At 65.6% G+C, this 55,966-nt stretch carries 54 protein-coding genes and 1 tRNA gene (1 of these 55 cut by a window edge); 35 read left to right on the forward strand and 20 right to left on the reverse strand.

Translation table 11 applies throughout. The features are described 5' to 3' along the window. Together NZK81_RS05650 and NZK81_RS21725 are read left to right on the forward strand one after the other, a co-directional pair. The coding region (locus NZK81_RS05650; RefSeq protein WP_260044745.1) for a hypothetical protein at positions 1–523 on the forward strand (523 nt) is incomplete at its 5' end. Positions 524–738: 215 nt separating this feature from the next. Beyond that, positions 739–888, forward strand: a complete 150-nt coding sequence (locus NZK81_RS21725; RefSeq protein ID WP_419181661.1) for an HNH endonuclease — start codon at positions 739–741, stop codon at positions 886–888. 3 nt (positions 889–891) lie between these two features. On the opposite strand, the gene NZK81_RS05655 is transcribed toward NZK81_RS21725, so the two are convergent. From NZK81_RS05655 to NZK81_RS05665, 3 genes are all read right to left on the reverse strand, one after another. Further along, complete coding sequence (locus tag NZK81_RS05655; RefSeq protein ID WP_260044747.1) at positions 892–1,308, reverse strand: hypothetical protein; 417 nt, start codon at positions 1,306–1,308, stop codon at positions 892–894. Next, positions 1,308–1,469, reverse strand: coding sequence for a helix-turn-helix domain-containing protein (locus tag NZK81_RS05660; RefSeq protein ID WP_260044749.1), 162 nt, complete (start codon positions 1,467–1,469; stop codon positions 1,308–1,310). The genes NZK81_RS05655 and NZK81_RS05660 overlap by 1 nt, the downstream gene beginning before the upstream one ends. 124 nt (positions 1,470–1,593) lie before the next feature. After that, the gene (locus NZK81_RS05665; RefSeq protein WP_260044751.1) at positions 1,594–2,100 is read right to left on the reverse strand and encodes a hypothetical protein; all 507 of its coding nucleotides are present in this window, start codon (positions 2,098–2,100) and stop codon (positions 1,594–1,596) included. Between the two features lie 225 nt (positions 2,101–2,325). On the opposite strand from NZK81_RS05665, the gene NZK81_RS05670 reads away from it, so the two are divergent. Next, positions 2,326–2,577, forward strand: a complete 252-nt coding sequence (locus NZK81_RS05670; RefSeq protein WP_260044753.1) for a hypothetical protein — start codon at positions 2,326–2,328, stop codon at positions 2,575–2,577. Between the two features lie 128 nt (positions 2,578–2,705). Here NZK81_RS05670 and NZK81_RS05675 read toward each other — a convergent pair. Next, positions 2,706–2,779, reverse strand: a tRNA-Gln gene (locus tag NZK81_RS05675). 154 nt (positions 2,780–2,933) lie between these two features. On the opposite strand from NZK81_RS05675, the gene NZK81_RS05680 reads away from it, so the two are divergent. Continuing rightward, positions 2,934–4,205 carry a Ppx/GppA phosphatase family protein gene (locus NZK81_RS05680; protein ID WP_260044755.1) on the forward strand — a complete coding sequence of 424 codons (1,272 nt, stop codon included), beginning with the start codon at positions 2,934–2,936 and terminating at the stop codon, positions 4,203–4,205. Then, positions 4,202–4,861: an RlmE family RNA methyltransferase gene (locus NZK81_RS05685; protein WP_260044758.1), complete on the forward strand. Its 660-nt coding sequence runs from the start codon at positions 4,202–4,204 to the stop codon at positions 4,859–4,861. Before NZK81_RS05680 ends, NZK81_RS05685 begins: the two co-directional genes overlap by 4 nt. Positions 4,862–5,009: 148 nt before the next feature. On the opposite strand, the gene NZK81_RS05690 is transcribed toward NZK81_RS05685, so the two are convergent. Continuing rightward, positions 5,010–5,645, reverse strand: coding sequence for a c-type cytochrome (locus tag NZK81_RS05690; protein ID WP_260044760.1), 636 nt, complete (start codon positions 5,643–5,645; stop codon positions 5,010–5,012). Between the two features lie 121 nt (positions 5,646–5,766). On the opposite strand from NZK81_RS05690, the gene NZK81_RS05695 reads away from it, so the two are divergent. The 9 genes from NZK81_RS05695 to NZK81_RS05735 all read left to right on the forward strand — a co-directional run bounded on the left by NZK81_RS05695 (position 5,767) and on the right by NZK81_RS05735 (position 14,025). Further along, positions 5,767–6,675, forward strand: a complete 909-nt coding sequence (locus tag NZK81_RS05695; protein WP_260045325.1) for a prephenate dehydratase — start codon at positions 5,767–5,769, stop codon at positions 6,673–6,675. Between the two features lie 100 nt (positions 6,676–6,775). Then, entirely contained in the window at positions 6,776–7,447 is a 672-nt protein-coding gene (locus NZK81_RS05700; protein ID WP_260044762.1) for a hypothetical protein, read from the forward strand. Then, positions 7,444–8,763, forward strand: a complete 1,320-nt coding sequence (locus tag NZK81_RS05705) for a DUF4350 domain-containing protein (RefSeq protein ID WP_260044765.1) — start codon at positions 7,444–7,446, stop codon at positions 8,761–8,763. Before NZK81_RS05700 ends, NZK81_RS05705 begins: the two co-directional genes overlap by 4 nt. Further along, the gene (locus NZK81_RS05710) at positions 8,760–9,749 is read left to right on the forward strand and encodes an AAA family ATPase (RefSeq protein ID WP_260044767.1); all 990 of its coding nucleotides are present in this window, start codon (positions 8,760–8,762) and stop codon (positions 9,747–9,749) included. The genes NZK81_RS05705 and NZK81_RS05710 overlap by 4 nt, the downstream gene beginning before the upstream one ends. 2 nt (positions 9,750–9,751) lie before the next feature. After that, the gene (locus tag NZK81_RS05715; RefSeq protein ID WP_260044768.1) at positions 9,752–11,080 is read left to right on the forward strand and encodes a DUF58 domain-containing protein; all 1,329 of its coding nucleotides are present in this window, start codon (positions 9,752–9,754) and stop codon (positions 11,078–11,080) included. Next, positions 11,077–12,126 carry a stage II sporulation protein M gene (locus NZK81_RS05720; RefSeq protein ID WP_260044770.1) on the forward strand — a complete coding sequence of 350 codons (1,050 nt, stop codon included), beginning with the start codon at positions 11,077–11,079 and terminating at the stop codon, positions 12,124–12,126. The genes NZK81_RS05715 and NZK81_RS05720 overlap by 4 nt, the downstream gene beginning before the upstream one ends. Then, complete coding sequence (locus tag NZK81_RS05725) at positions 12,123–13,040, forward strand: RDD family protein (RefSeq protein ID WP_260044772.1); 918 nt, start codon at positions 12,123–12,125, stop codon at positions 13,038–13,040. Before NZK81_RS05720 ends, NZK81_RS05725 begins: the two co-directional genes overlap by 4 nt. A 5-nt stretch (positions 13,041–13,045) precedes the next feature. Then, positions 13,046–13,513: a GNAT family N-acetyltransferase gene (locus tag NZK81_RS05730; RefSeq protein WP_260044774.1), complete on the forward strand. Its 468-nt coding sequence runs from the start codon at positions 13,046–13,048 to the stop codon at positions 13,511–13,513. Continuing rightward, positions 13,513–14,025 carry a GNAT family N-acetyltransferase gene (locus tag NZK81_RS05735; protein ID WP_260044776.1) on the forward strand — a complete coding sequence of 171 codons (513 nt, stop codon included), beginning with the start codon at positions 13,513–13,515 and terminating at the stop codon, positions 14,023–14,025. Before NZK81_RS05730 ends, NZK81_RS05735 begins: the two co-directional genes overlap by 1 nt. A gap of 144 nt (positions 14,026–14,169) precedes the next feature. Here the strand turns inward: NZK81_RS05735 and NZK81_RS05740 are convergent, their stop codons facing one another. Next, positions 14,170–15,444, reverse strand: a complete 1,275-nt coding sequence (locus tag NZK81_RS05740) for a cytochrome P450 (protein WP_260044778.1) — start codon at positions 15,442–15,444, stop codon at positions 14,170–14,172. A 74-nt stretch (positions 15,445–15,518) separates the two neighbouring features. Beyond that, positions 15,519–16,526 carry a zinc transporter ZntB gene (locus tag NZK81_RS05745; RefSeq protein ID WP_260044780.1) on the reverse strand — a complete coding sequence of 336 codons (1,008 nt, stop codon included), beginning with the start codon at positions 16,524–16,526 and terminating at the stop codon, positions 15,519–15,521. A 99-nt stretch (positions 16,527–16,625) separates the two neighbouring features. On the opposite strand from NZK81_RS05745, the gene ispG reads away from it, so the two are divergent. The 3 genes from ispG to NZK81_RS05760 are packed head-to-tail and all read left to right on the forward strand — an operon-like array spanning position 16,626 to position 19,030. Next, positions 16,626–17,753, forward strand: a complete 1,128-nt coding sequence (gene ispG, locus NZK81_RS05750) for a flavodoxin-dependent (E)-4-hydroxy-3-methylbut-2-enyl-diphosphate synthase (RefSeq protein ID WP_260044781.1) — start codon at positions 16,626–16,628, stop codon at positions 17,751–17,753. After that, on the forward strand, positions 17,750–18,469 hold the full coding sequence (locus NZK81_RS05755) for a hypothetical protein (RefSeq protein ID WP_260044783.1): 720 nt from the start codon (positions 17,750–17,752) through the stop codon (positions 18,467–18,469). The genes ispG and NZK81_RS05755 overlap by 4 nt, the downstream gene beginning before the upstream one ends. A 24-nt stretch (positions 18,470–18,493) precedes the next feature. Then, entirely contained in the window at positions 18,494–19,030 is a 537-nt protein-coding gene (locus NZK81_RS05760; protein ID WP_260044785.1) for a retropepsin-like aspartic protease family protein, read from the forward strand. 127 nt (positions 19,031–19,157) lie between these two features. On the opposite strand, the gene rpoC is transcribed toward NZK81_RS05760, so the two are convergent. Continuing rightward, on the reverse strand, positions 19,158–23,450 hold the full coding sequence (gene rpoC / locus NZK81_RS05765) for a DNA-directed RNA polymerase subunit beta' (protein ID WP_260044787.1): 4,293 nt from the start codon (positions 23,448–23,450) through the stop codon (positions 19,158–19,160). 74 nt (positions 23,451–23,524) lie between these two features. Then, positions 23,525–27,682 (reverse strand): DNA-directed RNA polymerase subunit beta, encoded by a 4,158-nt coding sequence (rpoB, locus tag NZK81_RS05770; protein ID WP_260044789.1) that lies wholly within the window; start codon positions 27,680–27,682, stop codon positions 23,525–23,527. A 322-nt stretch (positions 27,683–28,004) separates the two neighbouring features. Between rpoB and NZK81_RS05775 the strand changes: the two genes are divergently transcribed. The 4 genes from NZK81_RS05775 (at position 28,005) to NZK81_RS05790 (ending at position 30,516) form a co-directional block, all read left to right on the forward strand. Then, positions 28,005–29,315 carry a hypothetical protein gene (locus tag NZK81_RS05775; protein ID WP_260044791.1) on the forward strand — a complete coding sequence of 437 codons (1,311 nt, stop codon included), beginning with the start codon at positions 28,005–28,007 and terminating at the stop codon, positions 29,313–29,315. Positions 29,316–29,436: 121 nt separating this feature from the next. Then, positions 29,437–29,613: a hypothetical protein gene (locus NZK81_RS05780; protein WP_260044793.1), complete on the forward strand. Its 177-nt coding sequence runs from the start codon at positions 29,437–29,439 to the stop codon at positions 29,611–29,613. 17 nt (positions 29,614–29,630) lie between these two features. Further along, a complete protein-coding gene (locus NZK81_RS05785; protein WP_260044794.1) occupies positions 29,631–30,179 on the forward strand; it encodes a DUF2975 domain-containing protein in 549 nt (182 codons plus the stop codon). Between the two features lie 91 nt (positions 30,180–30,270). Beyond that, positions 30,271–30,516: a helix-turn-helix domain-containing protein gene (locus NZK81_RS05790; RefSeq protein ID WP_260044795.1), complete on the forward strand. Its 246-nt coding sequence runs from the start codon at positions 30,271–30,273 to the stop codon at positions 30,514–30,516. A 35-nt stretch (positions 30,517–30,551) separates the two neighbouring features. Here NZK81_RS05790 and NZK81_RS05795 read toward each other — a convergent pair whose 3' ends face one another. Then, positions 30,552–30,836 carry a hypothetical protein gene (locus NZK81_RS05795; RefSeq protein WP_260044797.1) on the reverse strand — a complete coding sequence of 95 codons (285 nt, stop codon included), beginning with the start codon at positions 30,834–30,836 and terminating at the stop codon, positions 30,552–30,554. A 478-nt stretch (positions 30,837–31,314) separates the two neighbouring features. Here NZK81_RS05795 and rplJ point away from each other — a divergent pair, with 478 nt between their 5' ends. The 4 genes from rplJ to NZK81_RS05815 all read left to right on the forward strand — a co-directional run bounded on the left by rplJ (position 31,315) and on the right by NZK81_RS05815 (position 33,934). Further along, positions 31,315–31,830 (forward strand): 50S ribosomal protein L10, encoded by a 516-nt coding sequence (gene rplJ / locus NZK81_RS05800; RefSeq protein WP_260044800.1) that lies wholly within the window; start codon positions 31,315–31,317, stop codon positions 31,828–31,830. Positions 31,831–31,973: 143 nt separating this feature from the next. Beyond that, a complete protein-coding gene (gene rplL, locus NZK81_RS05805; protein WP_260044802.1) occupies positions 31,974–32,354 on the forward strand; it encodes a 50S ribosomal protein L7/L12 in 381 nt (126 codons plus the stop codon). A gap of 157 nt (positions 32,355–32,511) precedes the next feature. Next, entirely contained in the window at positions 32,512–33,429 is a 918-nt protein-coding gene (locus NZK81_RS05810) for a CHAD domain-containing protein (RefSeq protein WP_260044804.1), read from the forward strand. 34 nt (positions 33,430–33,463) lie between these two features. Next, a complete protein-coding gene (locus tag NZK81_RS05815; protein ID WP_260044806.1) occupies positions 33,464–33,934 on the forward strand; it encodes a CYTH domain-containing protein in 471 nt (156 codons plus the stop codon). A gap of 8 nt (positions 33,935–33,942) precedes the next feature. Here the strand turns inward: NZK81_RS05815 and NZK81_RS05820 are convergent, their stop codons facing one another. From NZK81_RS05820 to NZK81_RS05830, 3 genes are all read right to left on the reverse strand, one after another. Beyond that, entirely contained in the window at positions 33,943–36,168 is a 2,226-nt protein-coding gene (locus NZK81_RS05820; protein WP_260044808.1) for a bifunctional diguanylate cyclase/phosphodiesterase, read from the reverse strand. Between the two features lie 142 nt (positions 36,169–36,310). Then, positions 36,311–38,410, reverse strand: a complete 2,100-nt coding sequence (locus NZK81_RS05825; protein ID WP_260044810.1) for a molybdopterin-containing oxidoreductase family protein — start codon at positions 38,408–38,410, stop codon at positions 36,311–36,313. Positions 38,411–38,505: 95 nt separating this feature from the next. Then, positions 38,506–39,075 carry a TetR/AcrR family transcriptional regulator gene (locus NZK81_RS05830; RefSeq protein WP_260044812.1) on the reverse strand — a complete coding sequence of 190 codons (570 nt, stop codon included), beginning with the start codon at positions 39,073–39,075 and terminating at the stop codon, positions 38,506–38,508. A gap of 79 nt (positions 39,076–39,154) precedes the next feature. Between NZK81_RS05830 and NZK81_RS05835 the strand changes: the two genes are divergently transcribed. The 6 genes from NZK81_RS05835 (at position 39,155) to dut (ending at position 45,355) form a co-directional block, all read left to right on the forward strand. Beyond that, on the forward strand, positions 39,155–39,466 hold the full coding sequence (locus NZK81_RS05835) for an excalibur calcium-binding domain-containing protein (RefSeq protein ID WP_260044814.1): 312 nt from the start codon (positions 39,155–39,157) through the stop codon (positions 39,464–39,466). A 92-nt stretch (positions 39,467–39,558) separates the two neighbouring features. Next, on the forward strand, positions 39,559–40,290 hold the full coding sequence (locus NZK81_RS05840; RefSeq protein ID WP_260044816.1) for a class I SAM-dependent methyltransferase: 732 nt from the start codon (positions 39,559–39,561) through the stop codon (positions 40,288–40,290). 192 nt (positions 40,291–40,482) lie between these two features. After that, positions 40,483–42,048, forward strand: a complete 1,566-nt coding sequence (gene ubiB / locus NZK81_RS05845; protein WP_260044817.1) for a 2-polyprenylphenol 6-hydroxylase — start codon at positions 40,483–40,485, stop codon at positions 42,046–42,048. After that, a complete protein-coding gene (locus tag NZK81_RS05850) occupies positions 42,015–43,232 on the forward strand; it encodes a hypothetical protein (protein ID WP_260044819.1) in 1,218 nt (405 codons plus the stop codon). The genes ubiB and NZK81_RS05850 overlap by 34 nt, the downstream gene beginning before the upstream one ends. Before the next feature lie 37 nt (positions 43,233–43,269). Further along, positions 43,270–44,901, forward strand: coding sequence for a bifunctional phosphopantothenoylcysteine decarboxylase/phosphopantothenate synthase (locus NZK81_RS05855; RefSeq protein ID WP_260044820.1), 1,632 nt, complete (start codon positions 43,270–43,272; stop codon positions 44,899–44,901). Beyond that, a complete protein-coding gene (gene dut, locus NZK81_RS05860; protein ID WP_260044822.1) occupies positions 44,885–45,355 on the forward strand; it encodes a dUTP diphosphatase in 471 nt (156 codons plus the stop codon). Before NZK81_RS05855 ends, dut begins: the two co-directional genes overlap by 17 nt. A 175-nt stretch (positions 45,356–45,530) precedes the next feature. Here the strand turns inward: dut and NZK81_RS05865 are convergent, their stop codons facing one another. Then, the gene (locus NZK81_RS05865; protein ID WP_260044824.1) at positions 45,531–45,707 is read right to left on the reverse strand and encodes a hypothetical protein; all 177 of its coding nucleotides are present in this window, start codon (positions 45,705–45,707) and stop codon (positions 45,531–45,533) included. A gap of 206 nt (positions 45,708–45,913) precedes the next feature. Beyond that, positions 45,914–46,582 carry a DUF4136 domain-containing protein gene (locus NZK81_RS05870; protein WP_260045327.1) on the reverse strand — a complete coding sequence of 223 codons (669 nt, stop codon included), beginning with the start codon at positions 46,580–46,582 and terminating at the stop codon, positions 45,914–45,916. 208 nt (positions 46,583–46,790) lie between these two features. Here NZK81_RS05870 and NZK81_RS05875 point away from each other — a divergent pair, with 208 nt between their 5' ends. Beyond that, positions 46,791–47,447 (forward strand): MOSC domain-containing protein, encoded by a 657-nt coding sequence (locus tag NZK81_RS05875; RefSeq protein ID WP_260044826.1) that lies wholly within the window; start codon positions 46,791–46,793, stop codon positions 47,445–47,447. 87 nt (positions 47,448–47,534) lie between these two features. Here the strand turns inward: NZK81_RS05875 and trpS are convergent, their stop codons facing one another. From trpS to secB, 3 genes are all read right to left on the reverse strand, one after another. After that, positions 47,535–48,554 carry a tryptophan--tRNA ligase gene (gene trpS / locus NZK81_RS05880; protein WP_260044828.1) on the reverse strand — a complete coding sequence of 340 codons (1,020 nt, stop codon included), beginning with the start codon at positions 48,552–48,554 and terminating at the stop codon, positions 47,535–47,537. Between the two features lie 222 nt (positions 48,555–48,776). Next, positions 48,777–50,360 (reverse strand): murein biosynthesis integral membrane protein MurJ, encoded by a 1,584-nt coding sequence (gene murJ, locus NZK81_RS05885; RefSeq protein ID WP_260044830.1) that lies wholly within the window; start codon positions 50,358–50,360, stop codon positions 48,777–48,779. Positions 50,361–50,411: 51 nt separating this feature from the next. Further along, positions 50,412–50,930: a protein-export chaperone SecB gene (gene secB, locus NZK81_RS05890; protein WP_260044832.1), complete on the reverse strand. Its 519-nt coding sequence runs from the start codon at positions 50,928–50,930 to the stop codon at positions 50,412–50,414. A gap of 323 nt (positions 50,931–51,253) precedes the next feature. Here secB and NZK81_RS05895 point away from each other — a divergent pair, with 323 nt between their 5' ends. The 3 genes from NZK81_RS05895 to NZK81_RS05905 are packed head-to-tail and all read left to right on the forward strand — an operon-like array spanning position 51,254 to position 53,774. Continuing rightward, positions 51,254–51,943, forward strand: coding sequence for a Tim44/TimA family putative adaptor protein (locus NZK81_RS05895; protein ID WP_260044833.1), 690 nt, complete (start codon positions 51,254–51,256; stop codon positions 51,941–51,943). 44 nt (positions 51,944–51,987) lie between these two features. Further along, entirely contained in the window at positions 51,988–53,187 is a 1,200-nt protein-coding gene (gene mltA / locus NZK81_RS05900; protein ID WP_260044835.1) for a murein transglycosylase A, read from the forward strand. Next, positions 53,184–53,774: a Smr/MutS family protein gene (locus tag NZK81_RS05905; protein WP_260044837.1), complete on the forward strand. Its 591-nt coding sequence runs from the start codon at positions 53,184–53,186 to the stop codon at positions 53,772–53,774. The genes mltA and NZK81_RS05905 overlap by 4 nt, the downstream gene beginning before the upstream one ends. On the opposite strand, the gene NZK81_RS05910 is transcribed toward NZK81_RS05905, so the two are convergent. Both NZK81_RS05910 and ahpF read right to left on the reverse strand, forming a co-directional pair. Continuing rightward, positions 53,661–54,122 carry a hypothetical protein gene (locus tag NZK81_RS05910; RefSeq protein ID WP_260044839.1) on the reverse strand — a complete coding sequence of 154 codons (462 nt, stop codon included), beginning with the start codon at positions 54,120–54,122 and terminating at the stop codon, positions 53,661–53,663. The genes NZK81_RS05905 and NZK81_RS05910 overlap by 114 nt on opposite strands. Positions 54,123–54,663: 541 nt before the next feature. Next, positions 54,664–55,966, reverse strand: partial view of an alkyl hydroperoxide reductase subunit F gene (gene ahpF / locus NZK81_RS05915; RefSeq protein WP_260044841.1) — the 3' portion only. 287 nt of this gene lie beyond the right edge of the window; only the last 1,303 of its 1,590 coding nucleotides appear in the window; the start codon falls outside the window, past its right edge; the stop codon is at positions 54,664–54,666.

Below are 55,966 nucleotides of genomic sequence, written 5' to 3' on the forward strand. Positions count from 1 at the left end.
GCCGCACCCAAAACCAAAAAGGAAAAATCACCCGCTTGACCCAACCCCCGCATCGCGGGAAACACACATCCACCCGGGTCACTTCTCGATGAAAATCCCGGGTCAACTCTCAGCGGAAATCAACACCCTGATCTCAGATCGGATGACGCCCGCGCTGAAATACGTGCACGGCCATGAGCGGCAAGTGCTCGCATACTTCGACGCCCTGCAACTCGTCGGAGAGGAGCTCTGGTCTCCAAACACGAACGCTCTTGAGCGGCGCAATGTGGAGATCCAGGACATCTGGCGAAGCGCAAAGGGGTATCGCAAAGACTTCGCTTCCTTCCAGCTGCGGGTGCTCTATCACCGCTTCCAATTCGGCCTTCACATCATCGAATGCGATGCCTGCGGGCGTTTCGAGGGGCCGTCCGCGCCAACCGATGTCCTGACACGTAGTCAGCAACCCATCGCTCGTCCTGGCGAGAAACGTTGTTCGCAGTGTTCAGACGAATCAGGCTTCGCCAGCCACTCCCAACTCGATTGAATCAGCTGCTGTTCAACCGAGCATGAATTGGCTTGCCGGCGCCCTCCGTCGGTTGCCAGCCGCCCTTATGCGCAAAGCGCGTCAGTGCACTCATGAAAAAGGAGGAAAAGATCATGAGCAATACCCGTGCATGGCGTGCGAAGCCGAGAACGAGCAAGCCTAATTCCCGTCAGAAGAGGAATGGGCTGTTTCTGGACAGTCACCCGGATTGTCAGATGTGCCGCAAGCATGCGGCAGAGGAAGCGCATCACATGCTTCCTAGGGGACATCCCCTGCGCTATTTCTGGGCCTTCATGATGGCACTTTGTTCGCGCTGTCATACGGCGGTCCACCGCCCCCGGAGCAAACCAAGGGCGGTGGACTGAGTGTCAGCGGGTGGGGGCGGTCTTCGGCAGGCCCCACCTGCCACACCCTGCCGGGTAGACCTTTTGCAGGATCTCACGAAGCTTCTCGCGTTGAGCTGCACTGGGGAAGGCCCGGCGCATCACCACCTTGATGAACTTGTGCTCCCATTGCGTCAGTAAAGGCGAGAGGAGCATGAACCGGGCCCACCCAGCCCAGTTATACTGCCCCATCGGTCGTCCCGGGGGCGACTTTGTAGCTACCGACGGAGCATCCCGCAGGGCAGCGGCGATGATCCGATCCAGAGCGTAACCATGCCTATCCAGAGCCTCGACCAAGCGCTTTCCAAACTCGGCGCGAGCGCTGGGATCCGGCGACCTCAGCTCTTGGGCCATTACGACGATCATCGCGGCGACGTCTTGGGAAACAGGCTGCTTGTTCATCAGGCAGCCTCCACCAGTTTCCGAATGCTGGCGACAACGACCAGGTTGCGTCGGCCGATGTGGACGGTCGCAAGCTTGCCCTGGTTGATTAACTTATAAGTTGTTGTTTTTCCTACCCCGAGGATGCGGCAGGTGTCGTTGATTGAAATGAGTTTCGTCATTCTTCTAACCTTCGTTTGAGCGGCCAGCACAGCGCCGAACCGTGGTCAGAAGATCGACAGAACTCGGGAAACTTCGATTTTGGGAAACCCCGCGCAAGGCGCCCGTGGAACACCGTGAAATTAGCTATTCGGCGGCCTCACAGACCAAAGATATTTCATGTTTTTTTGCAACCACGGCTCGGCGCACGCCTGCCGCTATGGAATTGAGATTCTTTTCGCTTGGTGGAAGGCAGCCGATCCTGCTGTATTCCTTTGCCAGCTCCTTGCGCAGCTGCGTTGGCGAAATGCGATTGAGCTCCTCGAGAGGCAGGGCCCCGAGACGCAGGGCGAGGGTGGCGATGGGCTCGCCATGCTTTTCAGATGTTCTGCCTGAGGCAGTGCTCACGACTGATACGGCGGTACTCGCGAAGGAGCCGGCGTGATCCTTGACGACCTTGTCGATGTCCTCCTGACAGAAGCGGACACCAAAGTATTCGACGGGCCCTTTCTTCCACTGCCCGGTTCTCCAGAACTCCGCAGTGGCGCCTTTCCTCAACCTCCCAAGGCTTCCGGAATCGATCCGCTTGTTTGGAGCCACACGCTGACCATTGGGAAATTCTCTGCCCGCTTCCACGGTCGTCTTCGCGTCCACGTAGATCAAGCCTGAGGTGGCATAGTCCAGAAGGAACTTTCGAAGAGATCGGACGTCCCGAAACCCATTTGTAATCCTCTCGCACGCGGCTGCTGGCGAGATCATGGTGCGCTTTGTCATCCAATCACGATGGCTTCAGCTTCGTAAATTTGGGCCTAACGGCGGCTGGCATTACACGTCCCAGGAGCGACAGCCCTTGGCCGTTCCACCAGGTAGGATAGCGACATGAGAATCCACCTTCAGCGCAAGTTGGTTCTGACCCTCGAGCACGGCCAACGTGAAATCGAAATGTTCGACCCGGCCGTCTTCCCGGATGCGGCGGATGTTCAGATCGCCATTATTCCCGATGAGCAAGGCTTGTGGCTCACCATCGTTCAGGAGACGCCGCTGCCGTTAGACCAGGTAAGGATTCTGCCCGGCTTCCATCGAATCAGCGTCGAAGTGCCTCCGGATCGGCCGAAGGGATCGCTGTCTTGAGCTTCGAAAGGATGATCTCGGCGAGAGTTCCCGCAACCACGCCTTTTCCAATGTGGGGGCAAATGTGGGGGCGATAAATCCACGACGCTGATAACGACCTGAAAATACGCTAAATTTTGGGAGAAAGTTGGATGCCCCGCGAGGATTCGAACCTCGATAGACGGAATCAGAATCCGTAGTCTTACCATTAGACGACGGGGCACCGGAGGGCGCCCCTCTAATGACCGTTGCGATTCGGGTCAAGCGCCTTGGGCGAACCCTTTGTCACTGCCCTTGCTCCTTGCCGCGCAGGAGGTTAGCATCCCCGTCAGGTGCCTGCCCAACGGGGCGGGAAGATGTGAACGAGATTTGATACGATGGCGGAGCAAGATCCGCCGGCAGCGAAAGTCGATGTGCCGGGTCGCCCTCGGCGGCGGCGCAAGGGACGGAAGGGCAATTCTCGCCCGTCGGCCGCCGGTACAGCCAAGGCGAAGGCGCGTCCTCCTCAGGCAGGAGCGACGCACAAGGCAGACGCCGCGCCGCGCGATGACAGCAATGGCGGTCTTCGGGGCCCTGCCGGTCCTGAACCTGTACGGGACGATTCACCCCGGCCGCCGATGCGGCGACAATCCTATGCGGCGATCGACCTCGGCACGAACAACTGCCGTCTGCTGATCGCGCGGCCTTCAGGCGAGCACTTCACGGTGATCGATGCCTTCAGCCGCGTGGTGCGGCTGGGAGAAGGGCTGGCGCAGTCGGGCCGGTTGTCCGACGGGGCCATGGAGCGCACGCTTGCCGCATTGCGCGTCTGCGCGGACAAGCTTATGCGCCGCAACGTTTTTCTCGCCCGCTCCGTGGCGACCGAAGCTTGCCGGCGCGCGGAAAACGGCGCCGAGTTCATCGAGCGCGTGCGCCGCGAGACCGGCATCGCGCTTGACATCATAAGCGCGCGCGAGGAAGCGCGCCTAGCGGTTCTGGGCTGCCACGTCCTGCTCGAGGAGGGCATGGGGCCGGCGATGATCTTCGACATCGGCGGCGGCTCGACCGAGTTGGTGCTGATCGAAAGCACCGGTACCGTCCCGCGCATCCTCGACTGGCAGAGCGTGCCCTGGGGCGTGGTTTCGCTGACCGAAAGCTGCGGCACGGAAGGCGGCACGCAGGACGAGCGGCTGGAACGCTACCGCCACATGCGCAATCTGGTTTCGGAAAGCTTCGCGGCCTTTTCCCGGCGCATCGCGCCGGCGCGCGAGAGCGCGGGGCATGAAGGGCCGCTGCGCCTGCTCGGCACCAGCGGCACGGTGACCACGCTGGCCAGCCTGCACCTCGAACTGCCGCAATACGACCGGCGCAAGGTGGACGGTCTGGTGGTGCCCGCCGATTCGATGCGCGGCATCAGCACCCGCCTTTCGTCGATGGCGATCGAGGAGCGGCGCGAGCTCAACTGCATCGGCCGCGAGCGGGCGGACCTTGTGGTGGCCGGCTGCGCCATCCTCGAGGCGATACTTGACCTGTGGCCGGCGGCGCGTCTGGGTGTGGCCGATCGCGGCATCCGCGAAGGCATTCTGCGCAGTCTCATCTCGACGCATGGTTACGGGGGCAACGTTCGCCCGCACAGCCCGGCCGTGCATCATGCGGTGCATTCGCGATGAGCCGGTCCGGTCGCAATCCCGGCGAGCGCCTGCGCACCGCCAAGAAGCGCACGACCAGTTCGGCGCGCTGGCTTACCCGCCAGCTTAACGATCCCTACGTCAAGAAGGCGAAGGCCGACGGCTATCGCAGCCGCGCTGCCTACAAGCTGATCGAACTCGACGAGAAATTCGGGCTGCTCAAGGGCGTGAAGCGCGCCGTCGACCTCGGCATCGCGCCAGGCGGCTGGAGCCAGGTGCTGCGGCTCCGGTGCCCGCAGGCGAAAGTGGTGGGCATCGATCTGCTGCCCACCGATCCGATCGAGGGCGTCACTATCTTCCAGATGGACTTCATGGCGGACGAGGCGCCGGCGGCGCTGGAAGGCGCGCTCGACGGGCCGCCCGATCTGGTCCTGTCGGACATGGCGGCCAATACCGTCGGCCACAAGCAGACCGACCACCTGCGCACGATGGGCCTTGTCGAAACCGCGGCGGACTTTGCCATCCAGACACTGGCGCCGGGCGGCACTTTCGTGGCCAAGGTCCTGGCGGGCGGTACGGATACCGAACTGTTGTCGCTGCTCAAGCGCCACTTCACGAGCGTGAAGCATGCCAAGCCGCCCGCGAGCCGCAAGGATTCGTCCGAATGGTACGTGATCGCCAAGGGCTTCAAGGGCTGAAGGCTTCGCTGCCTGCCGGAACAGGCCTGGGACCGCGCCCTTCGCATGCGTCGGCGCGGGATTAACGAAAACGGCCCGCAAAGCGACTCGGTGGCGCTTGCGGACCGTTTTCGACCGGCAATGCCGGATCAGTTTATCCGTAGTTCGATTATTCCGCCGGTGCTTCGGTCGCCTCGGCGGGCGTTGCACCGGCGTCGCCCTCGGCTGCCGGAGCGGCCGCGGCATCACCCTCGGCAGGCGCCTCGTCGGCGGCCGGCGGGGTGGGCAGGGGCAGGTTCGAGCCCTGCGTGTTGAGATAGGCGATGAGGTTGGCGCGATCTTCCGGCTTCGAAAGACCGGCGAAGGTCATCTTCGTGCCCGGCGCGAAGGCCTTGGGGCTCGTGAGCCATTCGTTCAGCTTGTCGAAGGTCCATTCGCCGCCCACGCTCTTGAGCGCGTCGGAGAACGCGAAACCGCCGGCGCCCTTGCCGACGGCCTCGCCGACGACGCCGTGCAGGTTCGGGCCGATGCCGTTGGCGCCGCCCTCGTTGATCGTGTGGCAGGACTTGCACTTGGCAAAAGTCGATTCGCCCTTGGCGACGTCGGCGCTGGCGAGCAGCGTCGCGAGCGGAACTTCCTTGGGGCCCGCGCCCTCTTCGGCGACGCCCTCGATGGCATAGCCCATCGTCTCCGGACGTTCGTGCTTGTCGGCCTCGAAATAGTGCGAGCTAACGATGCTCAGGCCAAGGCCGACGATGCCGGCAAAAAGAGTCCAGCCGGCAATAGTGTTGAAACGATCATCCATTCGTGCATGCCCCGCAGGTGAATGTTTGGCTCATTCGGATCGCACGCGCTCTAGTGTCGGGCAAGCCGGAGTGCAAGAGCCATTGCGGATATCGCACTTGAAGCCTAATCGCCCGGACATCATGCATTCCTATCCTGAACCCGCCATGGACCTCGTTGCCCGCATGGGCAAAGCCGCTGCTGCCAATCCCGTTCGTGCGATGGCGCTGCAGGGCGCGCCGGGCTGCAATTCGCACCGCGCCGCCCTCGAATATGACGCCGATTGCCTCCCTTTACCGTGCTTTTCCTTCGAGGATGCGCTCGAGGCCGTGAAGGAGGGCCGCGCCGCGCGGGCGATCATTCCGATCGAGAATTCGCAGCATGGCCGGGTCGCCGATATTCACTTCCTGCTACCCGAAAGCGGTCTTTCGATCGTCGGTGAACATTTCATGCCGATTCATCACGCCGTGATGGCGCTGCCGAAGGCTGACGGCACGTTCGGTCCCTTCTCGGCCGCCTACAGCCATCCGCAGGCGCTGGGCCAGTCGCGTCACTATTTGCGCGAGCGTGGGATCGTGCCGATGGCCTATGCCGATACGGCCGGCGCCGCCGCTCTCGTGCGCGAGATGGGCGATTCGACCGCCTGCGCGATCGCGCCGAAGCTGGCGGCAGAACTCTACGGCCTCACGGTGATCGAGGAGAACGTCGAGGACGCGGCGGACAATACCACTCGATTCGTGGTGCTGTCCAAGGAGCCGCTCGATCCCTTCACGCTGCAGGGGCAGGCGGCGATGACGACGTTCATCTTCGAGGTGAAGAACATTCCGGCCGCGCTCTACAAGGCGCTGGGCGGTTTCGCGACCAACGGCGTCAACATGACCAAGCTGGAAAGCTACCAGATCGGCGCCAGTTTCGCGGCTTCCACGTTCTATGCCGACATCGAGGGGGCGCCGGGCGATCCGCGCGTCGACATGGCGCTGCAGGAACTGGCGTTCCACTGCAAGTACGTGCGGCCGTTGGGTTCCTACAGGCAGGCGCGGCCGCGCGGTTGACGCGGCGCGCGGTCCCTTGGCGTTTTGCGAGGGATTGCAAGATGTTCATCCTGTCGACCAGCGCTTGCGCGCAATGGTGCCGCGTGCCAAGCAGGCGGGCGTGACGGTTGCCGGGGGTCAGATCGAGGGCGTGGCTGCAGCCAGGGACGCCGCTGGCGACTGGGAAGCCGTGCGCCGTGCATCCGATATCCAGTATGCGCCGCTGCCTCCGTCCAAGGTTCCCGACGTTCCGCAGGTGCCAGAGTGGCTCAAGGCGCTGGGCCGTGCGTTGGAGGCGATCTTCGGCCCCATCGGGCGGCTTCTGGGCGTATCCTGGCCGACGTTTCAATGGGTGCTCATCGCGTTGGGGGCGCTGCTGGCGCTGTTCCTGCTCTGGCGTCTGCTCGGCCCGCTGATCGTGCAGCGCCGCAATCGCGCCGAAAGCGAGGATGAGGCCGACCTCTGGGCCCCCGACCGCGCCGAGGCGATGGCGCTGCTCGAGGATGCCGACCGGCTCGCGGGCGAGGGGCGCTACGGAGAAGCGACACACCTGCTGCTGCGGCGCAGTGTCCGGCAGATTTCCGATGCCCGGCCGGACTGGCTGATTCCCGCTTCCACGGCGCGCGAGATCGCCGTGCTGCCGATGCTGCCCGAAGCCGGCCGCCGTGCTTTCGGGACGATCGCTGCGCGCGTCGAGCGCAGTCTGTTCGCTTTGCGCGACCTTGATGCACAGGACTGGGCGGCAGCACGCGCGGCCTATGCCGATTTCGCCCTGATCGAGCTTTCGGCATGAGCGGGGCCTACGCTTCCACTTCCACCGTCGAGGTCGGTGCCAATCCCTTCTCGCGCCGCGCGGTGTTGGGGATCGTGCTGCTCGGCAGCGCGCTGTTCATGGCGCTCCTGTGGATGATCGGTACCGGAACCGGCTTCGGTTCGGCCAACGACGGGCAGGCGCATGCCGGCAGCAAGGGGCTGACCGGCTATGCGGCGATGGCGGACTATCTGGAAAGACGCGGCTATTCCGTGCGCCGTGTGCGCAACGAAGGCGCTCTCGACAAGCCGGGGCTGCTGGTCCTGACGCCGCCTGCCGGTGCCGACGGCAAGGAGATCGACAAGATCGTGGAGGCGCGCCGCTACGTCGGCCCGACGCTGGTGATCGGCCCCAAGTGGGTGGCACTGCCGCCGACCCGCGACCAGACCGAAGCGAAGAAGGGCTGGGTGCGGCTGGTGGGAACCCAGCCGCCGCATTGGCCGGGATTCCTCGACGACGTGTCGGTCGATATGGGCAAGGTCGATGCCAACGGCCAGAAAGCGGAATGGCAGGGGCTGGGCCTTGCCGGGACGCTGCCCGACCGCGACCACATGCTGTGGGGCAAGGGCCCCCGGCTCATGCCGCTGGTGACCGAGAAGGACGGGCGCATCCTTGCCGCGCTGATCGACGATGGCGGATACTATCCCTCCTTCGAACACGCTGCGGGGCGGCGGTTCCGCACGGTCGATGACGAGGAGATCTATCCGCTCGTCATCGTGTTCGAGCCGGACCTGCTCGACAATTACGGCATGGCCAGCCGCGGGAGCGCCGAACTGGCCGAGACGCTGGTGCGCGCGAGCGGTGTCGGGCCGGGCGGGCCGGTCCTGTTCGACCTGACGCTCAATGGCCTCGGTCGCGCCGACAACCTGCTGACTCTGGCCTTCACGCCGCCGTTTCTGGCCGCGACGCTATGCCTGCTGCTGGCGGCGCTGATCGTCGGCTGGCGCGCCTTCCTGCGCTTTGGTCCGCCGCTGGCGCAGGACCGGGCGATCGCTTTCGGCAAGCGCGCGCTGGTTGCCAATTCCGCTGGACTGGTGCGGCGTTCGGGCCGGTTGCACTTGCTGGCGGGGCCCTATGTCGACCGTGCCCGCGAGCGGCTGGTCCAGGCACTCGCGCTGCCGCGCACGCTCGATCCCGAACATGCCGAGCAGGCGATAGACCGCGCGCTGCAGGCCCGACACGGTGATGCCGAACCCTTTACGGCGATTGCCGCGCGCCTGCGGGCGGCGCGGCGTCCGCACGATCTCCTGAAAGCCGCGCGCGATCTTCACGCGCTCGAAAGGATGCTGATCCAATGACCGAGACCGAAACTACCAGCCCGTCCGCAACGAGCCTGGCTGATGTGGCCGCGCTCGCGGACGCGATCCGGGGCCAGATCGCGAAGGCGGTGGTTGGGCAGGCGGAGACCATCGATCACCTGCTGATCGCGCTCATGGCGCGTGGCCACGTGTTGCTCGAAGGGCCTCCGGGCACGGCCAAGACTTTCCTCGCGCAGTGCTTCGCCGCGACGCTGGGGCTCGATTTCGGGCGCATCCAGTTCACGCCGGACCTGATGCCGGGCGATATTCTGGGCTCGAACCTGTTCAACTTCCAGACCAGCGAGTTCACGCTGACGCACGGCCCGATCTTCTGCGATCTGCTGTTGGCCGACGAGATCAACCGCACCCCGCCCAAGACGCAGGCCGCGCTGCTCGAGGCCATGCAGGAGCGCCGGGTGACGCTCGACGGCAGTGCCCATGCACTGCCCGCGCACTTCACCGTGGTGGCAACGCAAAACCCGATCGAGAGCCAGGGCGTCTACCCGCTGCCCGAGGCCCAACTCGACCGTTTCCTGTTCAAGCTGCTGGTCGGTTATCCCAGCGCCGAGGAAGAATGCCGCATCGTTGCCCGCTATGGCGAAAACCGCGGCGCGCCGAGCCCGGCCGAGATGGGCATTGAAGCCGTGACGTCACCGGCAGGTCTGGCGGCAGCGACGCGCGCCGTCGCGACAGTCACGCTGGCGGACAGCGTCACCGACTACATCGTGCGGCTGGTGCGCGCGACGCGCGAAAGCCCGGACATGTCGAACGGGGCCAGCCCGCGCGCCGCCGTGCTGCTGGCCGGGGCCGCGCGGGCGCGCGCCGCGCTTGACGGGCGCGACTATGTCGTGCCCGATGACGTCAAGGCGCTCGCCGGCAGCGTGCTGCGCCACCGCCTGCTGCTGAGCCCCGCGGCCGAGATCGAGGGCAAGCAGGTCGAACAGCTCGTCGCCCAGCTGGTCGAACAGACGGAGGCGCCCCGCTAGGCATGGGCACGCGTTTCGCCCCGATCGTTCCGACCACCCGCGCGGCGGCGCTGCTGGCGCTCGCCGCGCCCGTCGCGCTGGTGATTGGCGCGACGCGGCCGGACGCCTGGGTGATCGCGCCGCTGGCGGGCATCGTGGTCTTCGCGCTCGTGTTCGTCGATGCACTGCTGGCCGGGCGGCTGGAAGACTTGCGCGTCGTCGCGCCCCGCGATGTCGAGGTCGGGGCCGGGGAGGAGATGGGGCTGCACGTGCGCCTCTACGGCGGCCATCCTTCGGCCCTGCAGGCCGCGCTGGCCTGCGATCCGCGTCTCGTGCCGGGCGGTCGCATGACTTTCGATCTGGCGTCCGAGGGTGGTGGATGGCGCGGTACCGGGCGCTTCACGCCGTCGCGCCGTGGTACCGGGCGGGTAAGCCGCGTCTGGCTGCGCTGGACGGGGCCGCTCGGACTGGGCGCGCGCCAGCTCCAGGGGGATCTCGACGAGGAAGTGAGCGTCTGGCCCAATATCGCGGCGGTGCGTTCCCCGGCGCTGCAGACTTTCCTTAAGGACGCGCAGTTCGGCCTGATCGCACGGCGCATGCGGGGCGAGGGCACGCAGTTCGAATCGCTCGCCGAATACGAACCGGGCATGGACCGGCGCCGCATCGACTGGAAGGCGTCTGCCCGGCACGTCCATCTCTACGCCAAGGAATACGAGACCGAGCGCAACAACCAGATCGTCTTCGCCTTCGATTGCGGGCAGGCGATGTGCGAGCCGATCCAGGGCATGCCCCGGCTCGACCGCGCGGTTTCGGCTGCGCTGGCCACGGCCTACGTCGCGCTCAAGGGCGGCGACCGTGCGGCGTTGTTCGGTTTCGCCTCGCGGCCCGAGGTGTGGACGCCGTTCGTGGCCGCATCGGGCGAATTCCACCGCCTGCAACGTGCTGCCGCCGGGCTCGAATACCGCCCGGAGGCGCCCAACTTCACGCTGGCGCTGGCGACGCTCGCCAGCCGCCTGCAGCGCCGGTCGCTGATCGTGGTGTTTTCCGACTTCTCCGATCCCACCAGCGCCGAACTGATGATCGAGAGCATCGGCCGCCTGGTCTCGCGCCACGTGGTGGTCTTCGTGACCATGACCGACGATGAGCTGGAGAGCTTTTCCGACGCGCCGCCCGACGATCTGGAGACGCTTTCCGAGGCAGTCTCCGCCGATCTCCTGCTGCGCCAGCGTGCGCTCGTCACGCATCGGCTGCGGCAACTCGGGGTCGATGTCGTGGAGGCGCCGTTCGATGCGATCGGGCCGCGCCTGCTCGACGCCTATCTGGACATCAAGCGATCGGGAGCGATCGGATGAACGCCGCTGTCTACACCCCCTCTGCCATCGAAACCGCGGCGCTGCGCTCCGATCGGTTCCGGCTCGAGCGCGAGGCGGACTGGAAGCGGCTCGAGGCGATCGTCACGCGCATGGAGAAAGGCCGCCTCCGGGGCATTTCCGACGAGGACCTGCTGGCATTGCCGGGGCTCTACCGCACGGTGGCGTCGAGCCTCTCGATCGCGCGCGAGACCTCGCTCGATGCCGCGACCCTCGCCTATCTCGAGGGGCTGGTGCAGCGTGCCTGGTTCGTCGTCTACGGGCCGCGTTCGTCGCTATGGACGTGGCTGCGCGGCTTCCTGGGCGGTGGCTGGAGCGCGGCGGTGCGGGCGATCTGGCTCGATGTGCTGATTGCCTTCGCCGTCATGGTCGCGGGCGCGACGGTCGGCTGGCTGCTCGTGAGCCACGATCCCGAATGGTACTATGCCATGGTCGGGCGCGAAATGGCGGGTCCGCGCGTGCCGGGCGCGAGCGCGCAGGTGCTGCACGAAACCCTGTTCGGTCAGCCCCGGCAGGATGGCCTGAGCCTTTTTGCTGCACAACTGTTCAGCAATAATGCGCAAGTCTCGATCCTTGCCTTTGCGCTGGGTTTCGCGCTTGGCGTGCCGTCGTTGCTGCTGCTGGTTCACAACCTTGCGGGGCTGGGGGCGATGGCCTGGGTCTATCATCAGGCCGGGCTTACGCTGGACTTCGCCGGCTGGATCGCCGTGCATGGCACGACGGAGCTGTTCGCGATCCTGCTCGCGGGGGCGGCCGGGCTGCACATCGGCCGGTCGATGGCCTTCCCGGGCAACCGTCCGGTACTCCAGGCGACGGCGGAGGCCGGGCGGCGCGCGGCCCTGGTGATGACCGGCGTCGTTCTGATGCTGGTGGTCGCGGCGCTGCTTGAAGGCTTTGCCCGTCAGCTCGTCAACGAGACCCTGGGGCGCTCTGCCATCGGTGGTTTCATGCTCATGCTGTGGAGCACCTATTTCTTCGCGTTCAGGGGCAATGCCGGTCTCACGCGGCAGCAGGAGGAACAGCGGTGAGCGTGGCCCCCGCCCGCCTTCGCGCCTCGGGCCGGGACCGTGTGCTCGTGACGCCCGAGGGCATCGCGCTGACGGTTACCGTCGCCAGCCGCGGCGCGCGGGCGGGCGCGCTGTTTCTCGACCTGATCTTCATTGTCTTGCTGATGGTCGGCTCGACCATCGCCCTCCTCGCCATTGCCGGGGGCGCGGCGCAGGTCCTCGACGAGGCGAAAAGCGGATCGGCGGCGGGGCATGCCCTGCAGTTCCTGCTGATCGTGTGGATCGTGATCATGTTCCTGTTCCGCAACGCCTACTTCCTGTTCTTCGAACTGGGGCCGCGCGGGGCGACGCCGGGCAAGCGGCTGACCGGCATCCGCATAGCCGCGCGTGACGGCGGGCGGCTGACGGCGGACATGGTCATCGCGCGCAACCTGCTGCGCGACATCGAACTGTTCCTGCCGCTCGTGTTCTTCCTGTCGGCCGGCGCGGACAGCGGCTGGGCGTGGATGGCGGCGACGGCATGGCTCCTGCTGTTCCTGCTCTTCCCGCTGTTCAACCGCGACGTGCTGCGGGCCGGGGATGTCATCGCCGGATCATGGGTGCTCGAACGGCCGCGCCAGAAGCTGGAGGCGGCGATGACCGACCTGCGCGACAAGGATGCGGACGCGCAGGCATCGCGCCACCGCTATCAGTTCGACGACGAGCAGCTCGCGGTCTACGGCGAATTCGAACTCCAGGCGCTCGAACGGGTGCTGCGGGAGGATCGCCAGCAGTCGATCGACACCGTCTATCAGACCATCGCCGAGAAGATCGGCCGCAACGATGGCTGGAACGACGAGAAGGCATTCCTCGAAGATTACTATGCCCAGTTGCGGGCACGGCTCGAAGGCGGCATGCGGATGGGCCGGCGCAAGGCCGACAAGTTCTCCGAGTAACCGCGATGATCGAAACGCTGACAATCGTGCCCGACGACCTGACGGGCGAGCAGGTTCTCGCCCTGCTGCAGCTGCATCTCGACGAGATGCACCAGTGGTCGCCGGCATGCAAAGTCCATGCAATGCCTGCCGAGCGGCTGCGCGAGAGCGATGTCACGTTCTTTTCCGCCTGGGACGGCGAGCACCTCGCCGGATGCGGCGCAATCAAGCATCTGGACGAGACCCATGGAGAGCTGAAGTCCATGCGCGCCGCGCCCGAATATCGCGGCAAGGGCGTGGGCAAGGCGATCCTGCTGCGCCTGCTGGAAGAGGCGCGCAGGCGCGGCTACCGGCGCGTGAGCCTCGAGACCGGCCGCCCCGAACCGTTCCGGGCCGCGCAAAGCCTCTATGCCGCGCACGGCTTCACCGAATGCGCGCCGTTCGGGGACTATGTCTCGGACGAATTCTCGCTGTGCATGACGAAAGAACTCTAATGGAATTACGCCTCGCCAATCCCGCCGACGCTGCTGACCTTGCCCGGCTCGGCGCGCACAGCTTCACGGTGAAGTTCGGCCACCTCTACCGGCCCGAGGACCTGCACGGGTTCCTTGCCGAAGCGCACACCGAGGCGAAAGCCGCGAAGGAAATCGCCGATCCCAAGATGCGCGTGATACTGGCCGAGCAGGACGGCAGGCTGCTGGGATACTGCAAGCTGGTGATGGCCTGCGGCTGGCCCGAGCACGCGCGGGGAGAGCGGGCGATCGAACTCAAGCAGCTCTATACCGATCCCGAGACCACCGGGCAGGGCATCGGCGCACGGCTGATGGACTGGGCGCTCGAAGAGGCCCGGCGCTTCGGCGCGGACGAAATCCAGCTCTCGGTCTATTCGGACAACCCCGGCGCGCAGAAGTTCTACCGGCGCTATGGCTTCGAAAAGGCCGCCGACATCCACTTCATGGTCGGCGAGCAGCGCGACGAGGAGTTCCTGTTCGCCAAGGTGCTGTAAAGCCGCGCCCGAGAATGACACCCGTCATCCCAGCGCAGGCTGGGATCGTCGTGAGTGCGGCGCTACATCGAGAGCGATCCCAGCCTTCGTTGGGGTGACGACTTGGGTGCGCACATTGGCAACCCTGGGATTTCGCGCTTCCCGCTAAGCCGCATCGAATTCGATGTGCAGCTGCGCGATGTTGCGGAAGCTGTAGGTCGGTTCGAATTCGTAGTGGCGGGCATCGGGCGGGCCGTGATGCGCCTCCGAAATGCGGATGTCCCTGGTGCGCCTGAGCAGTTCCTCGATCGCCACACGCGCTTCCAGCCGGGCCAGCGGCGCGCCCATGCAGGCGTGGCCGCCGCGGCTGAAGGCCATGTGATCGCGCAGGCCCTCGCGGTCCATGTCGAAGTCGTCGGGATGGGGGAAATGGCGCGGGTCGTTGCTGGCGCCGGTGAGGCTGACGTTGACCACGGTGCCTGCCGGTGTCTCGACCCCGGCGATCTCGGTCGACTTGCGCGCGAGGCGGTAGACGACCTTCACCGGCGGATCGATCCGCAGCGTTTCCTCGATGAAGTCGCCGATCTTTTCGGGCTCCGCGCGCAGGCGGGCCTGGATGTCCGGGCGGTCTCCCAGTACGCGGATGGCCATGGCGATCAGGCGCGATGTCGTGTCCTGCCCGGCGCCGAACAGGAACCGCGCCATTTCCGCCAGCCGTTCATAGGGCGGCGCGCTGCCGTCCTTGAAGCGGGAATTGGCAAGGTCGCTCATCAGGTCGCCCTGCGGTTCGGACTGTCGGGCGAGGATGTAGCCGTCGAAGCGTTCCTTGAGGAAGATCAGCGGGTCCGCGCCGATCTTGTGGACGGCATCGCCGTCGAGCTGGCTGGGCGGCGCGCCTAGCATGTCCAGCAGTTCGGCCCGGTCGGCCATGGGAATGCCCATGATGTCGCTGATCGCGTACGTCGACGTCGCATGGGCAAACTGGGTCACGACCTCGCAGCGCCCCTCGGCCGCGAAGGCGTCGAACAGGCGGTTGACCAGCCCGCGCAGGTATTCCTCGTTGGCCTTGAGCCGCTTGAAGGTGAGCAGCGTGGTTAGCAGCGCACGGTGGCGGGTGTGCTCCTCGCCGTCGAAACAGACGAGATGCGCGGTCCAGGGTAGCTTGCTGCGGTGCGCCTCGAGCTGCTCGCTGATGTCGTCGCCCTCGGGCGTGAAGGGCAGCGGCGGCAGCGGGCCAAGCACCGAGACGGCCGAGGAAAAGGTGCCGTCGCGGCTGGTCAGGACTTCCACCGCCTCGTCGTAGCCGGAGACCACCATCGAATCGTGATAGGCCTCGCGCTGGACGGGCGCGGCGGCGCGCATTTGCGCGAAATACGCGCGCGGGTGGTCGATGACCTCGGGGTCCGAATAGAAATCGGGATAGTCCGGCTCGTCCGCCACATGCTCTCTCCCTTGGCGTTTTCGCCAGTTTGTTAGCAGGGCGGGAGCGAGTCAATCGGGAAGCTGTACAGGCGTCAAAACCACTTGAGTTTCTTGGCGATGAGCACTTCCACGGCGAATATGCCGAAGCACAGGACGACGATGATCCAGAATCCGTGGCTTCCCGGGCTGGTGAGCGGAATGTCGCCGACGTTGATGCCCAGCAGGCCGGTGATGAAACTCAGCGGCAGGAAGATGCCCGCGACGATCGTGAGCATGTTCTGCGTGCGCTCGGTGCTGGCGGCGGCGCGGGCGCGGATGTCGTCCTGCAGCACCAGCGCGCTTTCCTTGCTGATGTCGAGATCATCGAGATAGCGGCGCAGCCGTTCGATGGTTTCGGCGATCTCGCGCCGGTCGTCCTCCTCGAACCACGCGGGTGCGTTGTTGGCGATGGCCAGCAGCGCTTCGTGCTGGGGCGACATGTGCCGCTTGAGGCCGAGGCAGTTGCGGCGGATCGTGGCGATCTTGCCCAGCACGGCTTCGGCATTGTCGAGATCGCCTTCCTCGAGTTCGTCGATCGCCTCGTTCATGTCGATGATCGAGTGGCTCATGCGGTCGATCAGGTGCTCGGTGATCGACGTTATCAGCGAGCCGGCGTCGACCGGGCCATTGCCGGCATCGACCTCGTTGCAGGTCATGCGCGGCGTCTGCAGCGGCAGGCGCCGCAGGGTGACGATGTGCCGCCCGTCGGTCCACAGCTGCATCGAGAGCATGTCTTCCGGCTCGGCGCCGGGATTGAAATTGACGCCCCGCAGCGTGGCGACGAGCGTCTGTCCGTCGCGAAAGGCGCGCGGGCGGGTGGCCTCGCTGGTCAGTAGTTCGGCCGTCGGCTCGGGGATGCCGAGGCAGTCCTGAAGCCATTCCTGGACGCCGGGGTAGGTGCGCTGGAGGTGTATCCACAGCACCTCGTCTTCCGTCGCGGGCTGCCAGGTCTGGATCTCGTCCCAGCCTATCCTCGTACCGCCGCCCGTCCCATCGAGCACGCGGCCGAACAGGAGGGGCATGCCACCTTCGCCTTCATCGGTCAGGATCTCGCCGGTCATGACGCATGCATGCCCGAAATCGCGGGAAATCAAAAGGGAGAGAGCGATCCGGTGCAAACCGGCTTCAAACAGCACGTTCGAACGCCTATAGGACGGCCCATGTCCTCGATCAGACCCTGGCGCGATATCGAGCGCCGCAAGAGCCGCCAGATCATGGTCGGCAGCGTGCCCGTTGGCGGCGATGCCCCGATCACGGTGCAGACCATGACCAATACCCCCACGTCCGATGCGAAAGCGACGATCGACCAGATCCGCCGCTGCGAGGATGCCGGGGCGGACCTGATCCGCGTTTCGTGCCCCGATGTGGAGAGCACCACGGCCTTCCGCGAGATCGTGAAGGCGGCGCAAGTGCCGCTGATCGCGGACATCCATTTCCACTACAAGCGCGCGCTCGAAGCCGCCGACGCGGGCGCGGCCTGCCTGCGCATCAACCCGGGCAATATCGGCTCCGGCGAGCGCGTCGCCGAAGTCGTGCGCGCGGCCAAGGCCAACGGTTGCGCGATCCGCATCGGCGTCAATGCCGGCAGCCTCGAGAAGGATCTGCTCGAAAAATACGGAGAGCCCTGCCCCGAGGCGCTGGTGGAATCGGCGCTCGATCACATCAAGCTGCTGCAGGACCACGATTTTCACGAATACAAGGTGGCGGTGAAGGCCAGCGACGTATTCCTTGCCGTGGCGGCCTATCAGGGCTTGGCCGATGCGGTGGATTGCCCGCTGCATCTCGGCATTACCGAGGCGGGCGGCCTGATCGGCGGCACCGTGAAGAGCGCGATCGGCATCGGCAACCTGCTCTGGGCCGGCATCGGCGATACCCTGCGCGTCTCGCTCTCGGCCGAGCCCGAGGAGGAAGTGCGCGTCGGCTTCGAGATCCTGAAGGCGCTGGGCCTGCGCACGCGCGGCGTGCGGGTCGTCTCGTGCCCGTCCTGCGCGCGACAGGGTTTCGACGTGATCCGCACCGTGGAGGCGCTGGAAGCACGCCTGCAGCACATCAAGACGCCGCTCTCGCTCTCGGTGCTGGGCTGCGTCGTCAACGGCCCGGGCGAAGCGCGCGAGACCGACATCGGCGTGACCGGCGGCGGCAACGGCAAGCACATGGTCTACCTGTCCGGCGTGACCGACCATCACGTGCAGAGCGAGGACATGCTCGATCACATCGTGGCGCTGGTCGAGGCCAAGGCGGCCGAGATCGAGGCTGCAGAGGCGGCACAGGCGGTCGCGGCCGCGTGAGCGCACTGGCCCGCGAACTGAAGCGCTTTGCAGTCTGTCTGCGCGATGGTCTCAGGCTCTTCCACCTCGCGCCCGCCATTCCGCTGCTCGCCGTCGTTTTCGAGTTCGTGCAGCACGTGGTCGAAGTCAGGATCGGGTTGTTCGAGAGCAGGGCTGCTTTCAACGCCCTGACCTTGGATTCCACGCGCATGGCTTTCGGCTATGCCAAGGTTGCCGCGCTGTGGCTTTCGATGCTCCTGGCGACCCGTTTCTGGGCTAACCGGGCCGAAGAGCGGCCCTGGTGGAGCTTCGCGACCGTTGCCTGGCGGCCGCTTGGCATCGGCCTGTTGCTTTCCATCCTCGTGTCGATTCCCGCGGCCCCCGGATGGGGACTCGCGCCCGGGGTCTTTCTGGCGCTGAACCTTGCGATCATGGCCGTGACTCTTCCTCTGGCAGTGCTCATCGTGGCCGGGCTTGTCGGGGACAGCGAAGCCACGTTGCGGGGCGTCTATCGCCATGGCTGGGGCAAGGGCTTGCGGATGTTGCTGTTCCTCCTGGCCGCCGTCATTCCGCTTCTAGTCCTGCACTATGCCAATCATTTCTCGGCGTTTGGGCAAGGTCCCGTGGTTGTCTGGTCCCTGATGGCGTTCGATGCGGTTCTGGTCGGCGCGATCGCGGCGATTATGGGCACGATCATGCACCACGGCTATGCGCCGCCCGATCTTAACCGGTCCTAAGCCTCCGGGTGCTAAGCTCGTGCCATGCGTACGGGACCCATCATTCTGCTGGTTGCGACGGTAGCGTTCGTGAGCTGGATTGCGCCGGGGCTGTCGGCGCACAAGGAGGAGCGCAGCGTAATGGCGCCCGCGCCGGCCAGCAGCGAGCCTTCTTCCGAAGCGGAAACGCGCCGCGAGGCGTGGCTGACTGGCGGAACCGTGCTGGAACGCCAGGGCGACGGTCATTTCTATGCCGATGCCGAAGTCGATTCGCGCCAGACGCATTTCCTCGTCGATACCGGCGCCACCATCGTCGCGCTGACCGGGGTGGATGCCCGGGCGATAGGGCTGACTTGGGAGGATGCGGACCTCGTGCCCATCGGACGCGGTGCCAGCGGCACCGTCTACGGGGTGCCCGCGAGGCTCGAACGTATCCGGCTCGATGGTTTCGAGGCGCGCAACGTCGACGCGGCGATCATCCCGGAGGGACTGGACGTCTCGCTGCTGGGGCAGTCGTTTCTCGCGCAATTGCGCGGCGTGCGCATCGACGGCGATCGCATGGTCCTGGGCGGAAATATCTGATCGCGGCGGGCATTGCGAGGAGTGAGCCCGGCGCCGGCTAGACAATGGAAGGTCCCCGCAATGAAAAAGCCCCGCCGGATCGCTCCGGCGGGGCTTTTCATGTGCCTGACGGCGCGGGGAAGGAGGCTCAGGCCTCGCTGTCCTCGTCACCCTTCAGCAGGTAGTCGCCCGCATCGGCGTCGGTGCCGTGGGTCTCGCCCTCGACCGCCGCCAGCGGATCGTCACCCAGATCGTCGAGCGGATCGCGGTGCAGTTCGGCTTCGTGCTCTTCCGCCGCGCTGTTGGCTGCGATGAGCGCTTCCTGCATCTTGCGGTAGGACGCGCGCAGGGCGGCGTCCCGGCTCGATGCGGCGACGCGCACGCGGTTCATGCCCGCGCCGGTGCCCGCCGGGATGAGGCGGCCGACGATGACGTTTTCCTTCAGACCGATCAGCGAGTCCTTCTTTCCTTCGACCGCCGCCTGCGTAAGCACGCGGGTGGTTTCCTGGAACGAAGCGGCCGAGATGAACGAACGAGTCTGCAGCGAGGCCTTGGTGATGCCCAGCAGCACCGGCTTGCCTTCCGCCGGCTTCTGGCCGGGGTTCAGCTTCGCGTTGTACTCGTTCATTTCCTCGTAGTCGACCTGTTCGCCGGCCAGCAGCGTGGTGTCGCCGCCGTCGGTGATCTCGACCTTCTGCAGCATCTGGCGAACGATTACCTCGATGTGCTTGTCGTTGATCTTCACGCCCTGCAAGCGGTAGACTTCCTGGATTTCCGCCACGAGGTATTCCGCCAGCGCCTCGACGCCGAGGACTTCCAGAATGTCGTGCGGATCGGGCGAGCCCGAGATCAGGTTGTCGCCCTTCTTGACGAAGTCGCCTTCCTGCACGTCGATGACGCGGCTCTTCGGGATCAGGTACTCGATCGGCTCACCCTCTTCCGGGATGATCGCGATCTTGCGCTTGGCCTTGTAGTCACGCACGAACTCGATCCGGCCCGAGACCTTCGCGATGATCGAGTTGTCCTTCGGCTTGCGGGCCTCGAACAGCTCGGCAACGCGCGGCAGACCGCCGGTGATGTCGCGGGTCTTGGCGGCTTCGCGCGAAGCACGGGCGATGATGTCGCCGGCCTCGACCGATTGACCGTCCTCGACCGAAAGGGTCGCGCCCGGCGCCATCATGTAGCGCGCGGCCTCGCCCGAGTTCTCGTCGAGAAGGGTGATGCGCGGACGCAGGTCCTCCTTCTTCTTCGAGCGGCTGGACGAACGGTCCTCGGTGACGACGCGGCTGGTCATGCCGGTGGCATCGTCGGTCTGCTCGGTCAGCGTGCGCTGGTCGATCAGGTCCTGGTACTTCACGATACCGGCGGTTTCGGTGATGATCGGCAGAGTGAACGGGTCCCACTCGGCCAGGCGTTCGCCTTCCTTCACCGTGGCGCCGTCGGTGTGCAGCAGCGTGGTGCCGTAAGGCACGCGGTGCATTGCGCGCTCGCGGCCCTCGGTGTCGATCACCACGACCTCGCCGTTGCGGGCGAGCGACAGGCGACGGCCGCGCTTGTCGACGATCGTCGGGATGTCGCGATACTGCACGGTACCGTCGCAGATCGATTCCAGGTGGCTGGTTTCGTTGAGCTGCGCGGCGCCGCCGATGTGGAAGGTACGCATGGTGAGCTGCGTGCCCGGTTCACCGATCGACTGCGCGGCGATGACGCCGACAGCTTCACCGATGTTGACCGGCGTACCGCGAGCGAGGTCACGGCCGTAGCACTTGGCGCAGACGCCCTGTTCCGCCTCGCAGACCAGCGGCGAGCGGATGCGGGCAGACTGCGCGCCCGATTCCTCGATCTGCTTGACCGCGGTTTCGTCGAGCAACGTGCCGTTGGCGACGACGATCTCGCCGTCCTTGGTCACGATGTCCTCGGCCAGGGTACGGCCCAGGATACGCTCGGCGAGCGAGGCGATCACCGAACCGCCCTGCACGATCGCGCGCATTTCCAGAGCGCGTTCGGTGCCGCAGTCCTCAATCACGACGACGCAGTCCTGCGATACGTCGACCAGGCGGCGGGTCAGGTAACCCGAGTTCGCCGTCTTGAGCGCGGTGTCGGCCAGACCCTTGCGGGCACCGTGGGTCGAGTTGAAGTATTCAAGAACGGTCAGACCTTCCTTGAAGTTCGAGATGATCGGCGTCTCGATGATCTCGCCCGAAGGCTTGGCCATGAGGCCGCGCATGCCGCCGAGCTGCTTCATCTGGGCCGGGCTACCACGGGCGCCCGAGTGGCTCATCATGTAGATCGAGTTGATCTGCGCCATGCGGCCGGTTTCGGGATCGACCGGCTGGGCCTTCAGCTCTTCCATCATGGCGTTCGCCACCTGGTCGCCGCAGCGGCTCCAGGCGTCGATCACCTTGTTGTACTTTTCCTGCTGGGTGATCAGGCCGTCCTGGTACTGCTGCTCGTAGTCGGCAACCAGTTCCTTGGTCTCTCCGACCAGGGCTTCCTTCGATTCCGGAATGATCATGTCATCCTTGCCGAAGGAGATGCCGGCCTTGAACGCGTTGCGGAAGCCCAGGCTCATGATGGCGTCGGCGAACAGCACCGTGTCCTTCTGGCCGGTGTGGCGATAGACCTGGTCGATGACGTCGCCGATTTCCTTCTTGGTGAGCAGGCGGTTGACGACGTCGAAGGGCACCGTGTGGCTCTTCGGCAGGCATTCGCCGATCAGCATGCGGCCCGGGGTGGTCTCGAACCGCTTCATGTACTGCTCGCCGTTCTCGTCAGTCTGCGGCACGCGGGCCTCGATCTTCGAGTGCAGCGTCACCGCGCCGGTGAACAGTGCCTGGTGCACTTCGGCCATGTCGGCGAACTTCATGCCTTCGCCCGGCTCGCCGGTGCGGTCCATCGACAGGTAGTAGAGACCCAGGACCATGTCCTGCGACGGCACGATGATCGGCTTGCCGTTCGCGGGCGAGAGGATGTTGTTGGTCGACATCATCAGCACGCGCGCTTCGAGCTGGGCTTCCAGCGAAAGCGGCACGTGGACGGCCATCTGGTCACCGTCGAAGTCGGCGTTGAAGGCCGAGCATACGAGCGGGTGAAGCTGGATCGCCTTGCCCTCGATGAGGACCGGCTCGAACGCCTGGATGCCGAGGCGGTGCAGCGTCGGCGCGCGGTTCAGCATGACCGGGTGCTCGCGAATGACTTCGTCGAGGATGTCCCAGACTTCCTTGCGTTCCTTCTCGACCCACTTCTTGGCCTGCTTGAGGGTCATCGAGAGACCCTTGGCATCGAGGCGGGCGTAGATGAACGGCTTGAACAGCTCGAGCGCCATCTTCTTGGGCAGGCCGCACTGGTGCAGCTTGAGCTCCGGACCGGTCACGATGACCGAACGGCCCGAGTAGTCGACGCGCTTGCCGAGCAGGTTCTGACGGAAGCGGCCCTGCTTGCCCTTGAGCATGTCGGACAGCGACTTCAGCGGACGCTTGTTGGCGCCGGTGATGACGCGGCCGCGGCGGCCGTTGTCGAACAGGGCGTCAACCGCTTCCTGCAGCATGCGCTTTTCGTTGCGGACGATGATGTCCGGCGCGCGCAGTTCGATCAGGCGCTTCAGACGGTTGTTGCGGTTGATGACGCGGCGGTAGAGGTCGTTGAGGTCCGAGGTCGCGAAGCGGCCGCCGTCCAGCGGAACCAGCGGGCGCAGTTCGGGCGGAATGACCGGAACGACTTCGAGGATCATCCATTCGGGGCGGTTGCCCGAATCGATGAACGATTCGACCACCTTGAGGCGTTTGATGATCTTCTTGGGCTTGAGCTCCGACTTGGTGGTCTCAAGCTCCTGGAGAAGGTCGGCGCGCTCCTGCTCGAGGTCGAGCTCCATGAGCATCTGCTTGACCGCCTCGGCGCCGATGCCGGCCGAGAAGGCGTCCTCGCCGTACTCGTCCTGGGCGTCGAGCATCTCGTCTTCGGTGAGAAGCTGGTACTTCTCGAGCGGGGTCAGGCCCGGCTCGATGACGATGTAGCTCTCGAAGTAGAGGACGCGCTCAAGCTGCTTGAGCTGCATGTCCAGCAGCAGGCCGATGCGCGAGGGCAGCGACTTGAGGAACCAGATGTGCGCGACCGGCGCGGCCAGCTCGATGTGGCCCATGCGCTCGCGGCGCACCTTGGTGACGGTGACTTCGACGCCGCACTTCTCGCAGACGACGCCCTTGTACTTCATGCGCTTGTACTTGCCGCAAAGGCACTCGTAGTCCTTCACCGGGCCGAAGATGCGCGCGCAGAACAGGCCGTCACGTTCGGGCTTGAACGTGCGGTAGTTGATCGTTTCCGGCTTCTTGATCTCGCCGAAGGACCAGGAGCGGATGCGCTCGGGGCTCGCGAGGCCGATCTGGATCTGGTCGAAGGTTTCGGGCTTCGCCATCTGGTTGGTGAACTTGGTCAGGTCGTTCATGTTTCAGTCCCTCTGGGGGTGAATTCTCTAGGCGGAAAGGGAAGGGGGCGGAGCGATGGGCTCCGCCCGATCCGTTATTCCGCCGCCTCGGCCACGTCTTCGCCATCCTCGCCGTCGTTGAGCGAGGAGAGTTCGACGTTGAGGCCGAGCGAGCGCATTTCCTTGACGAGCACGTTGAAGCTCTCGGGGATGCCGGCCTCGAAGGTGTCGTCGCCCTTGACGATCGCCTCGTAGACCTTGGTGCGGCCGACCACGTCGTCCGACTTCACCGTGAGCATTTCCTGCAGCGTGTAGGCCGCGCCGTAGGCCTGGAGTGCCCAGACCTCCATCTCACCGAAGCGCTGGCCGCCGAACTGCGCCTTACCGCCCAGCGGCTGCTGGGTGACGAGCGAGTAGGGGCCGATCGAACGGGCGTGGATCTTGTCGTCGACAAGGTGGTGCAGCTTGAGCACGTACTTCATGCCCACGGTCACCTTGCGGTCGAACCGGTCGCCGGTGCGGCCGTCGAACAGGTCCACCTGACCGCTCTCGTCGAGACCGGCAAGCTTGAGCATGTCCGTCACGTCCTTCTCGATCGCGCCGTCGAACACCGGCGAGCCCATCGGCACGCCCTTGCGGACGGCACCGGCGAACTCGACGATCTGCTCGTCGCTGCGCGCGGCGATGTCTTCGGCGTAGTTGTCGCCGTAGATCTCGGTGAGCAGTTCGCGAACCGCCTCGGGCGGCTGGCCGGCCTCGGGGTTCGGGTTCGCCGCACGCCATGCGTCCAGAGCCTCGCCGATCCGCGCGCCCAGGCCGCGGGCGGCCCAGCCGAGGTGCGTCTCGAAGATCTGGCCGACGTTCATGCGCGAAGGCACGCCGAGCGGGTTCATCACGAAGTCGACCGGGGTGCCGTCCTCGAGGAAGGGCATGTCTTCCAGCGGCAGGATGCGGCTGATGATACCCTTGTTACCGTGACGGCCGGCCATCTTGTCGCCCGGCTGCAGCTTGCGCTTCACCGCGACGAAGACCTTGACCATCTTGAGCACGCCCGGGGCGAGTTCGTCGCCGCGTTCGAGCTTTTCCTTGCGGTCCTCGAACTTCTCCTGGATCGCCTTGACGGTCGCGTCGTACTGGGTCTTCACCGCTTCGAGCTGGCCCTGCATGTGGTCGTCCGCGACGGCGAACTTCCACCATTCGTGCTTCTCGACTTCGGCGAGGACTTCGTCGGTGATCTCCAGGCCCTTCTTCACGCCCTTGGGCGCGGAAGCGGCGACCTGGCCGAGCAGCATTTCAGCCAAGCGGTTGTAGGTCGCGCGGTTGAGGATGGCGCGCTCGTCCTCGCGGTCCTTGGCGAGGCGTTCGATTTCCTCGTTCTGGATCGCGCGGGTACGGTCGTCCACCTCGATGCCGTGGCGGTTGAACACGCGCACGTCGACGATGGTGCCCGAAACGCCCGGCGGCAGGCGCAGCGAGGTGTCGCGCACGTCGGAGGCCTTTTCGCCGAAGATGGCGCGCAGGAGCTTTTCTTCCGGCGTCATCGGGCTTTCGCCCTTCGGCGTGATCTTGCCGACGAGGATGTCACCCGGGTGCACTTCGGCGCCGATGTAGACGATGCCCGCCTCGTCGAGGTTGCGCAGGGCTTCCTCGCCGACGTTCGGGATGTCGCGGGTGATGTCTTCCGGACCCAGCTTGGTGTCGCGGGCCATGACCTCGAACTCGTCGATGTGGATCGAGGTGAAGACGTCGTCCTTCACGATCCGCTCGGAGATGAGGATGGAGTCCTCGTAGTTGTAGCCGTTCCAGGGCATGAACGCGACGAGTACGTTGCGGCCCAGCGCCAGTTCGCCGAACTCGGTCGAGGGACCGTCGGCGATGATGGTGCCGGCCTCGACGACCTCGCCCACGTTCACCAGCGGACGCTGGTTGATGCAGGTCGACTGGTTCGAGCGCTCGAACTTCTGCAGGCGGTAGATGTCCACGCCCGACTTGCCCGGCTCGATGTCGCCCGATGCGCGGATGACGATACGGGTGGCGTCGACCTGGTCGACCACGCCGGCACGCAGCGCGGCGATGGCGGCGCCCGAATCGCGCGCGACGGTCTCTTCCATGCCGGTGCCGACGAACGGAGCGTCCGCCTTCACGAGCGGCACGGCCTGACGCTGCATGTTCGAGCCCATGAGAGCGCGGTTGGCGTCGTCGTTTTCCAGGAATGGAATGAGCGAGGCGGCGACCGAGACGAGCTGCTTGGGCGAAACGTCCATCAGCGTGACCTGATCGCGCGGGCTCATCACGAACTCGCCGCTCTGGCGGGCCGAGACCAGTTCCTCGACGAAGTTGCCGTCCGCGTTCAGTTCGGCCGAAGCCTGGGCGACGGTATACTTCTGCTCTTCCATGGCGGAGAGGTAGACGACCTCGCCGGTCACCTTGCCGTCGACCACCTTGCGGTACGGCGTCTCGATGAAGCCGTACTTGTTGACGCGGGCGAAGGTGGACAGCGAGTTGATCAGACCGATGTTCGGGCCTTCCGGCGTCTCGATCGGGCAGATGCGGCCGTAGTGCGTCGGGTGAACGTCGCGGACTTCGAAGCCGGCGCGCTCACGGGTAAGGCCGCCCGGGCCAAGCGCCGAGACGCGGCGCTTGTGGGTGACTTCCGACAGCGGGTTGGTCTGGTCCATGAACTGCGAGAGCTGGCTGGAACCGAAGAACTCGCGAACGGCGGCCACGGCGGGCTTGGCGTTGATGAGGTCGTTCGGCATCACGGTCGAGACGTCGACCGAGCTCATGCGTTCCTTGACTGCGCGTTCCATGCGCAGCAGACCGACGCGGTACTGGTTCTCGAGCAGCTCGCCCACCGAACGCACGCGGCGGTTGCCGAGGTTGTCGATGTCGTCGATCTCGCCCTTGCCGTCCTTGAGGCCGACCAGTTCCTTGACCACGGCGAGGATGTCCTCGGTCCGCAGCGTGGTGACGGTGTCCTCGGCATCGAGGCCCAGACGCATGTTCAGCTTGACGCGGCCCACGGCCGAAAGGTCGTAGCGGTCGGCATCGAAGAACAGGCCTTCGAACAGCGCTTCGGCGGTTTCCTTCGTCGGCGGCTCGCCCGGGCGCATGACCTTGTAGATCGCCTCGAGGCCCATGTCGCGGTTCTCGGCCTTGTCGGCCTTCATGGTGTTGCGGATCCACGGGCCGGTGTTGACGTCGTCGATGTCGAGCAGGTTGAGCTGGTCGATCCCGGCGGCGTCGAGCGCCTCGAGGTTTTCCGGCGTGACTTCGTCGCCCGCCTCGATGTAGATGCGGCCGGTGGACTCGTCGATCATGTCCTCGGCGATGAAGCGGCCGAAGATTTCCTCGGTGGGGATGAGGAGTTCCTCGAGACCGTCCTTCTGCGCCTTGTTGGCGGCGCGCGGGCTGATCTTGTGGCCGGCGCCGAACACGACTTCACCCGACTTGGCATCGACGATGTCGAAGGTCGGCTTCACGCCGCGCCATGCCTCGGGGGTGTAGGGCAGGCGCCAGCCGCCTTCACCGCGCTTCCAGGTGACGGTTTCGTAGAAGTGGTCGAGGATGCCTTCGCTGTCGAGGCCCAGGGCATAGAGCAGCGAGGTGACCGGCAGCTTGCGCTTGCGGTCGATACGCACGTTGACGATGTCCTTGGCGTCGAACTCGAAGTCCAGCCAGGAACCGCGGTACGGAATCACGCGGGCCGCGAAGAGGAACTTGCCCGAGGAGTGGGTCTTGCCGCGGTCATGGTCGAACAGCACGCCCGGCGAACGGTGCATCTGCGAGACGATGACGCGCTCGGTGCCGTTGATGAAGAACGTGCCGTTCTCGGTCATGAGCGGCATGTCGCCCATGTAGACGTCCTGCTCCTTGATATCGAGGACGGAGCGGGTCTCGGTCTCGGCGTCGACCTCGAACACGATCAGGCGCAGCGTGACCTTCATCGGAGCCGCGTAGGTGATGCCGCGCTGGCGGCATTCGGTCACGTCGTACTTCGGGTCTTCCAGCTCGTAGTGGACGAAGTCCAGTTCGCTGGTGCCGGCGAAGTCGCGGATCGGGAACACCGAGCGCAGCGTCTTTTCGAGGCCCGAGACATAGCCCACCGAGGGATCTGAGCGCAGGAACTGCTCGTAGCTCTCGCGCTGGACCTCGATGAGGTTGGGCATCTGGACGACTTCGTGGATGTCGCCGAAGATCTTGCGGATCCGCTTCTTGACGGAGCGGCGGGTATCGAGGGGCTTGGTCGCCATGTGGGTCTGTTGCCTCTTCGCTTCACTAGGGGGCCGATTCGAAAGCACCGGCCGAAACTTTTTCGTCTTCGCGAGGACGTGATTTTCCGCCTTTGGGACGGACCATCGAAACGCCAAAAGGCCGCTCGGCATGCAAGGAATCCCTGGGATTAGGGCTCACTTGCGGCCTGCAGCCTTCGCGTCAGATGAAAACCCGGATCGCTTCCTTCCCGAGCGTGTCCCCGCGCATGGACCCGCCTTGCTCGAAGCGCCGAGCGAAGGGGCCATATAGGATCGCGCCGGCGGCGTGTCAAACGGCTCCGCGATGGCATAAGGAACGGTCATGACGATACCGCAGCCCGTTCCCGAACCCGTCCGTCTCGACCGCACCATGGGCGATGAAACCGGGATGATCATCCCCGCGCACGGCGAGGCGCTTCGCGAGGAGGGCGCGCCCTGGCTGACGGCCGCCTTTCGCCGTTTCGGATCGCTCGCGCCGGACAATGCCGTGGCGCGCATCGTCCGGCTGGAGCGTTGCCCGGGTGGGAGCACCGGGGCCAAGTTCTTCCTCGACGTCGCATACGAAAAGCCGCAGCCCGCGCTGCCGACCGCGCTCTTCGTGAAGTTCTCGCGCGATTTCGCGGATTTCCGCCGCGATCATCCCGGCCGCTACGAAATGGCGGCCGAAGTTGCGTTCATGGCACTTGCCCGCGATCCCGGGTTTCCCGTGGCGGTGGCCAGGCCGTTCTTCGCCGACTACGAGATGGAGACAGGCACCGGGCTCGTCATCACCGAGCGTATTGCCTTCGGCGAGGGCGTGATCGAGGCGCATCGCGCGAAGTGCCTCGATTTCCTGACCATGGACGATCCGATCCCCTATTACAGGGCCACGGTTACAGCGCTTGCCCGGCTGGCCGGCGCGCACAAGTCGGGCCGCCTGTCGCCCGACATCGAGGTGCTGTTCCCGTGGGACCCGGTCGCCGGCAGCGCGGACCCGATCCGTCACGACCGGCCGGCGCTCGAGGCGGAGCTGGATCATTGCCGCCAGTTCGTCCTGCGCTGTCCGCAGCACTTTCCCGCCGAAGTGCGGTCCGGCGCATTTCTGGACCGGATGCGCAGCGAAGCACTGTCGATCCGTGAGCACGAAGCCGTGCTGCAACGCTTCCTGACCGGCGATCCGGCGATGATCGCGCTCAACCACTGGAACGCGCATATCGACAACTGCTTCTTCTGGCACGAGGGCTCCGTCCTGCGCTGCGGTCTGATCGACTGGGGGCGGGGCGGGCAGATCACTTTCGGCGCGACGCTATGGGGCGCGCTTTCGGCCGCGCATCACGACATCTGGGATGTCCATCTCGACGCGCTGCTGGCCCTCTTCGTCGAGGAGTACCGGCGGGCCGGTGGTCCGGCGATCACGACCGAGGCGCTGGAGAACCACCTCATGGTCCATATCGCCACCATGGGCGTCGCGCGCGTCCTGGCGTTCCCGGAGATCATCGAGTTCCGTCTGCCCGGCATTGGCGAGGCAAGCGGCCCGCACGATCCCGCGATCCTGGCCATCGATCCGGCCCGCAACTGCCTTCATGTCCTGACCGTGTTCCTCAAGCTGTGGGAACGGCGCGATTTCGGCAGGCGGATCAGGGCGCTGCTTTAGGGCGGGAGCTGCGCCTTCTCGTAATTCGATCAGGAGCATATTGTTTTTCGATATTATCGTTTGACAATAAGTCGAATCGAGATTATTGAATTTCGCTATGACGCATATCGGAGAACATGAAATGACCAATCAAGAGCCTCGGAGCGCCCCTCGCTCCATTGCCGCCATAATGGCCGTCGTCCTGATGACGGCCATCTGGCTTCCCACCGTATCGACCCCGGCTCAAGCGACTGCGCCTGCCGGCCAGGGCGTCGTGGTCGTGGCGTCCTCGGGCGCCTACACCCCGGCGCTGATGTAATTCCGGAGCAACCTGTCATGACCTCGATCACCCGAGATCCGCTGCTCGCCATCGCCAAGGGCATCCTCTGGTTGCTGATGGGGGTGATGGTGCTCGCGGCGATTGCCACCATCGTTGCCGTGCCGGCCGTCCTCGTCATGCGCGACCAGATCATGGTCGACCTCGCGAAGGAAATGCCGGGGCTGGATGCGCCGCATTTCGTTCTGGCCATTGCGGCGGTCTGCCTGCTCGCGGCGATATTGCTGGCCTTGCTGTTCCGCATATTCCAGCTGCTCAAGCAGATCGTCGACACCGTGGGCGCGGGCGATCCCTTCGTGCCGGTCAATGCCAGGCGGCTGACGCAGATGGCGTGGCTGACACTTGCCGTGCAGGTCGTCAGCCTGCCGCTCACCCGTATCGGCATGTGGATTCACGAAGTGACCAAAGGTGCCGGCGCCGACGGGGTGGACATCAGGGTTACCGGTGTCGACGGCAATGGACTGCTGCTCGTGCTTATCCTGTTCATCCTCGCCCGCGTGTTCCGCAAGGGTGCAGAGATGCGCGCCGAGCTGGAAGGAACCGTGTGATGGATCTGGGACTGGACTTGTTTCGCACACCCGTGCTCTCGGGCGAGACCTGCTGCCAACGCCTTCAGGACGAAGTCGGGGGAACGGTGTGATGGCTGGCTGTGAAACAGGAAACGAAGGAGCCCGGATAGTGGTCCGGCTCGACGATCTGCTCCATGAGCGCCGCATGACGCTGACCGAACTGGCCGAGCGTATCGGCATCACCCTCGCCAACCTCTCGATCCTCAAGACCGGCAAGGCGAAGGCGATCCGCTTCACCACGCTAGAGGCGATCTGCAGGGAGCTGGACTGCCAGCCCGGTGATCTGCTGGAATACCGCTCGGGAGGCTCGGAATAGCGGTCCCGCCCGGCCGGGAACCTGAAAGGGGGCGCTCAGACCGACAGGTCGACGAGCGTCCCTTTTTCGTTGGGGTTTTCATTCGAATAGGCTTTCGCGACCATGCGCGCGGTGGCCTGTTCCCAGTCGAGGCGCAGCTGGGCCTCGGCGTCGTTTTCCTGCGCATCGCGCGTGAAGAACATGGGCTTGAAGCCGTTGGCGTCCTCGGGGCCGAAATGGCGAGAGGGGCCGGGGCCGTCGATGGTGGCGGCAGACGCGGGGCGCGGTCGCGTGACGCCGCCGACCGCGAAAGGAACAGGCTGGTAAGGACCTGACTGCATGCGAACCGCCTCCTGGCTGTCCATGCCCCCCCCGTGTGAAACCACGAGGCTGACAGGCCCGGATTAACGAATGGTTGGCGCAATCATAGGTGAAGATACGTATTCATGGTGGCGACGAAGATCGTCCGGCCGGGCCGGGCCCGGCTCTTCGGGAATCCGCGTCAGGCTTGACTCTTCGCGACGTTTGGGCCAATGGCCCGCCCCGACCGGCAGGCCGAGAATCATCGAAGCCTTGCCGTTCATCCGTCCGAGACAGTTGGTGGGGCTTGCCCCTTAATTTCCAGCCTAGACGGGGAACAGGAAATTTTCCGGCCCCTCGCTCCTGCAGTGCGGTGCCACTTTTGCGTTTCGGCGCAGCTCCTTCCCCATCGAACGGACCAGCCCGTGCCGCGTCAGCGGTGCGGACAAACGTAGCCGGCCGTGCGGGGTGCCCAGATCGGGATCACGCTCCAAGCGGTCACATGTGAAGGAGTAAGGCATGGATCGTTCGCAAAAAGCCGAATCGGTTGCCCAGCTCAACGCGGTCTTCAACGAGGTCGGCGTGGTGGTCGTCACCCGCAACCTCGGCATGTCGGTGGCTCAGTCCACCGAACTGCGCACGAAGATCCGTGAAGCCGGTGCATCCTACAAGGTTGCGAAGAACCGTCTTGCCAAGCTTGCCATTGCGGACACCGACTACAACGGTATCGGCGACTTCCTGACCGGCCCGACGGCCATCGCGACTTCGGTCGACCCCGTCGCTGCCGCCAAGGCCGTTGTCGATTTCGCGAAGACGACCGACAAGATCGAGATCGTCGGCGGCGCAATGGGTTCGCAGGTTCTGAACGCGGAAGGTGTCAAGGCTCTCGCCTCGATGCCCTCGCTCGACGAACTGCGCGCCAAGCTCATCGGTCTCGTCCAGGCTCCGGCCACGAAGATCGCCCAGCTTCAGACCGCTCCGGCGGCCAAGCTGGCGCGCGTTTTCGGCGCCTACGCCGCCAAGGACGCTGCCTGAGAGCAAGCCCCAAGCGATTTCCAGCCGGGCTGCCCGGCGCCCGGAAATCGCGAAAGGCCAAGCGGAAGCAGAACGTTTCGAAACGATTTATCCCGGCTTGCGGCATGACGCCCACCGGGACCACAGATCAGGAGTAAAGTATCATGGCCGATATCGCCAAGCTTGTTGAAGAACTGTCGCAGCTGACCGTCCTCGAGGCGGCTGACCTCGCCAAGGCCCTGGAAGAAGCATGGGGCGTTTCCGCCGCTGCTGCCGTTGCCGTTGCCGCTCCCGCCGCTGGCGGTGGTGACGCCGGTGCCGCTGCTGCCGAGAAGGACGAATTCGACGTCGTTCTGACCGGCGACGGTGGCAAGAAGATCCAGGTCATCAAGGAAGTCCGCGCCATCACCGGTCTGGGCCTCGCCGAAGCCAAGGCTCTCGTCGAAGGTGCTCCGAAGGCCGTCAAGGAAGGCGTCAACAAGGCGGAAGCCGAGGAAATCAAGGCGAAGATCGAAGCAGCCGGCGGCACCGTCGAGCTCAAGTAATCTTCGACCCGGTTCTTCCGGAACGAAAATGGGAAGGGCGGCTCTTCGGGGCCGCCCTTTTCGTTTTGGCCCTTGCCGTCTCCGAACAAGTGTTGTCCTTTCGTGACAAAGGCGGGCATGGTCGCGCCGATGGGGCACTGCGATCGCGGAGGCACGAATGGCCTACAGATTCAGGGCGGGTGATCGCTCGGTGGAACGGGCGGTACGCCGGATCGCGCGCGAGCAGATCGACGGCGCGCTGTCCGCGATCGATACGCAGGGCGGCGACGTGGCCACGCACGAGGTTCGCAAGGCGTGCAAGAAAATCCGCGCGCTCGTCCGCCTGGTCCGCCCGGGTTTCGCCGGCTACGCCCGGGAGAACACCGAATTTCGCGAGATTGCGGGCCTGCTGGCCGGTGCCCGCGACGCCAAGGTCCTGCTCGATACTTTCGATCTGCTGATGACGGATGCACCCGACCCGGGCCCGTTCGTGCCGCTCCGCGAGCAGATCGCCCCCGAAGCGACGGGTGCCTTGCAGGGGGAAACCGGCGCGGACCGGCTCGGGCAGGCGCGCGCGCTGCTGAAGGCGGCCCGCAAGCGCGTGGACAACTGGACGCTGGAAGGTGCGGACCGGGACGTCCTGGGCGCGGGGCTGGGCAAGGTCCTGCGCAAGGCGCGGGGAGCTGCCCGCACGGTCGAGAACGAGCCGAGCGCCCTGCACTATCATGAACTACGCAAGCTCATGAAATACCACTGGTATCACGTCCGTCTCATGATGCCGATCTGGCCGGAGATGATGCGTCCGCTTGCGGGCGAGCTGAGCCGGCTTGCCGATATGCTGGGCCTGCATCACGACGTCTGCGTGCTTGAGGAGCGTCTGGGCAGTCTTCCGCCCGGCAGCGCCCACGCGGGTGCGGGACAGGCCCTGCTGAAGCTCGCGGGCAGGCGGCGCGTGCGGCTCGAACGGCAGATTGCGCCGCTTTCCGCGCGGCTTCTGGCCCAACCGGTCGATGCCGTGGTCGATCACTGGCAGGCGCTGTGGCGGATCTGGCGCGCCGGCTGCGCGGAGGCGCGGGGGAAACGGCAGGGCGGATGACGGCGATGTATGACGACGGGGCCGGGGACCGGGCATGACAATTGAAATCGAACGCAAGTTCCTGGTCGACGGGGACGGCTGGCGCGACGGGGTTACCGGCTCCAGGCGCATTCGTCAGGCCTACCTCTCGAAAGGCGGCGCTGCGAGCGTGCGCATCCGTCTGGTGGACGAGCGCGAAGCAAGGCTGACGGTCAAGGCGGCGGGCAGTGTGGACGGGGCGGCGCTGGCGCGCGCGGAGTTCGAATATCCCGTGCCGTTCGAACATGCACAGGCCATGCTGGACCTGCGCATCGGGCGGATCATCGAGAAGACCCGCTATCTGGTCCCCGCCGGGAACGGGCGGGTCTGGGAAGTGGACGTGTTCGACGGCGATCACGAGGGTCTGATCCTGGCGGAGATCGAACTGGACGCTGCCGACGAGCATGTCGTGCTGCCGGACTGGATTGGACGCGAAGTGACGGACGACCCGGGTTACAGCAACGCGGTCCTCGCCCAGGTCGGCTGACCGGCCGATCAGGCCTGCAGTCGCATCGTGGCGGCGGGCTCGTAGCGCGCGGCGATTTCTCCGGCTGGCTGTGGCATTCCGGTCAGGAACCCCTGGAACATGCTGTAGCCCGCCAGCGTCAGTTCGCGCAGCTGCTCCTCGGTTTCTACGCCTTCCGCGATCACGCCGAGGTTGAAGGACTTGGCGAGCTTGACGATCGCGGTCACCAGCGCGTTGACTTCCCCGCTTTCGCCCAGTCCATGGACGAAGGTGCGGTCGATCTTGATCTTGTCGACGTGGAAGCGGTGCAGCAGGCTGAGGCTGGAATAGCCCGTCCCGAAATCGTCGAGCACGATGGAAAAGCCCAAACGTCGCAGGATCTCGAAGTTTTCGGCAGTCGCGGGGCCATCGCCGAGCAGCGCCGTCTCGGTCAGCTCGATTTCGTAACGCGAGGGGTCGATGCCGGTTCGGGCGGCGAGCTGCATGACCTGCGTCGCGTAGCCCGGCGTGCGCATCTGGACTGCCGAAACGTTGATCGCGACGCGCAGGTTGCACCAGCGCCCCGTTTCCTCGAAGACGCGGCGCATGACGAATTCGCCGATGGGCATGATGAGCCCGCATTCCTCGGCCAGAGGAATGAACACCGATGGCGATATCTCTCCGAGTTCGGGATGTTTCCAGCGCAGCAGGGCCTCGACCGCGGGCACGTTCCCCTCGACGTCGACTTGCGGCTGGTAGACGACGTGGAAGGTATCGTCCCGTAGCGAGGCGCGCAGGCTTTCCTCGATACCCCGGCGCGTCTGGAACGCTTCGTCCATTCCGGGTTCGAAGAAGGTCACGCGTCCCTTGCCGTCGGCCTTGGACTGATAGAGCGCCATGTCCGCGCGCCGCAGGACGATCGAGGGATCGACCTTGCCGTCATCGATGAGCGCCACGCCGACCGAACAGCCGACGTCGATCTGGCCGTATTCGCAATCCATCGGTTGCAGGATCAGGTCGAGGCAGCGATTGGCCAGGGCTTCGGCCGCCTGTCGATCCTGCACCGGGCAGACGAGAACGAACTCGTCGCCGCCGAGACGCGCGATGAGTGCATTCTCGGTCTGCGCCGATGCCGCCTGCAGGCGCTCCGCGAGGAGCTTGAGCAACTGGTCGCCCGCCGGATGGCCCAGCGTGTCGTTCACTTCCTTGAAGCGGTCCAGGTCGACGCACAGAATGGCCAGCATCGGCGTGGTACGGCCGACCTCGCCCAGCATGACGGGCAGGCGTTCGAACAGCAGCGAACGGTTGGGCACGCGGGTGAGCTGGTCGTGATAGGCCAGGTGCTTGGCCTGCTTTTCGTTCAGGATCAGTTCGTCGACGATCGCCCCGCTGCGCCTGATCAGGACCCATCCGGCGAATATCAGCAGGACGAGGGCGGCCAGCATCGGCAGCTTCAAGTCCTGGAACAGCATCGCGCCGGGCCGTCGCGGGGCCCAGACGAGTGCCGCGATCTCGCGCCCCGTGGGATCGAGCAGCGGGAAATAGGCCTTGCCTATTCCATTCGAAGAGGAGGCATCGACAAGTTCGAGGTCGTCGACGAGATAACGGGTCGCCAGGGTATTCAGCACCGATCGGTCGACCGGCATGGCCATGATTACCACGGGGGCCCGGGGGCCCTTGGGCAGGACCTTGCCGAGGTCCGGCTGGATCAGTGTGGCAATGACGATGTAGACCGTGCTTCCGACGCGGACGATGCCGTTGGCCTGGATCGGCTGGGTGACCGTGTCCCCGCTCGTGGTGCTCGGCCTGATCGGCGGGCGGCGGGCTTCGGCCTTGCGGATCGGCGCGAGCAGCTTCGAAATGGTCCCGGCAAAGGGGGCGAATGCCGTCTTGTCCGCTTTCTTGCCGTCTACCGAGGCGTAGAGCAGCTTGCCGTCACCATCGACGAAGAAGCTGCGCGTGAAGCCGTTGAACATGTAGAGCTGGGCGCTGAAATTGACGTCCGCGAACTGTTCATTGAATTTGTGGTCCAGGTTCGTGACCGCGGCATCCCAGTCGGCCTGCGGGACAAGGATTTCATCGTATTGCTCAAGTTGGCGCTGAAAGCCCTGCTCGACCATTTGCTGTTCGCGGTTCGACGCGGTCCAGTCGAAGGAAACGATGAGGAACGTGGCGAGCAGTACGAGCAGTGCGAGCGTGCCGAACGTCATGCCGGCGATTGGCACCAGCAACTGGTGCCGCCGGGACAGTTCGGCAATGCCTCGTTTGACGCTCAAAGATCCGACCCTGCTTTGTACCCTCTGGCCGCATGCAGACGGCCCAGACTGCGACGATAACCCGATGTCGCTAAGGAAACGCTAAGGGGCGCAGGCAGTTAATGCATTAAGGTCACGCTGGTCCTGATCGGTATCGGCGCGGTCAGACGGGCTCGATCGCGATGGGCACGGCGCTGTAATGTGCCATGCCGCCCAGCGGGTCCATGTCGTGCGCGCAGGTCAGATTGTTGACGTTGGCGTCCTTGTGGCCGTGCGGGATCGAGCAGATGCCGGGGCGCATGGTCGGATCGACCTTTGCGGTGACGACGATTTCGCCCGACTTGTTGGAGACGCGCACTTGCTGGCCGTCGGCAATGCCGTGTTCGGCCGCCGTATCGGGGTGGATCAGGCAGTCCGCAATCTCGCCCAGGAAGTCGATCTGGCCGTTGAACTTGCGGCGCTGGCGGCGTGAGGTGAAGACCAGCGGCTTGCGTTTGCCCAGCATGGCTTCGTCCTCGGCGCGGAATTGCAGCCACTGCGCTTCCAGTTCGGCGGGAACCAGTTCCCAGCCGCCGGTGCGCTCGAAATGCCGGTCAACCCAGGGGGCGGGCAGTTCGCGCGGGAATTCCACCACGCGCTTTTCCTTGAGCTCGTCCCAGCTGCAGCGCGCATTGGCGAGCAGCATCGACTGCATCAGCTCGTCGTTCTCGTCGCTGTGTTCGGTCGGCACGTGGTTGGGCACGGGCAGGTCGGCACGGCGCATGATCTGCGCGATCGCCCACCAGGCCGAGCGCCGCTCGCCCATCGGTTTGACCAGTGCGGGCGCGTACTGGAGGTTCACGCTCCAGTTCAGCGTGTCCCAGCGCGTGAACTCGTTGCGCTCGACCGCACTCTTGGTCGGCAGGATGTGGGTGCAATAGCCGCTGAGCTCGTTGTGCGTGATCTCGGTGCTGACGAGCAGATCCAGCTTGGGCAGCGCGGCTTCCAGCGCATGCACGTCGGGGAACGAGCGGAACAGGTGGCCGCCGAAATTGAACAGGGCGTGCATGTAGCCCTGCTCGATCTCCTCGGGCAGCACGGCGCAGGGCCAGTCGCCGCAAATGCCCTTCACGTCGGGCCGCACGTGCGATCCGGGGGTGAAGGCACTGTCCAGCAGCGGCAGGTGGTCGACGAACTTGTCGAACGGGAACAGCGCGCCGGGGTGGATCCATGTGCCGCCCTTCACGTTCATCGATCCGGTCAGGATCATGATCAGCCAGGCGAACCACACGGTGAGGTTGCCGCCCGGCGACATGCCGGTGCCGGTGCCGGTCTCGATCGCCACGATCTTGCGGCGGCGGATCGCGTCGAGCAGGCCTTGAAGCTGTTCTTCGGGAACGCCTGCAATCTCGGCAGCCCTGGCGCGGTCGTAATCCGCGAGCAGGGCGCGCAGCTTGTCGAGGTTCTTCACCGGCTGGTGCGGATCGAGCGGGCCATCCGCCAGAATCTCGCGTACGATCCAGGCGAGCACGGCATAGTCGCGCCCGGGATAGGCGGCGATGTGGCCTCTGGCGAAGTTGGCGGTCTCGGTGCGCACCGGGTCGATCACCCAGATCTCGCCGCCGCGCTTGTTGATCGCCTTGAGCCAGTTGCCCGGCTTGAACATGCCGGTGTTGTGGGCGTGGCTGACCATCGGGTTGGTGCCCACGTAGAGCACCATCTGGCAATTGTCGTAATCGGTCTTGGGATTGATGCCGTAGAATTTCGCCATGGTGCCCGCGATCATCACCTTGGCGGTGGTGTCGTTGGTCAGCGGCGTGAACTTGGGCGGGGTGCCCAGTGCGTTGTAGAACGCCTCTTCCATCGAATAGCCGGCGGAATCGAGGCCGAGGCCGCTGCCGAAATACATGCCGACCGAATCGGGGCCGTGTTCGTCGATGATCCTGCGCAGCCGCACGGCAATGTCGTCGAGCGCCTCCTCCCACGAGACTTCGACGAGCGCGCCGTCCTTGCGCATCATCGGCCGGGTGATCGCATGGTCGAGGTGGTAGATCTGCCCCGTGGCGCGGCCCTTGGGGCAGCTGTAGCCCTGCGTGATCGGGTGCTGGGGGTCTGCCTTGACCTTGAGGATCTTCGAATCGCCCGCGACTTCGGCCACCAGCCCGCAGCTCGTCATGCAGACCTTGCAGTAAGTGCGCTTGAGTTCGATCGGCTCGCCTTCTTCGGCCGTGACCGGAACGGGCTGCGCTTCTTCGGTGGCATAGTCGATCTGCCGGGTGGCCATGGCCTTGCCTCTCCCACATGGCCGCTTCTGTGCCGGCCTATAAGTGAACACCTGTGCCAATTATCATGACTGCCCGGGCGGAGGCAAGGCGGCCGTCAGTTCACGGGGGCATTCTCCTCGTCGACGATCGCCTGCAGCGAACGGGCCAGCCAGCGCACCGATTCGGGCGGGACATCGCCGGTCCTGAGGTGCCGCGTCTGGATCGTGAAGCCGTTCATCAGGGTCAGCATGTGCAGCGCCCGGTTCTGCGCGTCCGGCGGGCCCAGCCAGTCGGCCAGCGATTTCAGCACCACGTCGCGCGTGATTTTCTGGGCGATTTCGCGCGATTCCAGATCGGCGATCGCCAGCACCATCATGGCCGGGATGCGGGCCTCTTCGTCACCCACCACCAGCGCGGCCATTCGTTCGCCGAAATTGGGCTTGGAGCGGACGAAGAAGCCTCTCTCGTAAATCGCCCGGACCAGTGCCTGCTCGAACAGCGCGGCCTTGGTGCCGAAATAGCGCACGACCAGCGAGGTCGCGACATCGGCGCGCTCGGCGACTTCGCGCATGCCGGTCCGGGCATAACCTTGCGAGGAGAACAGCTCGAATGCGGCGTCGAGTATCCGGGCCTGTGTCTTGGCGGGATTCCGCCGTTTGGGTTCGCGCTTGTCCTCCATGGTCATGGCTTACGGCCAGGGGGCGGGGCAGACAAGCATGCGCCACCGGCTGGACATTACACTGCGTTAATCCCATCCTGCGGGCATGAAGTGGCCGATTGCCTTTCCGGCGCTTGCTGCCCTTGCCGCATCTGCGGCGCCTGCCCATCCGGGCGGGCTGAATGCGGCGGGTTGCCATAACAACCGCAAGACCGGCGAGTACCATTGCCATCGCTCGGGCGCTGCCAGCGCGCCGCAACCAAAGCCGGCTGCCCGGCCGGTTCGGTTGCCGGGAGGCCAGGTCTATTACCCCAATTGCGCTGCTGCGCGGGCCGCCGGAGTGGCGCCTCTGCGGCGCGGCGATCCCGGTTATCGGCCGGGTCTCGACCGCGACCGCGACGGCAAGGCGTGCGAGTAACGCGGTGACGGGGCCGCTCTGGTGGGCTCCTTCCTGCCGTAATTGCCTCATCGCTCTTTGCGCGGGCGGGAATTGCGCTTAAAGCCCGCCCCATGAACGATACCGTTTCCTTCGGCTACGAAGATGTCGCCCCCGAGGAGAAGGCCGGACGCGTCGGCGCCGTCTTTTCGAACGTCGCGCGCAAGTACGATGTGATGAACGATGCCATGTCGGTCGGCATGCACCGTTTGTGGAAGGACAAGTTCGTGCGCCGGGTAAGGCCGCAGCCAGGCGAGCAGATCCTCGACATGGCGGGCGGCACCGGCGACATCGCCTTCCGCATGGAGGAAGCGGGCGCTTCCATCACGGTCTCGGACATCAATCAGGACATGCTCGACGTCGGCATCGAGCGCGCCATGGAGCGCGGGATCGATACCCTCGTCTGGTCGCGCCAGAATGCCGAGGAGCTGGCCTTCCCGGACCGCATTTTCGATGCCTATACGATTGCGTTCGGCATCCGCAACGTCACCCACATCGACAAGGCGCTGGCCGAGGCGTTCCGCGTGCTCAAGTACGGCGGACGCTTCTTCTGCCTGGAATTCTCGACGACCGAATGGCCAGGCTTCAAGGAGGCCTACGACGCCTATTCGCACCATCTGGTGCCCCGGATCGGCAAGGCCATCGCGGGCGATGCCGATTCCTACCGCTACCTGATCGAATCGATCCGCCGTTTTCCGCCCATGCCCGAATTCGAACGCATGATCCGCGAGGCCGGGTTCAAGCATACCAAGGTCGAGCCGATCATGGGCGGCCTCGTCGCGATTCATTCGGGCTGGAAGGTTTAACAGGGTGATCTTCACACGAAGTCGTGAAGTCCGCCAGTTCCCCTCCTGCGTGCGGGAGGGGGTAGGGGAGGGCGTGTCCGCTCTCGACCTTACGACAATGCTGCCGCGAACGGGCACATGCCCTCCCCCGACCCCTCCCGCATGCGGGAGGGGAGATCATGGGCTCGCGGCTTTGCGGCGCGAGGTGCTCCTTTGACTCGTCCCGTCACACACATTGCACGCCTTCTCAAATGGGGGCGTGTGCTCGCGCGGCACGGGGCGTTGCGCGGGATCGAGAACGACCGCAATGCGCCCGCGGTGGTCAAGCGCCTGTGCCGCGTGGCCCGCTTCGGCACGCGCCAGCCGGGCGAGCCGGACTATGCGGGTGCCTTCCAGGAAATCGGCCCGGCCGCTATCAAGCTCGGCCAGGCGCTCGCGACCCGGCCCGATCTCGTCGGCGAGGGCCCCGCGCGCAACCTGCTGACGTTGCAGGACAGCCTGCCGCCGGTGGACTTCGCCCAGATCCGCGCGCAGATCGAAGACACCTTCGGCAAGCCGATCGACGCGCTGTTCTCCAGTATCGAGGAGGAGCCTATCGGCGCAGCCTCGATCGCGCAGGTCCACCGCGCGATGACCACCGACGGGCGGCAGGTCGCGGTCAAGGTGCTGCGCCCGCAGATCCGCGAGAAGTTCGCACGCGACGTCGAGACCTACGAATGGGCCGCCGCGCATCTCGAGGCGCTGGGTGGCGAGGCGGCGCGCCTGCGTCCGCGCGCGGTGATCGACAACCTCAAGCGCTGGACCCTGCGCGAGCTGGACCTGCGGCGCGAGGCGGCCTCGGCCTCCGAGCTTTCCGAGGCGATGACCGGCATCGAGGGCTACCGCGTCCCCGACATCGACTGGGACCGCACCAATGGATCGGTGCTGACGGTCGAATGGGTCGACGGCATCAAGATGAGCGATCTCGATGCCCTGCGCGCGGCCGGGCACGACATGTCCGCGCTGGCGCGCCGGCTGGTGATCACCTTCCTGACCCAGGCGATTTCCAGCGGCTTTTTCCATGCCGACATGCATCAGGGCAACCTGTTCGTGCAGCGCGACGGCACGATCGTTGCCATCGATTTCGGCATCATGGGCCGGATCAACCGGCAGGCGCGGCTGTGGCTGGCGGAGATCCTCTATGGCCTGACCACGGGCAATTACCGCCGCGTCGCCGAAATCCACTTCGAGGCGCAATACGTGCCCGCCTACCATTCGGCCGAGGAATTCGCGACGGCACTGCGCGCGGTGGGCGAGCCGATGCGCGGCAAGCCGGTGTCCGAATTGTCGGTCGGCCAGATGCTCGACGGTCTGTTCGCGATCACCCGCGATTTCGACATGCAGGTCCAGCCGCACCTGCTGCTGCTGCAGAAGACCATGGTCATGGTCGAGGGGCTGGCGACCGCGCTCGATCCCCAGATCAACATGTGGGACGTTTCCGGCCCCTTCGTGAAAAGCTGGATCCGCGACGAGCTGGGCCCCGAGGCCATGGTGGCCGACCGCTTGCGCGAGGATCTGGGCACGCTTGCCCGCCTGCCCGCGCTGGTGCGCCGGATCGAAGAGAAATTCCCGCCCAAGGGCGGCGCGCCCGAACAGGCGCCGCTGCCCGACATGAAGCTTATCCTCGGCCTAGGTGAACCGCGTAAACGCGAAAGTAACCACTGGGTGGGGTATGTTGTGGCCGCAATCCTGGGGGGTGCTGCCACATGGGCGTTCACGTACTGGACATTACTGAGCTAGCGACAGCCGAAGGCGCAAGTGCGTCGACGGCGGGCGCCGGGGCGGCGTCCGGTCGTTTCGCGCACTGGTCCCCGTCCCTGGCGCGCGTCGTCCTGGCCGTGCTGGCACTGCTTCTTCTCGCTTCGGCGCTGGTCCCGGTCGGCAAGCCCGGCAACCGCTCGCCGTGGGCGGGGCCGGTCGAGGGACCGGTCTCGATCAGCACCTCGGCCAGCGTGGCCGACGAGCCCTACGACGAGGACATCGCGCTCTACGAAGTGGCCATCGATCGTATCGCCCATGGCGAGAACTATTACGATTTCATCGTCTCCGAGCAGCGCGCCCGCAACTACCCGGTAAATCCGGGGCTGGCCGTGCGCATGCCGACGCTTGCCTATCTCGATGCCTGGCTGGGCACGCCCGGCCAGATCGTCGCGGCCATTGCCCTGATGCTGGGCATCGTTGCCGCATGGTGGCGCCGCTTCGGCGAGGAGGGCGTCTCGCCGCGCCTGCGGCGGATGGCGACGGCGATGGTCTTCGTCGGGGCCTCGCTCGGGCTCAACCGGCATTACTTCCCCTTGCACGAACTCTGGGCAGGCGGGCTGATCGCCCTGTCGTTCGGCCTGCACCGCATTGGCGTGAATGGGCAGGGCGGCCGGTGGATCGGAGCGTTCTACGCCGGTGCGCTGGCCCTGGCGATTCGCGAGCATGCCTTGCCGTTCGTGCTGCTGATGGCGGCTGCCGCGCTGTGGTATCGCAACTGGCGCGAGGCGGCGGCGTGGAGCGCGCTGGTCGCGGTGTTCTTCGTGGCGCTGGCCCTGCACCTTTCGCTGGTCGCGCGCGACGTGCTGCCCAGCGATCCGCATTCCGCGCCTTGGCTGGTCATGCGCGGGCTGTCCGGCTGGCTCGCCAATGTCGTGCAGTCGAGCAATCTTCGCTGGCTTCCGCATGTCCTGGCCGGACCCGCAGTGGTGCTGATGACCTTCGGCTGGCTCGGCTGGAAAGGGCGCGGCGGCCTCTTCGGTTTCCTGCTGAGCGCGGGCTATGGGCTGGCCTTCATGTTTGCAGGGCGCTGGGATAATTTCTACTGGGGGGCGGTGATCGCGCCCGCCATGTTCGCGGGCATCGTATTCGCGCCGCGCGCGCTTTCGGACCTTGTCGCGGCGGCGCGATTGCGGGCCCGATCGCCGGTTGCGGCCGTAAACTGATTGCGTGACCATGAACGCTGTTGCACAAGCCCCGACAATGAATGGACCCCGCATACTTCTGGTCGTGGGTGGCGGCATCGCCGCCTACAAGGCCTGCGAGCTCGTCCGTACCATCCGCAAGGAAGGGGGCGAGGTTACCTGCGTGCTGACCGAGGCAGGTACGAAATTCGTCACGCCCATGGCGTTGGCAGCCCTCTCGGAAAAGCCTGTCTACACCACGTTGTGGGACCTCAAGAACGAGGCCGAGATGGGGCACATCCAGCTCAGCCGCGAGGCCGATCTCGTCGTGATCTGTCCGGCGACGGCGGACCTGATCGCCAAGATGGCTTCGGGGATCGCCGACGATCTGGCGACGACGATGCTGCTGGCGACCGACAAGCCGGTCATGGTGGCACCGGCGATGAACGTGCGCATGTGGCAGCACGCCGCGACCATGCGCAACGTGCAGATCCTGCGTGAGGCTGGGGTCGACGTGATGGAGCCCGACGAGGGCAGCATGGCCTGCGGCGAATTCGGGCCCGGGCGCCTGCCCGATCCCGAGGCGATCTGGCAGCGCATTGCCTGGGCGCTGGGGCTGGACCCGGTCGAGGTGGCGCCCTTGCCGGGCTCGGTGCCCGAGCCGTACCCCCACCCCGCCCTACCGCAGACGCACCGTCTTCCCGAACCCGAGCCGCAGCCCGATCCGGCGCAGTGGCAGCCCAGGTTCGATGAGCCCGAACCGGAGCCGGCCGCACCCGAAGGGCTCGGCCTGGGCGGCCTGACCGGCTCGATGATCTCACGCGGGCTGCAGCGTGCCAAGAAGGCGATCACGTTCGGTCAGGAAGATGAGGATCCGGCATCGCGCAGGTCGGTGACCCGGGAGTCGCCGTCCCCTGCCGCGTCCCTGCTGGTCGCGAAGAAAGGCGCCGCGCGCGCCGCGCCGCCGACCGATCCGGCCGCGATCAATCATCTCTTTTCGCACCATGCCGATGCCGCTCCGCCGGAAAGCTTCGGCGAGGCGCCGGCCGCGCCGCTACCCGGGGACGGGCCGCTCAAGGGGCGCCATGTACTGGTGACCGCGGGGCCGACCTGGGAGCCGATCGACCCGGTACGCTACATTGCCAACAGGTCTTCGGGCAAGCAGGGCTTCGCAATCGCCGCGGCCGCCGCACGGGCCGGTGCGCGCGTCACGCTGGTGGCGGGCCCGGTCCATCTCGAAACGCCGCCGGGCGTCGATCGCGTCGATGTCGAAAGCGCGTTGCAGATGGCAGAGGCGGTGAAGAAGGCGCTTCCCGCCGACATCGCGGTGATGGTCGCCGCCGTGGCGGACTGGCGCACGGCCAATATCGCCAAGGAAAAGCTCAAGAAGCGCGGTTCGGCTCCGCCGGCGCTGCTGCTCACCGAGAACCCGGACATCCTTGCCGGCGTTGCCGCGCGGCCGGATCGTCCGCCGCTGCTGATCGGCTTCGCCGCCGAGACCGAACACGTGATCGAGCACGCCAAGGAAAAGCGCAAGCGCAAGGGGGCCGACTGGATCATCGCCAACGACGTTTCCGGCGATGTCATGGGCGGCGATGCCAATGCCGTCCACATCGTGCGCGGCGATGACGTGATTTCACTTCCCGAAATGCCCAAGGAGGATGTCGCGCGCATCCTCGTCGAAAGGATGGCAGATGCATTCGCCCGCTGAAGTTCCCGTGCCGATCAAGGTCCTGCCCCATGGCGAGGGGCTGTCGCTGCCGGTCTATGCCACGGACGGCGCGGCGGGGATGGACGTGGTCTCGGCCGAGGACGTGACGATCGCGCCGGGCGCGCGCCATGCCGTCGCCACGGGGCTTGCCGTCGCCATTCCCTATGGCTTCGAGATACAGGTTCGCCCGCGTTCGGGCCTTGCGCTCAAGCACGGCATCACCGTGCCGAACACGCCGGGCACGATCGATTCGGACTATCGCGGGGAACTGAAGGTCATCCTCATCAACCATGGCGGCGAAGCCTTCGACATCCGCAGGGGTGATCGCGTGGCGCAGCTCGTGCTGGCGCCCGTCACGCGCGCATCCTGGCTGCCGGTCGATGAACTGGACGAGACGGCGCGCGGTGAAGGCGGCTTCGGTTCGACCGGCGGGGTGGTCTCGCTCGGGAGCTGATCCGTCAGGCGCCTTGCGTGAAGACGCCGGCCCACAACGGCAGCAGGTCCAGGATCAGCACGAGCACCAGCGCGACGGAAAGGCGGCCGCACCAGCCGTAGCGCCGGTGGATGGTTTCGCCCATGCCCTGCAGCACTTCCCCGGCGATCCATTCGAACAGCCCGCCATCCTGCGTTCAGTCCTCGCCCTTGCCCGGACGGCGGCGGTCCTTGCGCCGCAGGCCGAACCATCCTGCGAGGCCGAGCCCGCCCAGCACCGCCACGCCCTTTGCGAGCATGGAAAAGGTGGCGGACAGCGCGCCTGCGGTCACGCCCCAGAAGAGCTGCGACATGATGGCCATGAAGGTGTTCATCGGCGCCAGTCTTCGGGGGTCGGCGCGCCCAGGTCAATGGCAATGCACGGCATGCGAAGGCGGTGAAAGGCTGGTCCGGTTCGCATGTCGGACCTGCGGAGCCGGCGCGCGGCCCGCCCCGAAAAGCGAAAGGACGGGCCCGCTGTCGCGGCGGACCCGTCCCTCGGTGTCTCCCTCTCGCAGGAGGGGGAGCCAGTCAGCTCGTGTTACTTCTTCTCCGGCGCCACGGTAATGCGCACGGTCTCGCCCGAGTTCCCGGGGAAGCCGGTGAACATTGCCTCGATGAGGTTGGGGACGATGTATTGCAGGCGGTTCGAGGTCGAGACTGCCTCGGCCTGGCCTTCGAAGACGCGTTCGCCGTCGGTGGCACGGTCGATCTTCAGCGAGATGCCGCTGGTGTAGACGGTGGTCACGTCGATACCGTCATCGAAGAACGGATCGTACCAGCCATAGTGCCACGGGCCGCCCCAGTAGCCCATGGGATAGGGGCGGTAATAGGGGCTGTAGCCGTACCAAGGGCTCCAGTAGGGCGATCGGGCAAAGCCGGTGGAGCGCACCCGTTCCCGGCCGTTGTCGACGCCGTAGTCGAAGCGCACGATCAGGCTGGCCTTGCCCGGGTCCTCGACCGGGGCGTAGCCCAGGTTGGCCAGCCGGTCCCGCACGAGACCGGCATATTGCGCGAACTCCAGCCCGCCTGCCAGTTCGGGATCGCCGGCGACGACGGCGAAGGTCTGGCCTGCGGGAGCGGGCAGCTGCGACTGGAAGCGCGACACGTCGGCCTTGAACGGCGCGGCGCAGGCGGCGAGAGCCATGAGCAGCATGGCGGCTGCGGCAAGGCGAAGCTTGCCGAAATGCGAGTGCGGATTGTTTGTCATCATTGCTACGCTCCACGACCCGAAGGGCCTCTTGCACCCGATCCGGCGCTTGCCTTCGATTCCTTGCGATCCTGCCGTAAAATCAACGGCCTGAATAGCGGTTGAATGGAGAGGCAGGTGCGACGGACGCCCTGCCTCGTTCATCCGCCGGCCAGATGTGCTGTCACGGCTTGAACGGCTCTTCATTATGTAGGATGGGTGCGACCCGATGACGAGCCCCGTTCCCATCCTTTCCGTCCAGTGTGGTAAGGTCCGATCCTTTCAGGGACCTGACAAGCCGAGCGCGATTGCCAAGGTCCCGGTCGACGGGCCGGTTCGCGTGCATAGACTTGGCCTGGCGGGCGACGAACAGGCGGACCTGACGGTCCATGGCGGGCCGGACAAGGCGATCCACCACTACGCGCACGACCACTACGGATTCTGGAGCGAGGTGCTGGGCGATCATCCGCTGCTGTTGGACTATGGCGCCTTCGGAGAGAACATCTCGACCCATGCCATGACCGAGGAAACGGTCTGCATCGGTGATCGCTACCGGCTGGGCACGGCGCTGGTCGAAGTCAGCCAGGGCCGCCAGCCGTGCTGGAAGCTCGACCACCGTTTCGGCGGCCTGCCGGTCAATGCACGCATGGTGAAGGCGCGGCGTGCGGGCTGGTACTACCGCGTGCTGGAGGAAGGCGAGGTCGGCGCGGGCGATGCGATCACGCTGCTGGAGCGGCCGCACGGCGAATGGACCGTGTCCCGCACCTTCGGCCTGCTCGTGGCCGGCGACCACAAGCGCGATCGCGAGGGGCTGGAAGCGCTCGGGGCGCTGGACGTGCTGGCCGAACCCTGGAAGGCGCGGCGGGCGAAACTGCTGGGCATCTGATCGTCGCCCGATGCCCGTGGCAAAAGCTTGCCGAAGCCACCCGGAGCCGTGTCGCGCCGGATGGCCTCGGCCTTGCCGCGACGAAGGTCAGCCTCGCACCAGTCCGAGCGCGTCGTAGGTCCTGTCCAGCGTTGGTACCGCCAGCGCGCGTGCCTTTTCCGCGCCCTTTTTCAGGATCGCATCGAGCGCCGGGCGGTCCTGGCGCAGCTCCACGAAGCGGTGGTTGATCGGCGCCAGTTTCGAGACGAGCAGTTCGCCGAGCGCCGGCTTGAACTTGCCGAAGCCCTCGCCGCCGAACTCGGACAGGACGGCCTCCACCGTGGTGCCGGCCATGACCGCGTAGATCCCCACGAGGTTGGCCGCTTCGGCGCGCCCTTCGAGACCCGCCTTTTCACTCGGGAGCGGCTCGGGATCGGTCTTGGCCTTCTTGATCTTCTGCATGATCGTGTCGGCATCGTCGGTCAGGTTGATCCGGCTCATGTCGGACGGGTCCGACTTGCTCATCTTGGCCGTGCCGTTGCGCAGGCTCATGATGCGCGCGGCCTCGGGCGGGATGATCGGGTCGGGGAGCGTGAAGACCGGGTTTTCTTCCGTAGCGAAGTCGTTGTTGAACTTCTGCGCGATGTCGCGCGCCAGTTCGAGGTGCTGCTTCTGGTCCTCGCCCACCGGAACGTGCGTCGCCTGATAGAGCAGGACGTCGGCGGCCTGCAGTACCGGATAGGTAAACAGTGCCACCGATGCGCCTTCGCGGTTCTTGCCCGACTTGTCCTTGAACTGCGTCATGCGGTTCAGCCAGCCCATGCGGGCCGTGCCGTTGAGCAGCCATTGCAGCTCGGCATGCTGGGGGACCTGCGCCTGGTTGAACAGGATCGAACGGTCCGGATCGATGCCGCAGGCCACCAGCGCTGCTACCATCTCGCGCGTGTTGGCGGCGAGTTCAGCCGGATCGTGCGGCATCGAGATCGCGTGGAGATCGGCGAGGAAGTAGAGGCTCTGTCCGCCCTGGGCGGCCATGTCGTCCTGCATCTTCACCCAGTTGCGGATGGCGCCGAGGTAATTGCCGAGGTGCAGGTTGCCGGTTGGCTGGATGCCGGAGACGATACGCATGGTTGCGTCCTTCATGAACTTTACGGGAAATGCTTGGGGACCGTGCGGTCAACAGGCACGGTCGAGGGTGTGGGTCAGCGAATGGCCACACGCCATCGCCAGGCCGCCCGGCCGGGACGCCGATCAAGCATCCGGAGGCCATGATTCCAGAGGAGCGAGAAAGCCTGCATGGCGCGAGCCCTTAGCACAAATCCGCAGGCATGGAAGCCTCGGCCGGGATGCCTAATCCGCCTTCGCGGCGGGCTTGCGCCGCCGAAGCTGGGCGATCAGGTCCTTGTCGAGCGCGCCGATGGCATAGGCCACGCCGAAGAATACCGCGAGTCCGGTGCCGCATAGCGCGCCGAGCGACCAGACCTTTTCCAGCACATTGCCGCCGTAATGCCCTGCCATGAGCGGCATCAACGCGATCAGCGCCGCGCTCATCGCCGCCGTGGCGACGAGCTGGCGGCCGATGCGTCCGGCCAGCTTGGCGGAAAAGTGGAACCATCCGCGCAGTTGCAGGATGGTATAGAGCGTAAGCACATTGAGCGTGGACGTGAAAGCCGTCGCCGCGGCGAGGCCGACAATCCCGAAGCGCGGCACCACGACGATGTTCACGCCGATGTTGACGATCAGCGCGGCGGCGGAAATCCACACCGGCGTGCGCGTATCCTCGCGGCTGAAGAATGCGGGCTGGAACACTTTCACGAGGACGTAGCTGGGCAGGCCGATGACCAGCGCAACCACGATGTCGGCCATGATCGCGCCGTTTGCGGCGGTCATCTTGCCGCCGACGAAGAAGGCGGTGACGAAAGCCGGGGCGCAGATTGCCAGCGCGGCGGCCGCAGGCAGGGTAAGCAGCGTGGCCATTTCCACGGCATTGGCCTGAAGGCGCTGGGCCTCGCGGGAATCGCCGGTCTGGATGTGGCGCGCGAGCATCGGCAGGATCGCCGTGCCCAGCGCGATGCCGACGATGCCGAGCGGCATCTGGTTCAGCCGGTCGGCGTACTTGAGCAGCGTGAGCGAGCCCTGCGCCAGCGAGGTGGCGAAGAACGTGTCGACGAACTGGCTGATCTGATAGACGCCCGCGCCGAACGTCGCGGGCAGGATCAGCAGGCCGAGGCGCTTCACCTCCGGCGTGAACCGGGGCAGCGTCATCTTCAGGCGGACGCCGGCCTTGCGCGTGGCCCATGCCATGTAGAGCAGCTGCGCGGCGCCGGCCACCGCCACGGCGACGGCCTGAACGTAGGCCACGGTCACGTCGGTGCCGCCGGCCTCGCGCAAGTAGTAACCGGTCACGATGCCGGTGATCAGCACGATGTTGAGCAGCACTGGCACGAAAGCGCCCGGGGCGAATTTCGAATGGGCGTTGAGCAGGCCGGACAGCATCGCGACGAGGCTGACAAGACCGAGATACGGGAACGTGATCCGCGACAGGGTGACGGCCAGCTCGAACTTGCCGGGGACCGACTGGTACTCGCTGGCCAGGAGGTAGACGATGCCGGGCATCACCAGCATGGCGATCGCGGAAAAGCCCAGCAGGACCCAGATGAACACGGCCAGCACGTCGCTGGCGAACCTGTCGGCCGCATCCTCGCCGCCTTCGCCTGCCAGGGTGCGCGTGTACATCGGCACGAAGGCGACGGAGAACGCACCCTCGGCGAAGAGACGCCGGAACGTGTTGGGCAGGACGAAGGCGAGCTGGAAGGCGTCGGCGGCCATGCCCGCGCCCAGCACGCGCGCGATCAGCATGTCGCGCACGAAGCCGAAGACGCGGCTGAGCGCCGTCAGTCCGCCGATCGTGCCGACGTTGCGGACGAGGCTCATGCGCGCGGGCCCTTCATGGCCGGTCCGGGGCGGTCGCCAGCGCTGTCCGGGTCAGGCGTTGCCAGCCGGTTCGCCCTGCGCGTCGTCCGCCTGCTGCTGCGCCTGGGCCTGAAGCTGCTGGGCATAGAGACCGTTGAAGTCGATCGGCTCCAGCATCAGCGGCGCGAAGCCGGCATCGCGCACGGCATCGGCGATCACGCGGCGGGCGAAGGGGAACAGGATGCGCGGCGCCTCGGCGAACAGGAACGCGTGGCTCTGTCCTTCGTCCAGGTTGCGCATGCCGACCAGCGCGCAATAGCTGAGGTCGACGACGAAGGCCGTGCCGGTTTCCGCCTTCGACACGCAGGTGATCTTCAGTTCGACCTCGTGCACGTCGGTGTCGATCGTCCGGGCGCCGATGTTGAACTGCACGTCGATCTGCGGCGCATCCTGCCACGAGAAGCTCTGCGGCGCGTTCGGGTTCTCGACCGAGAGGTCCTTGACGTACTGCGAGATGATCCCGGCGGACGGCGCGGTGTCGGCGCCGTTGCCCAGGTTGAGGTCGGAGATGATGTTGCCTTCGTCGGCCATTTTTTGAGATTCCCGCAAAGAATTCTGTATCAGCGGGCGCGCCTAAAGCATTTTGCGCCGGCGTGGAACACCCGTTGCGGGAATTTGTGGTGGCCGCGTTCGCCGGCTTCCGCCCGGCCGCCGGGGGCCTGTCCGTCCCGCGAGTGGAACGAATCCGTGCCGAGTCGAGGCGAATCCGCCGCAGATCGGGGAAAAATTGCCCCGATCGGCCTGCTCACGCGTTGTTCATTTGTAAACCGTACCTATCTCAGGCTATGTTCAACAATTGCAACGCGAATCCGATGGCGCTGGCAAACGTACGCATAAGGAATGGATAAAGGGACGTGACACCCGAAATTGTGATCCTGGCCATGATCGCGGCTTTCCTGGGGCTGCGGCTGTACTCCGTGCTTGGTCGTCGTGCCGAGCACGAGGAAGAGCCGATCCAGGGCCGTTTCGAGGGACGCCAGGGCCGTCCGGGTGCTCCGCGTGTCCCGGCCCAGCAGAAGCCCGATGCCAAGTCGGAAGATCGGGGTCAGGCCGATCAGGTGCAGCGTCCGCGTGAAATGCCGCTGGTTCCGGCCCCGGCCGAGCGCGGGCTGGCAGAGATCGCCAGTGCCGACCGCCGTTTCGATGCCTTTGCCTTCCTCGAAGGCGCGCGCGGTGCCTATCGCATGATCCTCGAAGCCTTCTGGAAGGGCGACAAGGAAGAACTCCGGCACCTTTGCGACGATGAGGTCTACGCCAGTTTCGCAGGCGCCATCGATGCGCGCGTCGAAGCGGGCGAAACGCTCGAAAACCGGCTGGTGCGGATCGAGGAATGTGCCGTTATCGCCGCCGGCGTGGAAAACGGCTTTGCACGCATCACGCTGCGCTTCCGTGCGGACATCGCCGCCGTCACCCGCAATGCCGAGGGCGACGTGATCGCCGGATCGCTTGACGATGCGGTGGAGGCGGTCGACGTGTGGACCTTCACCCGCGCGCTCAATTCGCCCGATCCCGACTGGTTGCTCGACGAGACCGACCAGGGCTGAGGTTCTTCCCGGGGGCCCGGTGTCCCCGCGCAGGGAGGGTGATCTTGCGATCAGGGAGAGTGCCGGGGCGCAAGCAGGCCCGCAAGCTGGTGGCGCTTTCGCTCCTGACCCTGCTGGCTTCGTGCGTCAACGTCATCCCGCGTCAAGCCGGCCCGGAGCTGCCCCCGGCGCCTACGGCCGTTGCACTCGGCGTGCGGCCCGGACCATCGCTGGCAGATCTGTCGCTGACCGAGAAGGATGCCACCGCGGCGCTGGCCGCGTTTCGCGAAAGCTGTCCGCGTGTCATGTCGCGCACCGATGGCAGCGGCCTCACCCGACCGGACGACTGGCGCCAGGCCTGCACGGCGGCAGCCAACTGGGGGGCGGGGTCGGCCGTCCTCTTCTTCGTCAGCTATTTCGAAGCGGTGCAGGTCGGCGATGGCAAGGCGCACGCGACCGGCTATTACGAGCCTGAAATCGTTGGTTCGTCCAGGCGCATGCCGGGTTTCGACGTGCCCGTCTACGGCGTGCCGTCCGATCTGGTGCGCGCGCGTGCGGGTGATGCACAGCCGCTTGCCAGCGGCAAGATGCCGCTTGGCCGCTACGGCGGCGACGGGACTTTCGTCCCCTACTACGACCGCGCGGCGATCGAGCAGGGTGCGTTGATGGGTCGCGGGCGGGAAATTGCCTGGGCGGCCGATCCGGTGGAGTTCTTCTTCCTTCAGGTCCAGGGTTCGGGGCGGCTGCGCGCACCCGACGGCTCGGTGATGCGCATCGGCTATGCGGGCCAGAACGGCCTTGCCTATACCGGCATCGGTGCCGTCATGCGCGAGCGCGGGCTGATTGGCGACGGGCCCGGGCAGTATCCCGGCTCGATGCAGGGCATCATGCAGTACATCCGCGAACATCCCGCCGAGGGGCGGGCGCTGATGGACGAGAACAAGTCCTATGTTTTCTTCAAGGCGTTGGTGGGCGACGGCCCCCTAGGGGCGCTGAATGTACCGGTGCGGCCCCGCAGCTCGGTCGCGGCCGATCCGCGCTACGTGCCGCTCGGCGCGCCGGTCTGGCTCGATCTCGACCGGGGCGAGGCGGACGGCCTGTGGATTGCGCAGGACACTGGCGGCGCGATCAAGGGTGCCAACCGTTTCGATACCTTCTGGGGCGCGGGCGACCAGGCGCGGACGATTGCCGGCGGCATGAGCGCGCGCGGTCAAGCGCTGGTGCTGGTGCCGAGGGGAACGCTCGCCAGGCTGGGCGTGGGGTGAGGCGTCCCGGGCGCAGGCTGAGCGCTGAGGAAGCGCAGGTCTGGGCGCAAGTCGCGCGGACCGTCACGCCCCTCGATCGTTCCCCGGGGCGGGAAGGCGCGCAGGCGAAGCGTGTCGAGAGCGCGGTGCCCGTGCCTTTGGCGCCGAGCAAGCCGTTGCCGTCAGGCAAGAAAGTCAAAGGGCGCGTGCCGCCTCCGCTGCCGCCCAAGGCAGTGCCGGCGAAGCCGAAGGCCGATGCGCCGCTCCACCTCGACGGGTCATGGGAAAAGCGCATTTCCAAGGGAGGGCTGGTCCCGGACTTCAGTCTCGATCTGCACGGGGCCAGTCTCGAGGTGGCTCACAGCCGGCTGATGCACGGGTTGATGCAGGCGCGGGCGATGGGCGCGCGGGTCGTGCTGGTGGTTACCGGCAAGCCCCGGCCGGTCGACGCGATGGACCGGGGCGAGCGGCGCGGCGCCATTCGCGCGAAGATTTCAGACTGGCTCGCCGCCAGCGAGCACGCTTCCGACATCGTGGCGATCAGGGGCGCGCACCGGCGGCATGGAGGGCATGGGGCTCTCTATCTCGTGCTGCGGCGCCGGCGCTAGTCCTATCGGTTCGCTGGGGCGATCGCCTGTGAGCGGGCGGCCCGTGAGCGAGGGGAACAGGCGCATCAATCCGACCATCACGACGGGCCAGAACCACGTGGCCGCCATGTCCCGCAGCGTGTCCGGCCAGAACCAGGCGCCGTGCGCAAACCTGTCCATCGTTTCGTTCGCGAGTTCGAGTCCGATGACCGGAACCAGCGTCCAGAGGGAATAGAGCGGCTTGCGCGACCATAGCGCGGCGAGAAACCAGATGGCGATACCCGCGTAGGTATGGGCGAACTTGTCGGGTTCGGGGCATTGCGCCACGATCCAGTCGATCGCGCGCTCATACTGCAGGAAGATGTCCATGCCGCCTTATGCGGCGCTGCAGCATGACTGTCGAGCGGCCCGGTGTATCAGATCGTCGCATATGAAGCGCGCACCGGCGCCATGATGGCACGGGTGCGCGATGTGCTTTTCGAAAAGGCGGTGCGCGAAGCGCTGTACGTTGCCGGTCTTAGCTAAAACGGGAACTCAGGTCAGAAGCGACATCGCCGTTTCTTGCAAGGGCAAAAGTCATGGGTCCGGATCTACGCAGCGACTGGCAAATCCAGATGCCCTTTTCTTCGCAATATTCGCGAAGTTCGTGGAAGTTGTCTTCTCGATATGCGAAGCGATGAAATTCCGATATATTATTGGTCATGTAAGACGATATATATACGAATCTTAAAATTTTCAACCCGGGTGGAGAGAACGACTTTTTTCCGTTCGTGGAATGAGGGTATGATCGGCGGAAAAGCGTCGGGACCATGGCGTTCCCCGGGCGTTTTTCGGCGGCACGAACGACAACGGGCGGGAACCCTTCGGTTCCCGCCCGCCCGCCTCATCGGCAGTTCAACCTCGTTGGCGTTCAGGCCGCTTGCGCGATCTCGGTCGGCGCTTCGTTGCGGATCAGATAGTCGAAGGCCGACAGCGCCGCCTTCGAGCCTTCGCCCATGGCGATGATGATCTGCTTGTAGGGCACCGTGGTGGCGTCGCCGGCGGCGAACACGCCCGGCACGTTGGTCGCGGCCTTCTCGTCGATGACGATCTCGCCGCGGGGAGACAGTTCCACCCCGGAGTCCTTGAGCCACTCGGTGTTGGGCACCAGCCCGATCTGGACGAATACGCCTTCCAGCTCGACATGCCTTTCCTCGCCGGACTCGCGGTCCTTGTAGGTCAGGCCGTTCACCTTCTCGCCGTCGCCGGTGACCTCGGTGGTCTGGGCCGAGACGATGATGTCGACATTCGCGAACGAGCGCAGCTTGTCCTGCAGCACCTGGTCGGCGCGCAGCTTGGGATCGAATTCGATCAGCGTCACGTGGCCGACGATGTTGGCGAGGTCGATCGCCGCCTCGACGCCCGAGTTGCCGCCACCGATCACCGCCACGCGTTTGCCCTTGAACAGCGGGCCATCGCAGTGCGGGCAATAGGCCACGCCCTTGGTCTTGTACTCGGCCTCGCCGGGCACGCCCAGATTGCGCCAGCGCGCGCCGGTGGTGAGCACGAGGCTGCGGGCCTTGAGCGAGGCGCCGTTCGAGAAGACGACCTCGTGGTAGCCGCCCAGTTCCCTGGCCGGGATCAGCTTTTCCGCGCGCAGCAGGTTCATCGCGTCGATGTCGTACTCGGCGATGTGCTGTTCGAGCGCGGCCGCCAGCTTGGGACCTTCGGTGTAGGGAACCGAGATGAAGTTCTCGATGCCCATGGTGTCCTGCACCTGGCCGCCCATGCGTTCGGCGGCGATGCCGGTCGAGAAGCCCTTGCGCGCGGTGTAGATCGCGGCCGCGGCACCGGCGGGGCCGCCGCCGACGACCAGCACTTCGAAGGGCTTTTTCCCGGCCAGCTTGGCGGCTGCCTTGGCTTCGGCGCCGGTATCGAGCTTTCCGAGAATCTCCTCCAGGCTGATCTTGCCCGAGGCCCACATCTCGCCGTTCAGGAACGTGGCCGGCACGGCCATGACGCCGCGTTCCTCGACCTCGGCCTGGTAGGTGCCGCCTTCGATCAGCGTCACCTTGGCCTTCGGGTTCTTCAGCGCGATCAGCGTGAGCGCCTGCACCACGTCGGGGCAGTTGTGGCACGAGAGCGAGAAATACATCTCGAAGGTCATTTCGCCGTCGAGCGCCGCGATCTGCTCCAGCACTTCGTCGGAAACCTTCGGCGGGTGGCCGCCAGCC

The organism is Novosphingobium mangrovisedimenti (assembly GCF_025153475.1).
Classification (GTDB): domain Bacteria; phylum Pseudomonadota; class Alphaproteobacteria; order Sphingomonadales; family Sphingomonadaceae; genus Novosphingobium; species Novosphingobium mangrovi_A.

Excerpts from the sequence above, each read along its gene's own strand:
- NZK81_RS21725 (WP_419181661.1), top strand. The coding sequence starts at position 739 with ATGTGCCGCAAGCATGCGGCAGAGGAAGCGCATCACATGCTTCCTAGG.
- NZK81_RS05655 (WP_260044747.1), bottom strand. The coding sequence starts at position 1,308 with ATGAACAAGCAGCCTGTTTCCCAAGACGTCGCCGCGATGATCGTCGTA.
- NZK81_RS05660 (WP_260044749.1), bottom strand. The coding sequence starts at position 1,469 with ATGACGAAACTCATTTCAATCAACGACACCTGCCGCATCCTCGGGGTA.
- NZK81_RS05670 (WP_260044753.1), top strand. The coding sequence starts at position 2,326 with ATGAGAATCCACCTTCAGCGCAAGTTGGTTCTGACCCTCGAGCACGGC.
- NZK81_RS05680 (WP_260044755.1), top strand. The coding sequence starts at position 2,934 with ATGGCGGAGCAAGATCCGCCGGCAGCGAAAGTCGATGTGCCGGGTCGC.
- NZK81_RS05685 (WP_260044758.1), top strand. The coding sequence starts at position 4,202 with ATGAGCCGGTCCGGTCGCAATCCCGGCGAGCGCCTGCGCACCGCCAAG.
- NZK81_RS05690 (WP_260044760.1), bottom strand. The coding sequence starts at position 5,645 with ATGGATGATCGTTTCAACACTATTGCCGGCTGGACTCTTTTTGCCGGC.
- NZK81_RS05695 (WP_260045325.1), top strand. The coding sequence starts at position 5,767 with ATGCATTCCTATCCTGAACCCGCCATGGACCTCGTTGCCCGCATGGGC.
- NZK81_RS05705 (WP_260044765.1), top strand. The coding sequence starts at position 7,444 with ATGAGCGGGGCCTACGCTTCCACTTCCACCGTCGAGGTCGGTGCCAAT.
- NZK81_RS05710 (WP_260044767.1), top strand. The coding sequence starts at position 8,760 with ATGACCGAGACCGAAACTACCAGCCCGTCCGCAACGAGCCTGGCTGAT.
- NZK81_RS05715 (WP_260044768.1), top strand. The coding sequence starts at position 9,752 with ATGGGCACGCGTTTCGCCCCGATCGTTCCGACCACCCGCGCGGCGGCG.
- NZK81_RS05720 (WP_260044770.1), top strand. The coding sequence starts at position 11,077 with ATGAACGCCGCTGTCTACACCCCCTCTGCCATCGAAACCGCGGCGCTG.
- NZK81_RS05730 (WP_260044774.1), top strand. The coding sequence starts at position 13,046 with ATGATCGAAACGCTGACAATCGTGCCCGACGACCTGACGGGCGAGCAG.
- NZK81_RS05735 (WP_260044776.1), top strand. The coding sequence starts at position 13,513 with ATGGAATTACGCCTCGCCAATCCCGCCGACGCTGCTGACCTTGCCCGG.
- NZK81_RS05745 (WP_260044780.1), bottom strand. The coding sequence starts at position 16,526 with ATGACCGGCGAGATCCTGACCGATGAAGGCGAAGGTGGCATGCCCCTC.
- ispG (WP_260044781.1), top strand. The coding sequence starts at position 16,626 with ATGTCCTCGATCAGACCCTGGCGCGATATCGAGCGCCGCAAGAGCCGC.
- NZK81_RS05760 (WP_260044785.1), top strand. The coding sequence starts at position 18,494 with ATGCGTACGGGACCCATCATTCTGCTGGTTGCGACGGTAGCGTTCGTG.
- rpoC (WP_260044787.1), bottom strand. The coding sequence starts at position 23,450 with ATGAACGACCTGACCAAGTTCACCAACCAGATGGCGAAGCCCGAAACC.
- rpoB (WP_260044789.1), bottom strand. The coding sequence starts at position 27,682 with ATGGCGACCAAGCCCCTCGATACCCGCCGCTCCGTCAAGAAGCGGATC.
- NZK81_RS05775 (WP_260044791.1), top strand. The coding sequence starts at position 28,005 with ATGACGATACCGCAGCCCGTTCCCGAACCCGTCCGTCTCGACCGCACC.
- NZK81_RS05780 (WP_260044793.1), top strand. The coding sequence starts at position 29,437 with ATGACCAATCAAGAGCCTCGGAGCGCCCCTCGCTCCATTGCCGCCATA.
- NZK81_RS05785 (WP_260044794.1), top strand. The coding sequence starts at position 29,631 with ATGACCTCGATCACCCGAGATCCGCTGCTCGCCATCGCCAAGGGCATC.
- NZK81_RS05790 (WP_260044795.1), top strand. The coding sequence starts at position 30,271 with ATGGCTGGCTGTGAAACAGGAAACGAAGGAGCCCGGATAGTGGTCCGG.
- NZK81_RS05795 (WP_260044797.1), bottom strand. The coding sequence starts at position 30,836 with ATGCAGTCAGGTCCTTACCAGCCTGTTCCTTTCGCGGTCGGCGGCGTC.
- rplJ (WP_260044800.1), top strand. The coding sequence starts at position 31,315 with ATGGATCGTTCGCAAAAAGCCGAATCGGTTGCCCAGCTCAACGCGGTC.
- rplL (WP_260044802.1), top strand. The coding sequence starts at position 31,974 with ATGGCCGATATCGCCAAGCTTGTTGAAGAACTGTCGCAGCTGACCGTC.
- NZK81_RS05810 (WP_260044804.1), top strand. The coding sequence starts at position 32,512 with ATGGCCTACAGATTCAGGGCGGGTGATCGCTCGGTGGAACGGGCGGTA.
- NZK81_RS05815 (WP_260044806.1), top strand. The coding sequence starts at position 33,464 with ATGACAATTGAAATCGAACGCAAGTTCCTGGTCGACGGGGACGGCTGG.
- NZK81_RS05825 (WP_260044810.1), bottom strand. The coding sequence starts at position 38,410 with ATGGCCACCCGGCAGATCGACTATGCCACCGAAGAAGCGCAGCCCGTT.
- NZK81_RS05830 (WP_260044812.1), bottom strand. The coding sequence starts at position 39,075 with ATGACCATGGAGGACAAGCGCGAACCCAAACGGCGGAATCCCGCCAAG.
- NZK81_RS05835 (WP_260044814.1), top strand. The coding sequence starts at position 39,155 with ATGAAGTGGCCGATTGCCTTTCCGGCGCTTGCTGCCCTTGCCGCATCT.
- NZK81_RS05840 (WP_260044816.1), top strand. The coding sequence starts at position 39,559 with ATGAACGATACCGTTTCCTTCGGCTACGAAGATGTCGCCCCCGAGGAG.
- NZK81_RS05850 (WP_260044819.1), top strand. The coding sequence starts at position 42,015 with ATGGGCGTTCACGTACTGGACATTACTGAGCTAGCGACAGCCGAAGGC.
- NZK81_RS05855 (WP_260044820.1), top strand. The coding sequence starts at position 43,270 with ATGAATGGACCCCGCATACTTCTGGTCGTGGGTGGCGGCATCGCCGCC.
- dut (WP_260044822.1), top strand. The coding sequence starts at position 44,885 with ATGCATTCGCCCGCTGAAGTTCCCGTGCCGATCAAGGTCCTGCCCCAT.
- NZK81_RS05865 (WP_260044824.1), bottom strand. The coding sequence starts at position 45,707 with ATGAACACCTTCATGGCCATCATGTCGCAGCTCTTCTGGGGCGTGACC.
- NZK81_RS05870 (WP_260045327.1), bottom strand. The coding sequence starts at position 46,582 with ATGACAAACAATCCGCACTCGCATTTCGGCAAGCTTCGCCTTGCCGCA.
- NZK81_RS05875 (WP_260044826.1), top strand. The coding sequence starts at position 46,791 with ATGACGAGCCCCGTTCCCATCCTTTCCGTCCAGTGTGGTAAGGTCCGA.
- trpS (WP_260044828.1), bottom strand. The coding sequence starts at position 48,554 with ATGCGTATCGTCTCCGGCATCCAGCCAACCGGCAACCTGCACCTCGGC.
- murJ (WP_260044830.1), bottom strand. The coding sequence starts at position 50,360 with ATGAGCCTCGTCCGCAACGTCGGCACGATCGGCGGACTGACGGCGCTC.
- secB (WP_260044832.1), bottom strand. The coding sequence starts at position 50,930 with ATGGCCGACGAAGGCAACATCATCTCCGACCTCAACCTGGGCAACGGC.
- NZK81_RS05910 (WP_260044839.1), bottom strand. The coding sequence starts at position 54,122 with ATGGACATCTTCCTGCAGTATGAGCGCGCGATCGACTGGATCGTGGCG.